At 31.0% G+C, this 41,265-nt stretch carries 46 protein-coding genes and 2 pseudogenes; 41 read left to right on the top strand and 7 right to left on the bottom strand.

What is annotated here, in order from left to right; genetic code table 11:
• Window positions 1-211: transposase (locus CDO51_RS09765; protein ID WP_205842108.1), on the bottom strand; the 211-nt coding region annotated here is incomplete at its 3' end.
• A gap of 115 nt (window positions 212-326) precedes the next feature.
• On the opposite strand from CDO51_RS09765, the gene CDO51_RS09760 reads away from it, so the two are divergent.
• Window positions 327-1,145 (top strand): DUF368 domain-containing protein, encoded by an 819-nt coding sequence (locus CDO51_RS09760; protein WP_089024083.1) that lies wholly within the window; start codon window positions 327-329, stop codon window positions 1,143-1,145.
• 46 nt (window positions 1,146-1,191) lie between these two features.
• Here CDO51_RS09760 and CDO51_RS09755 read toward each other — a convergent pair whose 3' ends face one another.
• Window positions 1,192-1,470, bottom strand: coding sequence for an MDR/zinc-dependent alcohol dehydrogenase-like family protein (locus CDO51_RS09755; RefSeq protein WP_089024082.1), 279 nt, complete (start codon window positions 1,468-1,470; stop codon window positions 1,192-1,194).
• 679 nt (window positions 1,471-2,149) lie between these two features.
• Between CDO51_RS09755 and CDO51_RS09750 the strand changes: the two genes are divergently transcribed.
• From CDO51_RS09750 to CDO51_RS15485, 6 genes are all read left to right on the top strand, one after another.
• Complete coding sequence (locus CDO51_RS09750; protein WP_089024081.1) at window positions 2,150-2,956, top strand: DUF3800 domain-containing protein; 807 nt, start codon at window positions 2,150-2,152, stop codon at window positions 2,954-2,956.
• Between the two features lie 362 nt (window positions 2,957-3,318).
• The gene (locus CDO51_RS09745; RefSeq protein WP_089024080.1) at window positions 3,319-3,840 is read left to right on the top strand and encodes a hypothetical protein; all 522 of its coding nucleotides are present in this window, start codon (window positions 3,319-3,321) and stop codon (window positions 3,838-3,840) included.
• Window positions 3,841-3,859: 19 nt separating this feature from the next.
• Complete coding sequence (locus CDO51_RS15065; RefSeq protein WP_276207022.1) at window positions 3,860-3,982, top strand: hypothetical protein; 123 nt, start codon at window positions 3,860-3,862, stop codon at window positions 3,980-3,982.
• A 16-nt stretch (window positions 3,983-3,998) separates the two neighbouring features.
• Window positions 3,999-4,199 carry a hypothetical protein gene (locus tag CDO51_RS09740; RefSeq protein ID WP_089024079.1) on the top strand — a complete coding sequence of 67 codons (201 nt, stop codon included), beginning with the start codon at window positions 3,999-4,001 and terminating at the stop codon, window positions 4,197-4,199.
• 289 nt (window positions 4,200-4,488) lie between these two features.
• Window positions 4,489-4,701: a DUF1659 domain-containing protein gene (locus tag CDO51_RS09735; protein WP_158212418.1), complete on the top strand. Its 213-nt coding sequence runs from the start codon at window positions 4,489-4,491 to the stop codon at window positions 4,699-4,701.
• Complete coding sequence (locus CDO51_RS15485) at window positions 4,692-4,787, top strand: DUF2922 domain-containing protein (protein WP_089024086.1); 96 nt, start codon at window positions 4,692-4,694, stop codon at window positions 4,785-4,787. The genes CDO51_RS09735 and CDO51_RS15485 overlap by 10 nt, the downstream gene beginning before the upstream one ends.
• A gap of 456 nt (window positions 4,788-5,243) precedes the next feature.
• On the opposite strand, the gene CDO51_RS09725 is transcribed toward CDO51_RS15485, so the two are convergent.
• Together CDO51_RS09725 and CDO51_RS09720 are read right to left on the bottom strand one after the other, a co-directional pair.
• On the bottom strand, window positions 5,244-6,131 hold the full coding sequence (locus tag CDO51_RS09725; protein ID WP_089024077.1) for an ImmA/IrrE family metallo-endopeptidase: 888 nt from the start codon (window positions 6,129-6,131) through the stop codon (window positions 5,244-5,246).
• Window positions 6,124-6,474, bottom strand: a complete 351-nt coding sequence (locus tag CDO51_RS09720; RefSeq protein WP_089024076.1) for a helix-turn-helix transcriptional regulator — start codon at window positions 6,472-6,474, stop codon at window positions 6,124-6,126. The genes CDO51_RS09725 and CDO51_RS09720 overlap by 8 nt, the downstream gene beginning before the upstream one ends.
• Window positions 6,475-6,741: 267 nt before the next feature.
• Between CDO51_RS09720 and CDO51_RS09715 the strand changes: the two genes are divergently transcribed.
• From CDO51_RS09715 to CDO51_RS09560, 34 genes and pseudogenes are all read left to right on the top strand, one after another.
• Window positions 6,742-7,560, top strand: a complete 819-nt coding sequence (locus CDO51_RS09715) for a DUF368 domain-containing protein (RefSeq protein ID WP_089024075.1) — start codon at window positions 6,742-6,744, stop codon at window positions 7,558-7,560.
• A 267-nt stretch (window positions 7,561-7,827) separates the two neighbouring features.
• Entirely contained in the window at window positions 7,828-8,055 is a 228-nt protein-coding gene (locus CDO51_RS09710; RefSeq protein WP_158212417.1) for a DUF1659 domain-containing protein, read from the top strand.
• A gap of 20 nt (window positions 8,056-8,075) precedes the next feature.
• Window positions 8,076-8,297: a DUF2922 domain-containing protein gene (locus CDO51_RS09705; protein WP_205842205.1), complete on the top strand. Its 222-nt coding sequence runs from the start codon at window positions 8,076-8,078 to the stop codon at window positions 8,295-8,297.
• Between the two features lie 164 nt (window positions 8,298-8,461).
• Complete coding sequence (locus CDO51_RS09700; protein WP_089024073.1) at window positions 8,462-9,073, top strand: peptidoglycan recognition protein family protein; 612 nt, start codon at window positions 8,462-8,464, stop codon at window positions 9,071-9,073.
• 411 nt (window positions 9,074-9,484) lie between these two features.
• Window positions 9,485-10,078, top strand: a complete 594-nt coding sequence (locus CDO51_RS09695) for a hypothetical protein (RefSeq protein ID WP_089024072.1) — start codon at window positions 9,485-9,487, stop codon at window positions 10,076-10,078.
• A gap of 26 nt (window positions 10,079-10,104) precedes the next feature.
• Window positions 10,105-10,551, top strand: a complete 447-nt coding sequence (locus CDO51_RS09690; RefSeq protein WP_089024071.1) for a protein-export chaperone SecB — start codon at window positions 10,105-10,107, stop codon at window positions 10,549-10,551.
• A gap of 26 nt (window positions 10,552-10,577) precedes the next feature.
• The gene (locus CDO51_RS09685; protein WP_143824718.1) at window positions 10,578-11,345 is read left to right on the top strand and encodes a hypothetical protein; all 768 of its coding nucleotides are present in this window, start codon (window positions 10,578-10,580) and stop codon (window positions 11,343-11,345) included.
• A gap of 197 nt (window positions 11,346-11,542) precedes the next feature.
• Window positions 11,543-12,154 (top strand): peptidoglycan recognition protein family protein, encoded by a 612-nt coding sequence (locus tag CDO51_RS09680; RefSeq protein ID WP_089024069.1) that lies wholly within the window; start codon window positions 11,543-11,545, stop codon window positions 12,152-12,154.
• A 198-nt stretch (window positions 12,155-12,352) separates the two neighbouring features.
• Window positions 12,353-12,580 (top strand): DUF1659 domain-containing protein, encoded by a 228-nt coding sequence (locus tag CDO51_RS09675; protein WP_143824717.1) that lies wholly within the window; start codon window positions 12,353-12,355, stop codon window positions 12,578-12,580.
• A 22-nt stretch (window positions 12,581-12,602) separates the two neighbouring features.
• Window positions 12,603-12,824: a DUF2922 domain-containing protein gene (locus CDO51_RS09670; protein WP_089024067.1), complete on the top strand. Its 222-nt coding sequence runs from the start codon at window positions 12,603-12,605 to the stop codon at window positions 12,822-12,824.
• Between the two features lie 75 nt (window positions 12,825-12,899).
• Window positions 12,900-13,352, top strand: coding sequence for a competence protein ComK (locus CDO51_RS09665; RefSeq protein WP_089024066.1), 453 nt, complete (start codon window positions 12,900-12,902; stop codon window positions 13,350-13,352).
• Between the two features lie 19 nt (window positions 13,353-13,371).
• Complete coding sequence (locus CDO51_RS09660) at window positions 13,372-13,524, top strand: YvrJ family protein (RefSeq protein WP_089024065.1); 153 nt, start codon at window positions 13,372-13,374, stop codon at window positions 13,522-13,524.
• 322 nt (window positions 13,525-13,846) lie between these two features.
• Window positions 13,847-13,927: an NAD-dependent epimerase/dehydratase family protein gene (locus CDO51_RS15480; RefSeq protein WP_143824719.1), complete on the top strand. Its 81-nt coding sequence runs from the start codon at window positions 13,847-13,849 to the stop codon at window positions 13,925-13,927.
• 44 nt (window positions 13,928-13,971) lie between these two features.
• A complete protein-coding gene (locus CDO51_RS09655) occupies window positions 13,972-15,267 on the top strand; it encodes a UDP-glucose dehydrogenase family protein (protein ID WP_089024064.1) in 1,296 nt (431 codons plus the stop codon).
• 47 nt (window positions 15,268-15,314) lie between these two features.
• Window positions 15,315-16,199: a UTP--glucose-1-phosphate uridylyltransferase GalU gene (gene galU / locus CDO51_RS09650; protein WP_089024063.1), complete on the top strand. Its 885-nt coding sequence runs from the start codon at window positions 15,315-15,317 to the stop codon at window positions 16,197-16,199.
• 109 nt (window positions 16,200-16,308) lie between these two features.
• Window positions 16,309-16,807: pseudogene (locus tag CDO51_RS15475) on the top strand (hypothetical protein).
• Window positions 16,808-16,813: 6 nt separating this feature from the next.
• Window positions 16,814-17,038, top strand: coding sequence for a hypothetical protein (locus CDO51_RS14365; RefSeq protein ID WP_205842202.1), 225 nt, complete (start codon window positions 16,814-16,816; stop codon window positions 17,036-17,038).
• 120 nt (window positions 17,039-17,158) lie between these two features.
• Entirely contained in the window at window positions 17,159-18,700 is a 1,542-nt protein-coding gene (gene murJ, locus CDO51_RS09640; protein WP_089024062.1) for a murein biosynthesis integral membrane protein MurJ, read from the top strand.
• A gap of 31 nt (window positions 18,701-18,731) precedes the next feature.
• Window positions 18,732-20,111 (top strand): Coenzyme F420 hydrogenase/dehydrogenase, beta subunit C-terminal domain, encoded by a 1,380-nt coding sequence (locus CDO51_RS09635; protein WP_089024061.1) that lies wholly within the window; start codon window positions 18,732-18,734, stop codon window positions 20,109-20,111.
• Between the two features lie 58 nt (window positions 20,112-20,169).
• Window positions 20,170-21,480 (top strand): O-antigen ligase family protein, encoded by a 1,311-nt coding sequence (locus CDO51_RS09630; RefSeq protein ID WP_089024060.1) that lies wholly within the window; start codon window positions 20,170-20,172, stop codon window positions 21,478-21,480.
• 107 nt (window positions 21,481-21,587) lie between these two features.
• A pseudogene (locus tag CDO51_RS09625) lies at window positions 21,588-22,702 on the top strand (IS3 family transposase).
• A gap of 441 nt (window positions 22,703-23,143) precedes the next feature.
• The gene (locus CDO51_RS09620; protein WP_089024059.1) at window positions 23,144-24,496 is read left to right on the top strand and encodes a stalk domain-containing protein; all 1,353 of its coding nucleotides are present in this window, start codon (window positions 23,144-23,146) and stop codon (window positions 24,494-24,496) included.
• Window positions 24,497-24,561: 65 nt separating this feature from the next.
• Window positions 24,562-25,683: a polysaccharide pyruvyl transferase family protein gene (locus CDO51_RS09615; RefSeq protein WP_089024058.1), complete on the top strand. Its 1,122-nt coding sequence runs from the start codon at window positions 24,562-24,564 to the stop codon at window positions 25,681-25,683.
• A 26-nt stretch (window positions 25,684-25,709) separates the two neighbouring features.
• A complete protein-coding gene (locus CDO51_RS09610; RefSeq protein ID WP_089024057.1) occupies window positions 25,710-26,909 on the top strand; it encodes a glycosyltransferase in 1,200 nt (399 codons plus the stop codon).
• A gap of 645 nt (window positions 26,910-27,554) precedes the next feature.
• Window positions 27,555-27,908, top strand: coding sequence for a hypothetical protein (locus CDO51_RS09605; RefSeq protein WP_089024056.1), 354 nt, complete (start codon window positions 27,555-27,557; stop codon window positions 27,906-27,908).
• An 82-nt stretch (window positions 27,909-27,990) separates the two neighbouring features.
• Complete coding sequence (locus CDO51_RS09600) at window positions 27,991-29,124, top strand: glycosyltransferase (protein WP_205842201.1); 1,134 nt, start codon at window positions 27,991-27,993, stop codon at window positions 29,122-29,124.
• Between the two features lie 67 nt (window positions 29,125-29,191).
• Window positions 29,192-30,394, top strand: a complete 1,203-nt coding sequence (locus tag CDO51_RS09595; protein ID WP_089024054.1) for a glycosyltransferase family 4 protein — start codon at window positions 29,192-29,194, stop codon at window positions 30,392-30,394.
• 27 nt (window positions 30,395-30,421) lie between these two features.
• Window positions 30,422-31,030: a sugar transferase gene (locus CDO51_RS09590; protein ID WP_089024053.1), complete on the top strand. Its 609-nt coding sequence runs from the start codon at window positions 30,422-30,424 to the stop codon at window positions 31,028-31,030.
• Window positions 31,031-31,036: 6 nt separating this feature from the next.
• On the top strand, window positions 31,037-31,672 hold the full coding sequence (locus CDO51_RS09585) for an acetyltransferase (RefSeq protein WP_089024052.1): 636 nt from the start codon (window positions 31,037-31,039) through the stop codon (window positions 31,670-31,672).
• A gap of 21 nt (window positions 31,673-31,693) precedes the next feature.
• Window positions 31,694-32,737, top strand: coding sequence for a sugar-transfer associated ATP-grasp domain-containing protein (locus CDO51_RS09580; protein ID WP_089024051.1), 1,044 nt, complete (start codon window positions 31,694-31,696; stop codon window positions 32,735-32,737).
• Between the two features lie 54 nt (window positions 32,738-32,791).
• Complete coding sequence (locus CDO51_RS09575) at window positions 32,792-33,865, top strand: DegT/DnrJ/EryC1/StrS family aminotransferase (protein WP_089024084.1); 1,074 nt, start codon at window positions 32,792-32,794, stop codon at window positions 33,863-33,865.
• Window positions 33,866-34,007: 142 nt separating this feature from the next.
• Complete coding sequence (locus CDO51_RS09570) at window positions 34,008-34,190, top strand: hypothetical protein (RefSeq protein WP_089024050.1); 183 nt, start codon at window positions 34,008-34,010, stop codon at window positions 34,188-34,190.
• A 9-nt stretch (window positions 34,191-34,199) separates the two neighbouring features.
• A complete protein-coding gene (locus CDO51_RS09565; protein WP_089024049.1) occupies window positions 34,200-36,509 on the top strand; it encodes an O-antigen ligase family protein in 2,310 nt (769 codons plus the stop codon).
• A 259-nt stretch (window positions 36,510-36,768) separates the two neighbouring features.
• Complete coding sequence (locus CDO51_RS09560) at window positions 36,769-38,562, top strand: hypothetical protein (RefSeq protein ID WP_089024048.1); 1,794 nt, start codon at window positions 36,769-36,771, stop codon at window positions 38,560-38,562.
• 593 nt (window positions 38,563-39,155) lie between these two features.
• Here CDO51_RS09560 and CDO51_RS09555 read toward each other — a convergent pair.
• The 3 genes from CDO51_RS09555 to CDO51_RS09545 all read right to left on the bottom strand — a co-directional run.
• Window positions 39,156-39,446, bottom strand: coding sequence for a type II toxin-antitoxin system RelE/ParE family toxin (locus CDO51_RS09555; protein WP_089024047.1), 291 nt, complete (start codon window positions 39,444-39,446; stop codon window positions 39,156-39,158).
• Between the two features lie 2 nt (window positions 39,447-39,448).
• Window positions 39,449-39,817: an AbrB/MazE/SpoVT family DNA-binding domain-containing protein gene (locus CDO51_RS09550; RefSeq protein WP_089024046.1), complete on the bottom strand. Its 369-nt coding sequence runs from the start codon at window positions 39,815-39,817 to the stop codon at window positions 39,449-39,451.
• A 699-nt stretch (window positions 39,818-40,516) separates the two neighbouring features.
• A partial coding sequence (locus CDO51_RS09545; protein WP_143824714.1) for a transposase occupies window positions 40,517-41,265 on the bottom strand: 749 nt, incomplete at its 5' end.

The raw sequence follows: 41,265 nt of genomic DNA, 5'->3' as shown, positions 1-41,265 counted from the left end.
GTTTTTCTCTCTTTCCATTTCGACTATTTGTAGTTTCCTTTTCTCGGTAATCATACTTTGAGTAACCCAGTTCATGATCAAGTTCACTTTCTAGCATTTCTTCTATTAGTTCACCAAATTGCTCCTTCAAAACTTCTTGAATATCATTTACATCTTTTAGTTTACCTTGTTTCATCATTTCTCTTACTTGCTTTTTGTCTATTAAATTCATAACGGTGCAAACCTCCCATTCTATTTTTATTATACATCATTTCGGAAGGTTTACACCGTTTATTTTACACTCTCGTGTACTATAAAGTAGGCATTGAACCCAAAGAGGTGATAACATGAAAAAGCAGTCTTCAAACTTAAAACTAATACTGAGTGGTGGTTTCATTGGTCTATCTAACCTAATCCCCGGTATAAGTGGCGGAACAATAGCAGTTATATCTGGCATCTACGAAGATCTAATTTCTGCTTTAACTAGTAGAATATTTAGTCGTGATAATTTGACATTCTTTATATATCTTGCAATAGGTGCATTGTTAGCAATATTAATATTTTCTCAATTGATTGAATATATGATGGGTGAGTATCTAATACAAATGCAATTATTATTTGCTGGATTAATCTTTGGAAGTTTACCTTCTATATACGCTCGACTTGAATATAAAGAATTTCAATTTCGTTATCTTTTGTCTGTATTGTTAGCCTTTTTAATGCCTGTTATTTTTTTGAATCTTCAATCAAATGAAATCTTTAATAACAATGCTTCTCCGTTATTTAATATATTAAGCTTATTTATAGCAGGACTTATAAGTTCTGCAACCATGGTGATCCCTGGTGTAAGTGGTGGCATGATTTTGATGGTTATGGGTATGTATAATACCATTATTTCAGCTGTAAGTAATTTTGATTTAATGGTGCTATTGTTATTTGGATTTGGTGTTTTGTCAGGAGTTTTACTATTTTCTCACCTTATCAAATATTTGATAACTCAATATACTGAGCTCACTTATTTAGTTATCATTGGCTTACTTTTGGGATCGGTAGTAAGCGTCTGGCCAAGATGGTCTACAGGGATGACCTTTTTACTAGATATAGCGATTTTCTTAGTGGGTTGTTTTATGGTGATAGCGGTGAATAGGTTAGTTGATTTGAAGTAATTAATCTTGATAAAGAGAGGAGCATCGAAGCGCATCTCTTTTGAGTCTATTCAAAAGTTACTAAAGGCTTAATAACTCCATCTTCTTTATTTTCCATTATCTTGAAAGCTTTTTCTACTTCATCAAAAGGTAGTAATGTCGGATCAATACGACCGTTTTCTATTAACCTAAGTAACCTAGACACCCTCTCTTTTCCACCAGGGCATAACCCAGTACGTATAGTTTTACCGGACAGTCCAACTCCCCAGCCTAATCGTGGTATTTTAATATAATCACCTTGACCATAATAACTTATATTAGAAATAGTACCTCCACCTTTAGTCACATTTATACAATTTTCAAAAGTATGTTGAGCCCCTAAATTTGCTGCTTTCTAACTACCTAGTGATTGTTTGCATTGTGAAGTAAAACCTCAGTTATTACACTTAAAACATGGAGTAATGGCATTAACAACTACTTAACCTTCTTCATCAAGATAGTCACCCCTTGGGTTAAATTAAGGAGTGAAGATAAAGCAGGAACAGAAGAAGGAATACAGAAGTATCAATAATTTTAGGGGAAACCGAAACAACAGTAATTGTTTTTTTATAAAATTCACCTAGATATCAACGCTCTCGGGATTTGCTGAGACCGCACAAATCCAAAGTTCGCTTATGATTATCTAGGTAAATTTTAACTTAAGCCACATAAACCAAGCCCCGCTCACAGGTTACGCTTGAAACTAAAGACTTGCATTAGAAGTTAGAGCTTAATGAAAAAAATCTAAACACAACTATAAAGGTTATTGATGGGCATAATCAAAAAAGGTTTTTTGCTAAACTTGTGGAATATTAAATTTAGTTAATAATTTTTAATAAAAAAAAAGGGAAGGGAACTTGCGCTCCATCGAGCGGAAGTTCCCTTCCTTCAGTAAATTATTTAGCACTCCAGTGAGTGGGCAATAATTTACTGGTATTTATATTGTACATATTTCACATAATTTAGTCAACAAGGAGCTGGGAATTTTGGGGAACTCTGAGATAATATTATTTTTTGATGAGAGTGGTAAACGGAATAGTTTTCCTGCAACAATGGGTGCCTTATCAATTCCACAAGAAATTTATAATTCAAATATTTTTAATCAATTAAATAAGGAACTCAGAAATGGTGATATTAAATTCCACTGGAATGAGTATTCAGGTTTTAAGCCCCAGAAAAAAGATATTATAAGTACTCTAAAATTGGTGATGGAATGTTACTCGGAATTTTTAAACTTTAATATTATTAATTACTCAAAGCCAACAAATACTTATAATAATGATATGTTTAATAAAATGATATATTCAAAGTTACCTGAAAGAGTTCTGTATGGATTATTACGTGGTTACGGAAAAGATTCTAAAATCCAAGCAAATATTATAATAGAGTATGCTACTGAATATGAGAAAAATAATTTAAATATAAACGTAAAAAGACAATTAAATGAATTGTCTTTATATAGAGGGGAACGATTTAAAATTGATGATTCAACCCTATGTAATAAAAATCAAGAAATCGGTTTAGAATTAACAGACTTAATTCTAGGAATTATTAGAACGATATTATTAAATCATGAAGTTGATGATAATACCTCAAAAGGTAAAAAAGAAAGAATTGAACTTACACTAGATTTACTCCAAATAAATGAATTTTATACATTTTTAAAGAACCTCAAATATTTTGAATGGACAAGTGATAAACAACTAAATGAAGTCTACTTCAAGGATTATATAATGTTGTTTTTAGCAAAGCAAACTGTGAACTTTGGGTGGCAAAAGAGAACGAAGTATTAGGTGCAATTTAAATTTATTGTGATCTCTATATTAGTTAGTGTTTATTTTAACACTAGCTATGAGTTTTAAGAAAAGTGTCGGGGTTTAAGCTCATCAGGAACATGTGACTACTACAGTAGTCGCATGTTCTTTTTGTGGTTTGCCCTGCATAATACATAGTGATGGCAAGTTTTTCTTAATTCAGGACTATGAGAACCATGGTAAATTAGTTCAGGGATGCATAATGAAATGACGAATATTATAATTATAAAACTAAACAGGAAAAACGTGTTAAATAAAGAAGATATAGTCACACGGAAAATATACTCCTAGGTGGAATAAATTACCTATAAGTGTGGAATTTTACTGAGAGAGGGATTATTATGTGGCAAACCACGTATTTTTATAAAGATCTAGGGAAATCATTAGAAAATGCCGTTGAACTAGTAACAGATTTCTACTATAACTTTTTGTTAAAAGAATTACAGAACTATGTAAATGAGAAGTATTCTGCTAACTATAACCAGTTTGAAGAAATATTTAATGCTGTAGATTATTTTGATTTTGAAGATGCAGCATTAATTAAAACTTTTAACGAAGTTGGTTTTAAATCCTATTTCTCACTGTTTATAAATTTAAATTACGAACGAAAGCAAGAAATACAAAACTGCATAAATAAGGCGAAAGAATTTTTTAAGTGTGTTAAAGAAATAGAAAACAAGGAAGAACGTTTGGAAGAGTACTTTGAATCATTTGAACAGGTTGGTCCGTATTTAAAATATATATTAACAAAAAATGGGCTGATTAAAACCGAAGTTTTTGAAGAAAAGCTTAATCATACACAAAAATCAATGAAAACATCTGTTAAAATGACTTTTAAAGACTCGGAATTGTTAACTCAATAATGAAGACTTTACTAGCTGGATGTCATCGTTTATATCAAATGAAAATGTTAAAACTAAAAACAAGGTTAGGTTTAGAATGAATCGAGACTCTGAGTGGCATATGTCCTCTGACTTAAATGAACTGGACAAGCCAGCAGTATAGAGAAGGAGGAGTACTTATGACTTGTCATACTGGAAATGGTAACGATATGACCTATGAAAATTTTATTGAAGCTATTAAGTTAAAAGACATAACGATGAAAAAAATTAACTTAGAAAAATATATTGATTTTGTTGGTGAAGATTATGATGGTAAATTGAACTTTAACTTACCAGAAGCGGATTATAAGATAGCAAACAAGGAAAATTTTAAATATTAAACTACAAAAAAAGAGATCAATTATCTACTTTGCTTTTTGGTAAATAATAGGGTGTACCAAGGAGTTTTATGTTAATATATTAGACTTCTTAGCTAATATATCATGAAAGCAACCGACCAATTATCAACTCTTCTAATAAATCAAAGAATTACTATTAATCTCTATAGAAACACTTGCGACTTACACTCAAGTCGCAAGTGTTTCTTTTTTTGATCCATAGTATAATTAGTTCACCCAAGAGACCCTGCGGAAAAACAAAAAAAGGAGATGAAAAGCAAAAGTAATCGGATTGTTCGGACCAACAAGACTACAGTTTAGACTAATCACAGGTCAAGATGAAAACGGAAACGCTATTCTTCGCACTAAAAGTTTCAGCCGCATCGATGAAGACATCTATCAAACCGCTGAACTAATGTTAGGACTTCAAAAATACGATGCACTTTCCATTCACAGATTTGACGGCAAAGAACTAGCAATCGTAAAAACTTCACCATATCAATAAATGACCCTATAGAAGGTCTAACAGAAACCGAAGTATCACAAGTAATGGACGAAATACTAGCAAAAGGCATCTTCGTTGGGAACTAGTAAGTAAAGTTACTGCCCGAATCGTAACTAGAGAAACCAACACAGTGATAGAATACTAGAAACAGGCCACTAAAACACAACTCCCTTGGTAAGGTGAGCACTCCTTCCCGAGGGAGTTTCAATAGTAGTTTCCCTTAATAAACCTATCTATTTCCCGGGGAATTTCGACTTATCAAGTCAATCTTCTTGATAGTCAGAAAAACCTAAAAGGATTTTCCATACTACCTCCCCTCTCAATTATAGCTTTGAGTACATTGCATTCATCGCTTCAATAAACTCACTCCATATAGGATTTGATTGTTTTTCATAAGATGTTAAATAGTATTGGTATTTATAAAGCATTCGAAGGCCTTTGTTATTTGCCTGGCTTGAGGGATTAAAAAGTTTGCATCAAGTGTGATAACTTGGGTGGGGTTTTTAATAATACCCATTAAAGCAGTATTTAGAGAAGTAATATCAATTTTCATTGTTATTATCCTCATTAAAGAAACTATTTAATTCAGCAATGTCTTTTTCATCAACTTCTACCTTATAATTAAAGTCTTCAGGTTGTTTATTAAACATTCTCAATAAATTATTAAACTCTTCTTCTGTAATTCTATTTTCTTCAAAGTTTCTAATGATAATTTCAATATTAGAAGGTGAGGTACCGATGTTACGAGTGATGGTGTTTAATTTTTCAAATACTTCTTCTTTGGTAGCTTTAGCTATGCGCCCGTAACTGCTGTCATCATGACGTTCATCAATACTATATAAACTTTGATACTGTTTTTCTGAAATAGAGTCTATTTCTAGTAATCTTTTGACAATGGACCGATATGGTAGCCACCAATCACATTGCAATCTGGCAATGAATCGAAGCAAAGCTTTATTTTGTATTCTGGTAAGGTTGTAAGTTTTAAATTCATTGATAATAAGTCCCTTTAATTTGTCTTCGGGTAATAAAAATTCTGCAGCAAAGCGGTTGGCTTTTATCTCAACGGTATCTTTTTGATCTTCAGACGGACGGCTAAGGTGTGATCTAGTTTTTGTTTTAAAATGATACAGTTCATGGGCTATTGCAAAAATTTGTTTGTCATAATAATCGGCTGTATTCAGACCGATGAAAGCAATGTCCTCTCCTTCTTCTAACTTAGAGTAAATAAGCACAGCAGAAAAAGCCGGTTTTTCTCCAACTGGTTCGATAGGATATTCTAAAAGAGAAATATTCAATTTCTCAAGGACTGTAAAAATGTTATTGGCAATTGGTGTTTCATTTGTAAACCCTAATTCTAACCTTAATTTACTGGCAAGGTCTTTGATTTTTTTCATTTGAACTTCATCGAGTTTTAATAAATTATTCATTTTCAAACTTACTCCTTAGTACTAATTGTTGTCGAAGAGATAGCATCATGGTAATAAGTTTTTCAACACCTTCTTTTTCATTTTCACTTAAAGCTTCGCTTCGCATAGCAGTGAAAGAACCTGTTCTTTCTGTTTCGACAAAAGTGTCGGTTACTTCAAAACCTAACGCTTCTGATAATGCTTCTAATTGGGTGACAGACGGAATGAAATCTTGTTTTTCTATTCGCCCAATTATTACTCTGTTTATACCAGTGAGCTTACTTAATTTTATTTGAGTTAAATCTTTCTCTTTTCTTTTGGTTCGTATAAGTTCTGCTAGTTTCTTAGTAGACAACTTTTTCATTTTGGGCCTCCTTTCGATATATATTATGCCCAAGTTGTAAGTTGATGATACTAAAAATTACATATGTGGTCAATTAAAAGGAGTTAAACCTATGATTGAGCGATATATGTAACTGATAATTACATATCAAAGCCTGTTTTATAAAATTTTTGTAAAGTAGGTACCTTTTGTTGTTAAACTTCAAAGAAAGTATTAAAATAACTGAAGGGTACTTATGTAAATATAAGTGTACTATAAAGTAGGCATTGAACCCTAAGAGGTGATAACATGAAAAAGCAGTCTTCAAACTTAAAACTAATACTGAGTGGTGGCTTCATTGGCCTATCTAACCTAATCCCCGGTATAAGTGGTAGAACAATAGCAGTTATATCTGGCATCTACGACGATCTAATTTCTGCTTTAACTAGTAGAATATTTAGTCGTGATAATTTGATATTTTTTATATATCTTGCAATTGGTGCATTGTTAGCAATATTAATATTTTCTCAATTGATTGAATACATGATGGGTGAGTATCTAATACAAATGCAATTTTTATTTGCTGGATTAATCTTTGGAAGTTTACCTTCCATATACGCTCGACTTGAATATAAAGAATTTCAATTTCATTATCTTTTGTCTGTATTTATAGCCTTTTTAATGCCTGTTACTTTGTTAAATCTTCAATCAAATGAAATCTTTAATGACAATGCTTCTCCGTTATTTAATATATTAAGCTTATTTATAGCAGGACTTATAAGTTCTGCAACCATGGTGATCCCTGGTATAAGTGGTGGCATGATTTTGATGGTTATGGGTATGTACAATACCATTATTTCAGCTGTAAGTAATTTTGATTTAATAGTTTTATTGTTATTTGGATTTGGTGTTTTGTCAGGAGTTTTACTATTTTCTCACCTTATTAAATATTTGATAACTCAATATACTGAGCTCACTTATTTAGTTATCATTGGCTTACTTTTGGGATCGGTAGTAAACGTCTGGCCAAGATGGTCTACAGGTATGACCTTTTTCCTAGATATTGCTATTTTCTTAGTGGGTTGTTTTATGGTGATAGCGGTGAATAGGTTAGTTGATTTGAAGTAAAATTAAGGATGAGCAGGTTGTTATGATAGATAACAACCTGCTTTTTTTATATGACTAACTTTTTTAAATACTAGTAGTTTTAGATAAATCCTTTTAAAACTTATGACTTTTCTCTAAGTCTTAAATAAAACTAACTACTTATCTAAAAGTAATGAAAACATTTGTGACTTAGCTCTAAGTCGAGATTATCTCTTTTTTCTAATCCATTATATACTTAACTCATCCTAAAGGCGCCAAGGGATAAAAAAACTAAAGGAGATGAGTTATATGGTAGTTGAAACTTTTGGTCCATCAAGGCTTCAGTTCAGATTAATTGTAGGAGAAGACGAAGAAGGTAAAAACATTCTACGTACAAGAAGCTTTAGTAGAATTAAACCAGATGCAGAAGATGAAGATGTATATGAAGTAGGTGAACTACTTTTAGGGCTACAAAAGTATGAAGCACTTTCTGTTCATAGGTTTGATAGTAAAGAGTTAGCACGGGTAGATAACTAAAAAAAAGGAGAGTGGATTAGATGATAAGAGAATATTTACAGATGATTTTTAGAAACCAGGATGGTAAGAATGTTACTATATCAGTAAACGATCCAAAAGAAGACTTAACTGAAGAAGATATAGAAACAGTAATGGATGAGATCATTGATAGAAATATCTTTATGAGTCCAGGTGGAGAGTTAAAATCTAAAGTAGCTGCAAGAGTTATTTCTAGAGAAACAGATACTGTAGTTGAATATTAATTAGTGTATCACCCCGGGATTTACCGGGGTGATTTTTTGAAATATTTAACTATCTTTCTAGTTTGTAGTACAAAGAGCTAAACTTTAGTGCTATTATATTAGTTGTGAAAACAATCACTGATTGTTTTCAACAAAAATCTTATATAGGAAAGGGTTGAAGGACTATGATTTTTAAAAAACTTATTAACCACAACTATTCAAGTAGAAACAAAGAAAGTATTAAGTACATTGTAATACATGATACAGGTAATCTAAGTAAAGGAGCTGATGCAAATGCTCATTACAACTATTTTAATACTAAAGATAGACAAGCATCAGCTCACTATTTTGTAGATGATAGTAAAGTTTTACAGGTAGTAGAGGATTTTAATGCTTCATGGCACTGTGGTGATGGAAGAGGTAAGTTTGGTATTACAAATAGTAATTCTATTGGTGTTGAGATCTGTATTAACTCTGATGGTGATTACAATAAAGCACTAGATCATACAGTAGAGTTAGTTAAAGATCTAATGTCTAACTACTCTATTCCAATAGAAAGAGTAGTTAGACATTTTGATGCAAGTAAAAAGATATGCCCAAAAACTATGAGTGAAAATAATTGGGACAAGTGGAATAAGTTTAGAGATTCTTTAGATCTTTCCCGTGCTTTAGATATATTAGTTAAAAAAGAGATTATAAACTCACCTAGCTACTGGAAAGAAAATGCTAGAGAAGGAAAAATGGTACGAGGTGAGTTTTCAGCTTCTCTAATTAAAAGGGTAGCAGCAAAAATTTAAAACTCTAGTACTTTTAGCTAAATCTATCAAAATTTTAGGATAATTGCATAAGTCTTAAAAAAACTTCCGACTTAGAGCTAAATCTAAAAAACTCCTGACTTAGCTCTAAGTCGAGATTATTTTTTTCTTAAATCCATAAAAACTAAACTGATGTCACGAGAGAGATGATTCTTTAATAATATAGATAAGGATATTTTTAGGTTAAGGTATTTGAATATAGAATTATATAGGTTATATGGAGGAAATCATATGTCTTTCTAGAAAATTTTAGAATATAAATAAAGTAAGTAGTATAAATATGGTTTTGACGAAACATAATATTTTATTGATAAAATAAACTTGCGAATACCTCATTTAATGGTAGAATACTAACAAAGGTTTTCAAAGTTTATCACCGAGGAGGTGAGTTAAATGTCTACTATCAAGGGAAGTTTTGATTATCGTGAAAAAGTAAATTGGGATGTTGAATATTTAGGATTTTTGGATAGAGAATTTGAAACTTTAAAAAATAGCTTATTCAATTTGAAAGAAGATATTGAACGGGTGATTTGGAGTGAAGATATAAATTCTTTAAAAAAAGATTTTTATATGCTAGAAGATTGGTTTAATAACGAGGGTATGGAAAAGTTTTCTGAAGTACAGTCTAAATTAAAATCTAAGCCTATTACCGGGGAAAATTATTTTTCCCTCAAAAGAAAACTTGAGAGCTTAAATACTATAACAGATAATAAATGTAAAAAAATTAATACAAATATTAACAAGGATGTAAATCAAAAAAATCTGATTTACTTTCTTGAGAACGGAATAAACTGGTTAGATGAAGTACCTGTACTGCTTGAAACATATTTGGATTTTCGAGAAAGGGAAATTGTAGAAGATGACAATTACATCTCAAAGTCATATCGTGATTACCAAAAAAATTCTGATATTTACTCAGGCTCTCATAAAATGTTTAAAGTTTACGTTGAATTAAATAGTGAGGAACTATATAACGATTTAGTTTGAATTATTTAAGTTGGGTGGGGTTAATTATGGCTAACGAAGTTAACAAAGAAGATTACAAAAAATTAATAAGGTCTGTTGATATTAAGGACTTAGAGCTTTTAAGACTTAGTTGTGAAAATTACGTACCTTTTTCAAAAAATGTAACTGCAGCTATTGATCTTGAAATCACAAGTATTAATGACATAAACCTTAATGGAAAGATGTTAGAAATAAAACCAGATTTTAAATTGGTTGTTTACAAAGTAGCAGATGGAAAAACAACCGATGAAAAGTTATTCGAAATCTACTTTACCTATTTACTTAAGTATTCGCTATCAGAGGAAGAGGATTTTCAACAGAAAACCTTGGAACATTTTGTTAAAAAAAATGTTCCTTTGAATGTTTGGCCTTTTGCAAGAGAACTGGTAAACAATATTACAATGAGAATGGGTTTTCCTCCACTTGTTTTACCTGCTTATAAAAATGAAGAATAACAAAACGTGAAAAGTAGGGAGAGGCTATGGTGAAATTAGAGTTTGATGAGACTAAAAAAGGGGAACCGCATTATCTTAGGGATCTACTGAAGTTAATAAAAAAAGATAAAGCGTGTTTAGATGTGATATTTTCAATATTGAAAGGATACACAGAGAAGATAGATGATAGTGAGAGAGAAGACGAGTTTACAGAAGTTTTTAATTCATTAATACAGAATAAAGATTTAACATATCTAGATAAACATGACGTTGAGAGGATAAAGGAAGAATTATTGAGCTTGTACAAATCTGATCGCGATATAGGTGAATTACGTGGTAAACTATTTGAACACCTTGTTGTTTACTTGGGGCCAATGTCATTTTCGGCTAGTAATAACACCGAAGTTTATAATGAAGTAAAGATTTATTATGATGGACAAGTTGTCGGTGACTCTGACCATACGTTTGATATAATATTTTATTTACCAAACGAGACACTTAAAAAAGCACAAGCAGATAACATTGAATGTAAATTAAATTTGAGAAATTTTGTAATGTCAGACCCTAAGAAGACTGTTGATGAATTATCTAAAGAAGCAGGTAAAAAAGGTAAAAATGCAAGAAAAATTAAATACATGAAAAGTGTTCACGAATTCTTTCGTGATAAAGGTCTATTTATTCCAAATATTTATTTTATAAGTATAAATCGTAATAGAGAAATAAAGGCAATAAAAAAATATCTTGATGAATGTGATTATAGCTTTATAAATTGTGTTTATACAAATGAGCTGCTGAATCTACCCAAAATAAAATAAATTCAAATAAAATAGCATGAGATTACAGGGGCTGTCTTAAAAGTAAAAACTTTTGGGACAGCCCCTGATTTTTTCAAATATTTAACTATCTTTCTAGTTTGTAGTACAAAGAACTAAACTTTAGTGCTATTATATTAGTTGTGAAAACAATCACTGATTGTTTAACAAAAATCTTATATAGGAAAGGGTTGAAGACTATGATTTTTAAAAAACTTATTAACTACAACTATTCAAGTAGAAACAAAGAAAGTATTAAGTACATTGTAATACATGATACAGGTAATCTAAGTAAAGGAGCTGATGCAAATGCTCATTACAACTATTTTAATACTAAAGATAGACAAGCATCAGCTCACTATTTTGTAGATGACAGTAAAGTTTTACAGGTAGTAGAGGATTTTAATGCTTCATGGCACTGTGGTGATGGTAATGGTAAGTTTGGTATTACAAATAGTAATTCTATTGGTGTTGAGATCTGTATTAACTCTGATGGTGATTACAATAAAGCACTAGATCATACAGTAGAGTTAGTTAAAGATCTAATGTCTAACTACTCTATTCCAATAGAAAGAGTAGTTAGACATTTTGATGCAAGTAAAAAGATATGCCCAAAAACTATGAGTGAAAATAATTGGGACAAGTGGGATAAGTTTAGAGACTCTTTAGATCTTTCTCGTGCTTTAGATATATTAGTTAAAAAAGATATTATAAACTCACCTAGCTACTGGAAAGAAAATGCTAGAGAAGGAAAAATGGTACGAGGTGAGTTTTCAGCTTCTCTAATTAAAAGGGTAGCAGCAAAAATTTAAAACTCTAGTACTTTTAGCTAAATCTGTCAAAATTTTAGGATAATTGCATAAGTCTTAAAAAAACTTCCGACTTAGAGCTAAATCTAAAAAAAACTCCTGACTTAGCTCTAAGTCGAGATTATCTCTTTTTTCTAATCCATTATATACTTAACTCATCCTAAAGGCGCCGGGATAAAAAAACTAAAGGAGATGAGTTATATGGTAGTTGAAACTTTTGGTCCATCAAGGCTTCAGTTCAGATTAATTGTAGGTGAAGACGAAGAAGGTAAAAACATTCTACGTACTAATAGCTTTAGTAGAATTAAACCAGATGCAGAAGACAGTGATGTTTATGAAGTAGGTGAACTACTTTTAGGACTTCAAAAGTATGAAGCACTTTCAGTTCACAGGTTTGATAGTAAAGAGTTAGCACGGGTAGATAACTAAAAAATAAAGGAGAGTGGATTAGATGATAAGAGAATACTTACAGATGACTTTTAGAAACCAGGATGGTAAGAATGTAACTATATCAGTAAATGATCCAAAAGAAGACTTAACTGAAGAAGATATCGAGACAGTAATGGATGAGATTATTGATAGAAATATCTTTATGAGTCCAGGTGGAGAGCTTAAGTCTAAAGTTGCAGCTAGAATGATTTCAAGAGAGACAAGCACTGTAGTAGAGTACTAGAACTATAACCTTACCCGGAGTACTCCGGGTAAGGTAAATAACTAATGAAAGAGGGGAAGAACACTGAATAATCTATTGTTATTATTTAAGGTTTCAGCGATTATGCCTGTATACATGGGTGGTAATAAAACAAAGCTTATCTATGATAATAGTGAGGAAGAGATAGTACCTAAAGCACTTCCAAGTGTTATAAAAAGAAATCTTAAACATATAGGATGTGAATATCATACTCTTGTTAAGTATTACGCAAGTTATATAGAAAAAAAGCAAGGGGTACCACTACCAATATCAAAAGATGTAGTACTTATGCCAGTAAAGGTAAGAAAACCAATAGGAAAAAGTGATGGAGCAATGGGTTATATTAACTATCATCATATTAAAGAATTTAAAAAAAGGGGTAGTGATACCATCATAACACTTAAGAATGGTATAGAAATAACCTGTTTACAAACATTTAACTCTGTAAAGCTAAGCTACAGTAATGCAAGTATAGTTAATAAAGTGTATTTAAATGATAATCCGAAATAGTCATAGGAGGTGACCACTTATGGAAGAGCTTACTTCCCTAATCGGAAATGTCGGTTTCCCTATAGCAGTTAGTGTATATCTTCTAGTACGTATAGAGCAAAAGCTAAGTGAACTTACTAGAAGTATCTTTGAACTTAGTAGGGTGATTGAGTTGGAGCGGGGAAAGGCGTAGATAAAAACTAATAGTAAAAAATACTCCCCTTAGGATGTTCTCTAAGGGGAGTATCTTTATGTCTAAAACAATAGTTAAGCACTTTTATTACACAGTGTTAAAAAGAAGGAACTTTTTAAAACTACGAGGGATAAATTTTAATTTAAGGAAGGTTTTTCAAAATAATCGACGAATAAACTAATAGACCTACAAGAAATATTTTACTAATAAGACTATATTACTAATAATAAATCGAATATCACAAAACACAACAAACTTCGACACAAGAACTTGTTATAATAGAACTTGCATGTTCATTTACACTTAAAGGGGCGTTATTTGTATGGATAAGATGATTGTAACTGGAGCCGCTGGTTTTATCGGCTCACATTTATCAGAAAGACTTATAGAAGAAGGAAACTAAGACCTTAGTTTTTTATATAAATAAATTAAAAGGTGGTGTAGAGGTTGTATAATATTTCAGTGATTGGTACGGGTTATGTAGGATTATCTACTGGTGTTTGCTTATCAGATATGGGTAATAACGTTACTTGTGTAGATATAGATGAAGAAAAGATAAATAAATTAAATAATGGACAAGTTCCTATCTATGAACCAGGAATGGAAGAGTTAATAGAAAAAAACACTAATGCTAACCGTTTATCTTTTACTACTGATCTTAAAAAAGCAGTTAAAGATACTGAAATCATCTTTATGGCTGTCGGGACTCCTTCTAATGAAGATGGATCTGCTGATCTTTCTCAAGTAAGAGAAGCTGCTAAAACTATTGCCGAGGTAATGGATGACTACAAGATAGTCATTACTAAAAGTACTGTACCTGTAGGTACTAATCAGATGATTGAAGGTATCATTGCAGAAAATACGGACCAAGATTACTCCGTAGTATCTAGTCCAGAGTTTTTAAGAGAAGGGTCAGCTGTTTATGATACTATGAACCCTGACCGTATAGTTATAGGCTATAGAGATGAAAAAGCAGGAGAAACTATAAGAGATCTTTACAAAGATTTTGATACTGACTTTGTTATGACAACTATAGAAAGTGCTGAAATGATTAAGTATGCTTCTAATGCTTTTTTAGCTACTAAGATTTCATTTATCAATGAAATGGCTAATATTTGTGAAAGAGTAGGGGCAAGAGTAGAAGAAGTAGCTAAAGGCATGGGTCTTGATCATAGAATTAGTGATAAGTTCTTAAATGCTGGTATAGGTTATGGAGGAAGTTGTTTCCCTAAGGATACTAAAGCATTAATTAATACAGCAACTGAAGTAGATTATGATTTAAAAACAGTTAAAGCTGCAGTACATGTAAATGAGTATCAAAAACTAACTGTAGTAGATAAATTACAAGGTCATTTATATGATCTTAAGAATAAAAACATTGGTATACTAGGTCTATCTTTCAAACCAAACACTGATGATATGAGAGAGGCACCTTCTTTAAAGATAATACCTAAATTACTAGAAGGAGGAGCTAATGTTAAAGCCTATGATCCGGTGGCTATGGAAAACGCTCGAGAGGAACTTCCTAGTGATGTTGAGTACTGTTCTGTTTCGAAAGAAGTTACAGAAGAAGCAGATGCGGTAGTACTTCTAACTGAATGGGATGAGTTCTTTGAACTTAACTGGAAGGAAATCTCTCAGAAAGTTAATAACAAGTTAGTTATAGATGGTAGGAATCTTTTAAATGAAGATCATTTAAAAGATCTAGGATTTAAGTACATAAGTGTTGGACGCGGGTCTTGACTAAACACTTGTAGATACTATAATTAACATTACGGGAGGGGAAATAAATGGCAAAGGTTAAGAAAGCGATAATCCCTGCTGCCGGTCTTGGTACGAGATTTTTACCGGCTACTAAAGCACAACCTAAAGAAATGTTACCTATTTTAGATAAACCAACCATACAGTATATAATAGAAGAGGCTATAGAATCTGGTATAGAAGATATTCTTATAATCACTGGTAGGGGCAAAAGAGCTATAGAGGATCATTTTGATCATGCTTATGAATTAGAGGATACTCTTACTAAAAGAGGTAAATATGATCTTTTAGAGAAAGTAAGAGAGACAAATAAAATTGATATTCATTACGTAAGACAAAAAGAACCTCTTGGACTTGGACATGCAGTACTATGTGCCAAAAAGTTCATCGGAGATGAACCTTTTGGTGTACTATTAGGTGATGACATTGTACGTAATGGTGGAGGAGCTCCATGTCTTAAGCAAATGATAGACATATATGAAGAAAATGATGCTAGTGTAATTGGTGTTCAAGAGGTACCTGATGAAGAAGTTAGTAGATACGGTATAGTTAATAAAAATGGTAGAACTACTGGTGGAGCATGGGAGATTAGAGAACTTGTAGAGAAACCAGAAAAAGAAGTAGCTCCTTCTAACTTAGCTATTATGGGTAGATATGTTATATCTCCTAGAATATTCAATCTACTAGAGCAAACACCTCCAGGTAGTGGTGGTGAAATACAACTTACTGATGCTCTTAATGATTTAGCTCAAGAAGACTCTGTACTAGCTTATCCTTTTGATGGTAAGAGGTATGATGCTGGGGATTTATTAGGGTATTTGAAGACTACTGTGGAGTTTGCGTTAGAGAGGGAAGAGGTAAAAGATGAGTTTAAAGAGTATTTGAGATCTAAGATGGAATTGGATAATTTATAAAAGTATCGTAATAAGAGTACTCACAAGGTGGTGAAGCTAGTGTATAATATATCGGTAATAGGTACTGGATGGATATGTAGGTCTTTCTACAGGAATTTGCTTATCAAATATGGGTAATAATGTGACATGTGTTGATATAGATGAAGAAAAGCTTAATAAATTAAAAAATGGTGAATCACCTATATATGAACCGGGGATGGAAGATATGATACATAAAAACACAGAAGCAGATAGACTTAGTTTTACTACTGATCTTGAATCTGCAGTCAAAAATACTGATATTTATAGCAGTAGGTACTCCATCTATGGAAGATGGTTCTGCTGATTTGAGTCAATTATATGAGGCAGCTAAAACTATTGCTAAGGCAATGAATGAGTATAAAAACATAGTAACTAAGAGTACGGTACCTGTAGGTACCAATAATAAAATAGAAAATATTATTTCTGACAATACTGATCAAGAATTTTCAGTTGTATCTAGCCCTGATTTTTTAAGAGAAGGCTCGGCAATATATGATACTATGAATCCAGATAAGATTGTAATAGGTTATAGAGATGAACAAGCTGGACAAACTACTAAGGATCTCTATGAAGACTTTGATACATAATTTGTTATGACTACTACTGAAAGTTCTGAGATGATCAAATACGCTTCTAATGCTTTCTTAGCTACTAAGATATTTTTTATTAATGAAATGGCTAATATATGTGAACGGGTAGGTGCCCGTGTAGAAGAAGTGGCTAAGGGAATGGGTCTTGACCACAGAATTAGTGATAAGTTTTTAAATGCAGGTATAGGTTATGGTGGCAGTTGTTTCCCTATTTTGAAGATTTGTTAGTATATTTTAAGATAACAGTAAAATTTCTTTTAGAACGAAGAGTTATAATCGAAAATTTCTGTAAAGGTATCAGGAATTGCAAACGCTATACTTTAATTAACTGAATGGGATGTATTTAATATGACAACTTTAAGCAAAGCTATTAATTCAGTACTTATTGTTTCTTTTTTAAAGTGGATTAATAAGTGCTTGGGATTTGTAAGAGAAATGCTAATAGCATATTTTTTTGGATCAGGAGTTATTACAGATGCATATTTTATTGCACGAACAATTAGTAAGGAAATTTCTACATCTCTAGGTGAAGCAGTAAAAAGCACTACCATACCGATGTTTAAAAATGATAAAAATGAACAAGTGAACTATATGAATAAAATTTTAAACTTATTAATGATTGTTTCAATAATTATTGTATTACTAGGTTTCTTTTTTGCTCCTGCTTTGGTAAAAGTTTTTGCTAGTGGCTTTGCAGGAGAACAGTTTGAACTTACAATTTTATTAACAAGAATTGGATTACCAATCGGTGCTTTCGCAGTTTTCACTTCATTATTTAAAGCTTATTTACATAGAAATGAACATTTTTTAATACCCTCTCTTGATGGGATACCATACAATATTGTTTATGTGATTTTTTTAGTTTTTTTTTCAGGGGTATATGGTATACAGGGATTGATGGTAGCAAGTGTTATAGCAGCATTAAGTAAGTTTTTGTTTCATATCCCAAAAACCAAGGGATTTGGGTATAAATATGAAGCTGTGTTTAATTTGGCAGATGTAGAAACCAAAAAAACCATAAGAATGTCATTTCCAATTATAATAACTAGTTTAGGTAGACGAATTAACATTATAGTTGATAAAACTTTAGCATCTTTATTACAAACAGGAAGTGTTTCTGCGTTAAATTATGCTGCTGGATTAAAAGACTTGATATTGCAAGTTTTTATACAAAGTTTAATAACTGTTACCTTCCCAATGATGTCTAAAGAATCTTCAGATATAGACTTTTTAAAAAAATCATTATTACATTCAATTAATATTATGCTGGTTTTACTAATACCAATAACCTCTGGAGCGGTAATTTTATCAACTCCTATTATTGAGTTACTTTATGAAAGAGGTGAATTCGGTACCCAAGCTACTCAAATGACTGCTTACGCGTTAATATTTTATTCATTTGGTTTCGTAGGTCTAGGATTAAAAAACGTTATTAGAAGAGGTTTTTTTGTTTTAAAAGATACATATACTCCCATGATAAATAGTTTTATTACTATATTTATGAATATTATTTTAAATATTATTTTAGTTAATTTTTTTGCACATGGTGGACTTGCTCTTGCTACTAGTATAACTGCTATTTTCACCTCACTCTTGTTACTTTATAGTATTAAAAAAAGATTGGGTAGCTTTAATATTAAGAAAATATTTATTTGCTTCATAAAGAGTCTATTTAGTGCTATTATAATGAGTATAGTTGTATATCTTTTGTATTACCACATTTTAAATCATCTCACTTTACTGAATCTACAAATTGTTAATGAAATTATGATTTTAGTATTCACAATAACTGTTGGGGCATTAGTTTATTTCGGGGCCTGCTTGTTAATGAAAATCGAGGAAATTGAAAAACTAGTCAAGATATTTAAAGATAGATTTAATAGTTTTTAAAAATTACAGAAAATAGGTTAAGGTGAATAACATGGAAAATGTAATTGAGAAAATAGCAAAAAAAGATAAGTGCGTAGGTTGTGGAATTTGTGTTACTGTATGTCCAAAAGATTTTTTAGAGATGGACTTTAATTTTAATGGAGAATACAATCCTAGAGCAGTTGATGAGAAAAAATGTATAAATTGTGCTAAGTGTTTGCATGTATGTACTTTTTTTCAAGATAATAAGCACTTTTTATCTTATAATAAATTTAATTGTGTAAATGGTGTAAATTATAATAAATATTTAGGTTACTATTTAAATAATTATGCAGGTTATGTAGTTGATGATGAGATTAGAACAAATTCCGCTTCCGGAGGAATTACAACTTGGTTGTTAGAAAAAATGGTGCAAAAAGAACTGGTAGATTATGTAATAATTGTTAAACCGAATGATGACCCAGAAAAACTTTATAAATATCAAATAATTGATCAAACCAAGGATATAAAAAAGGGGAGTAAATCAGTTTATTATCCTGTAGAATTGTCGGAAGTACTGAATAAGGTATTAAATAAATCTGGTAGGTATGCGATTGTTGGACTCCCTTGTTTTTTGAATGGTATAGAGCTAGCTAAAAAGCAAAATAAACTTTTTAAAGAACGTATAATTTATATGATAGGACTTACTTGCGGGCAGCTTAAAAATAAGCACTTCACTTTGTATTTAGCTCAAAAAGCCGGGATAGAAGGGGAACTTAAGAAAATAATTTATAGAGGCAAAGATTTTAAAAAACCTGCGAATAATTATTACTTTACCTTTATAAATCAACAAGGAAGTGAGAACCATCTCTATTTCAAAAAGGATGTTAGTACTACATGGGTAAATAGATGGTTTTCTATTAATGCTTGTAATTATTGTGATGATGTGTTTGCTGAACTTGCGGACGTATCATTGATGGATGCCTGGTTACCTAATTACATTAAAGATAGTAAAGGAACTAATTTATTAATTGTTAGAAATCCTGAGATAGAAAATGTTCTAGAAGAAGGTGAAAAAGAAAGAGAAATAAAACTAGATAAGGTAAAAACAAAAGATGTGATACGTAGTCAAAACGGAGTTATTGATTTTAAAAGAAACCAACTGCCTTATAGACTGAAATTAAATAGAACAAATAATACTAATAAAATTGTTTATAACCCGCTGACTTTAAAAGAAGTACAATATAAACAAGAGATGCAAGAATTAAGTAAAGTGCTGTTCAGAGAAAATTTTCATGATATGAGCTATAAATTAGACGTTAAATCTTTTGATATTGAGATGAGTGATATTTTAAAAAAAGTGCATAGAGTAAATAAGGTGAAGCGAATTTCACTTATTCCTAAGAGAGTACTAAAAAAAATCAAAACTATTAGCTTCAATATATTGCTTTAATAGTAAAATTAGCCCAATAAATAAAATTTTCAAATTAACTTTTAAGGGAGTTTATATAATGGTGAGTGTTGAAACTATTTTGAGATGGATTTTATATTTAACAATTTTCACTGGTTTTTTTGGTTCAACATTAGAAGTATATAGATTTAATAATTTTTCAATTTTTGCATTTAGGATATTTTTAATATTGTTGATTTATATTTTTGTTATATTTCTGTTTCAATCAGGGAAATTAAACCTTAAAAATATCAATGTTAAAAATTATATGTTATTTTTTGTTTTTTGGCTGTTATATGCATCTATTTCAATTAGTTGGGCTGTATCTGTGAATGATGCTATTAGAGAAATCTTCTTTTTATTTTCTGGCGTGGCATTGATTATTCTAATGGTTATGTTACTTAATGATAAAAAATCCATATATTCTGTATACTACATTTGGCTTTTAGTAGTATTAATTTCTTTGATTGTTGCAATTTGGGAGATAAGCACGGGAGACCATCTCTTTTCATCAAAGTTATATGGAGAAACAAGACAACATGTGATGTATAACCCTACATCTTTATTTTATAATCAAAATGATTTTGCTACCTTCTTAACTCTAAGCTTTCCACTAGTTTTAATGTCTTTTGTTTTTTTTAAAAAGAAAGTACTAAAGATAATTGGACTATTGATGGCACTTATATTAATTTATGTTTTAATAGAAACTGGGTCTAGAGCTAATTTATTAGCACTTGTGCTTCAATTTTTTGTGTACATCTTTTTGTTTACAAGTTTATCAATGAAGCTGAAACTTGTGATAGTATCTCCTTTTATTGTAAGTTTATTAATTTATTTAGAACCAGCATTTATTTATATACCTGTAGAAATAGTAGAACAGATAAAATCTGTTTATGAAGATGCTTTTTTAGATGGAGGATCTATTGTTATTAGATTAAATTTAATAAAAAGTGGTATTTATCATGCTATAAGTTCATGGGGAATTGGTGTTGGAGCTGCTAATATAGAAACATATATAGCGAATTATGATTTGTTTTATACAGGCAATGTAACAAATGTTCATAATTGGTGGGTTGAACTTTTGTCTAATTATGGTGTTATTATTCTTTTAGGATATATAATATTGTATTTTAATATACTAAAAAAATTATATATCTACTATGTACAAAATTTTGATGTTAAAATGAAATTATTATGTAAAGCTATCTTTATAGGTTTAATTGGATTTATAATTGGTAGTACAAGTCCTAGTTCTCTAATGACTCATACTTATAAGTGGGTATATTTTGGCTTATCTATTACTTTATTAAATTATTTAGCAACTAAAGAAAAGAGTGATGTTAGTATAAATTCTTGGACACATCATGGTTAACTCACTTACAATATTAATTAAAAAGGATGTGGATCGGTTACACTTAACTAGACAAATAAATTAAGGTCAGGTAGACTTAACTAAATATAAGGTGAGGAGAATCTACCATGACAAGAAGAGCAAGGCGAACGTTCACAAAAGAATTTAAGGAACAAATGGTCCAACTGTACCAGAATGGTAAACCTAGAAAAGAAATAATTGATGAATATGATTTGACAGCTTCATCATTTGACAATTGATTGAAACAATACAGCAATAGTGGTTCATTTGAAGAAAAAGATAACCGCTCTCCAGAGGAAATAGAACTAAATAAGCTGAGAAAAGAAAATAAACAATTGGCTATGGAGAACGATATTTTAAAGCAAGCCGCGCTGATAATAGGACGAAAGTAAATGTGATAAAAAATAATCGTCACAAATACTCGCTATCAGCAATGTGCGGCGTCCTTCAAATCCCAAGAAGTACATATTATTACGAATCAAAAGCCCAAGAATCGGATGAAGAAGAATTAACATCACTCATAGTTAAAATATTCAATAAAAGCCGCCAGTGTTATGGCACTCGTAAAATTAAACGAGAGCTATATAAAAAAGACTGGCAAGTTTCAAGACGTCGAATTGGCCGAATTATGAAAGAGCAAGGTTTAGTTTCCAAGTATACCGTGGCCCAATATAAACCAACTAAGACAACCTGTAACGACTCAAATCTCGCTAACGAATTAGACCGAGAATTTGACCAGGAACAAGATATGAAGGTAGTTATAAGTGATTTAACCTACGTACGTGTTAACTGTAACTGGCACTATATCTGTGTTATTTTAGACTTATTTAACCGAGAAATCATTGGTTATAGCTCTGGATCAAAAAAAGATGCTAAACTTGTTTACAGGGCTTTCTCATCCATCGCAGAAGATCTTAGTAAAATAGAAATGTTTCATACAGATCGAGGGAATGAGTTTAAAAACCAACTAATTGAGAATACCCTTAAAACTTTTAACATAAAACATTCATTAAGTCCTAAAGGATCACCGTATGATAACGCCGTTGCAGAGTCAACTTTCAAGTTAATAAAGACGGAATTTGTTAAGGGTGCTTATTTTGAGAGCCAAAAGCAGTTGGATGTTGAATTATTTGACTATGTGCACTGGTTCAATAATTTTCGGATACATAGTACACTAGGATATTTAAGTCCTGTTGAACATAAGTCTAACACTTTAAAATAATTGTCCAATTTACTGTTGACTATCCAGACAATCTTTAGCAGAAAAGGCTTCCCTTATGACAATGCACATATCGAATCAATCCATTCTACTTTAAAAAGGAAGAAGTTAACCATATTAAATACTTAGATTTAAATCAGCTAAAATTGCTATATTTAGGTTCATTGATAGTTCGTATATACAATAGAAAAGAATTCATGGAAATATGGATTTTCTAACTCTTCAAGAGGTTGAAGAACTATTAAAGCAAGATGCTTAATAATTAGTTTTTATGTGTCCAAGATATTGATTCAAGACCAAACCTTTTAGCATACCACTATTATAATGAATAAATGAACTGTTAAATTTATCCACACACATAGCTGACTAGTTATAATAATTATAAGGCAAATTCAGGAAATATATAAAATAATATATAAACTAAAGATATTGGAGGTGTTATAAGTGAAAAAAATTATGTTTTTTTCCTTAATGGTAATATATATGATTAGTTCAGGTGTATTGGCAGAGGAAACAACAAACATCACAGTAATAATAGATGGGGAAGAGATTCAGCCTGATGATCAAGCGAGAATGATAGAAGGGAGAACTTTGCTACCTGCACGGTCAGTTTTTGAAGGACTTGGAGCAGACATGGAATGGGATCCAGAGACACAAACTGCTTCTGGTGTAATTGATGGTTTTAGGGTTGATATTCCATTAGGTAGTACAAAAGCAATTATTAGTGGAGAAACAGAAGAGCTAGAAGTACCTGCAAAAGCTGGGCGAACCTATGTGCCACTACAATTTGCTGCTCAGGCTTTTGGTGGATCAGTTCATTGGGATGGAAAGACCAGTACTGTAACAATAACTATGACAAATAGTGCTCCTCAACCTACGTTGGTATTAACATATGACGATGGATATCTTGAGGATTATACTGATATTTTCCCTGTTCATAAAAAATATGACGTGCCAGGAGTATCTGCTGTTGGAACAGGAGCAATGGGAACTGTCTACGATAGAGTAATAGGAAAAGAGTTGGAATTTATGACATTAGAACAAATGCTTGAGATGCAAAAATTCGGATGGGAATTTATATGTCATACTAGGCATCATATGAATTTAAGTGGGAAAATTTTAAATCAACCAACAAGTTTTGGAGATACAAAAATTTATATAGATCAACCATATCAAAATTTTTACAGACAAGATAAAGACTCAAATGTAGAAATGGTTATTAAAGAAAATGAGAAAGAAGAAATAATAATAGCTAAAGGTTTTGATAAAGAAAATGAAGAATATATTGAAGTGAAAAATGGAATAGAAAAAAGTTATACAAAAGAAGCTGTTGTTAGGCTTTCACCTGAGACCCATAAGGATGAAACTTATGGCAATATGGAGGACCTTAAAAGTATGGGGTTAAATGTAAAGAACCATGGTTATCCTTATGGTGACAATGATAGTTATGCCAGAAAAGCATCAACAAAATATTATAATTCTGCAAGAGGAACTGGAGTGGATGCTGATGACCCATTACAAAAAAATGTTCACTTTAGCGATTATTATACTTTAGAAGATAATAATTATTTTAGAACTTATGATATTAGTGCTCCGTCTTTGGATTATAAAGACCATGATTGGATTGATGAAAAATTAGATAAAGTTGAAGAAGTTAAAGGACTGCTAATTTTTTATGCCCATCCAAATAAAGACGTAGACTTAGCTGATAGGGTTGAGTATATAATACAGGAATGTCAAGACAGAGGTATAGAAATTACAACAATGCAAAAAGCTTTAGAAAAATTTGGAGATTAAATTGAAATGTTGTATTACAATTTTATAATTATTAAAAAATCTTGACCACCTTTGGAGGTATTAAATTGGTTACTAAAAGTAGTAAAGTTGGTATTCTAACATTAAATGGTTATAAAAATTATGGTAACAGACTACAAAATTACGCTACCCAAGAGGTGTTAAGGAGTTTAGGGTTCCAAGTGGAGACTATCCTAGTTGATAGAAAGAAAAATGATTCAGTCAAATTTACTCAAAGATTAAGTAATATCTTTACTCCCGGTAAATTGAATAAAAAATTTAGAAGTAAAATTAATAGATATTTAAACAAAGAAATTGTTGAAGAAAGAAGGAAAATATTTGTTAATTTCACGAGAAAATACATAAATGAAACAGATTATAAAATTTCTAGCGACTATTTACCTGATAATTTATCTGATAGCTACGATTTTTTTATTACAGGTAGCGACCAAGTATGGAATCCTTACAATCTAAAAGGGACTTCTTATTATTTCTTGACTTTTTCTGAAAAACGTAAAAGAATTGCATTTGCAGCTAGTTTTGGTATTTCTGAGATCCCCGATGAATATAGAGGGCTTTACAGAAAATGGTTAAATGGGATGTATAGGATAGCGGTTAGAGAAGAAGCAGGGGCAAAAATTGTTAAAAATTTGACGGGTTACGATGTCCCAGTCCTTGTGGATCCAACTATGATGCTCACAAAAAAAGATTGGTTGTCAATAGCAAAGCCTCATGTTGCTAAACCAGAAAATAATTACATTTTAACTTATTTTTTGGGAGATATATCGGATCAAAATAAAAGGAAGGTCCAAGAAATAGCAAAAACAAATAAATTGGAAGTAATAGATTTGATGGATATATCTAATAAAGAAATTTATACATCAGATCCTAGTGAATTTGTTGATCTTATAAATTCGGCAAGTTTAGTTTTTACAGATTCTTTTCATGGTACTGTCTTTTCAATTATTATGCAAACGCCCTTTTTTTCTGTTGAAAGAAAAGGAGTTGATCCTACAATGTTTTCAAGATTAGAAAACTTATTGAAAAAATTTAAATTTGAGAATAGGAAATGGAATAGTAACATTAATAAAAGGGATGTATTAGAAGTAGATTTTAGCCATGTGAAGTCAATTTTAGACACTGAAAGAGCTAAAGCTTTTAATTATATAAAAGAGGCTATTGATATTTAAATCATAAATAAAGGTAGGAACTTATCATGAAAGTATTGGTATTGTCTCATATGTATCCAAATAGTATAAACCCAGTTTATGGGGTTTTTGTGGAAGAACAAGTAAAGGAATTAGTTAAACAAGGATGCGAGGTTAAAGTAATAAGTCCTAAATCATGGGCTCCCTTACCTGTGCGATATTTTAAAAAAAAATGGCGTAGAATTTCTCAAATAGAATATTATAAAAAAGAAAATGACATTGAAGTATTTTATCCAAGAAAAATTACTTTACCTAGAAATTGGCTATTTGAATACAGTGGGTGGCTATATTACTTTTCAATAAAAAAACTAGTTGAGAAAATTTATAAAGAAGGTTTTGAGTTTGATATAATTCATGCTCATGTAGCTTTACCTGATGGATATGCGGGTATTTTGCTTAAGCAAATATATAAAACCCCACTTATTACAACAATTCATGGAGCTGATTTCCAACAATCAATTTATAAAAACAATAAGGTTAAAAGAAGTATACAGGAGGTATTGAAATATAGTGACCGTGTAGTTACTGTAAGCGATAAGCTTAAAAAGATTGGCTTATCAATTTATAATGATCATAAAAAAATATGTACAATAATTAATGGATTTAGCAAAGAGAAATTAGCTATTAATTTACAAGAAAAATCTAATTTATATAGGAATGAAGAATTTTTTCTACTTTCTGTAGGGAATTTGAAGAAATCAAAAGGACATGATTTAACATTAAAAGCAATCCAAGGGTTGAAAAATCATAATATTAACTTAATCATTATTGGTGAAGGACCTGAAGAGAACTATCTGAAAGAACTTGCTGTAAATTTAGGTATAGAAACTAAGGTGAAATTTTTGGGAAGAAAAGAACATAATACAGTTATGCAATATATGGGATTATGTGATTTATTTGTTCTACCTAGCTGGGAAGAAGGGTTAGGAGTAGTATATCTAGAAGCTATGGCAAATGGAAAGCCAGTTATAGCATGCAAAGGGGAAGGTATTGATGGAGTTGTTAAAGATGGAGTTAATGGCTTTCTAGTAGAACCTAAATCTGTTAAAGATTTGCGAAAAAGGATTGAGTTTGCTTATAATAATCAAGAAAGTATATGTCATATGGGTGAAGTAGCTAAAATGGATATTAAGAATTTAACATGGGAAAATAATGCAAAAAAGCATATTGAACTTTACAAAAAGCTATTGAATGTGGCTGATTACTGAGTAAAAATCCGAGATACATAATTAGAGTCACGCTATTAACTAAAACACTTTATAATCAAATTAGTATAAGTTAAGTGCACGTCCAAAAAAGTTATGCAAGTTTTTAGTAAAGGGAATATCCTGATTATAAGTGCCAAAAACAGAACCTGATATACTTAATATATTACTGATCGATTAACTTTTAAGAGAACATACTCTATAGATCCTAAATAATGAGGTGGGTATCCAATAGTGCTTAATAAACATGGGAATGATTTATCAATTTATAAAGTTATTTTTTGAAAATTTTAATGTGTTATTAGAAAATGCTTTTTATGTTACACTCTCTCTTCTGCAATTTAATATTGCAATTACCCAATAAATTTAACTTGAAATCTTTGATACTATTTTCATCAGCGTTATTAATAATCCTGTTACTAGAGGCTATAGGTCCTGTTTTGTGTATCGGGGTATTTGGTGTACTTAGGTTTATACACACACAGCAAAAATTTAATTATAAAAACGTACTGATTTCTTCTTTTATGATATTTTCAATTATATTGGTTTTCTTAATTTAAGAAGAATACCTAAATTTGTATACGAACTCCTGTTGAATTTGATATAAGAAGTAGAACTATAAGGTATTTTTTGCGAGATGGCATTGAAATGATTGGAAGAGATAATATTTATATGGATGTTTTAGGAGAAGCTTTAAATCATCCAATTACAGGAATAGGTTTAACAGGTGATGTGACCTATAGAGGTGGATATGTCTATAACTTTTTTATTGAAATTCTTTCCCATTTTGGCTTAATTATAGGAATATTAATTATTGTGGCTGTAGTTCTTGCGATTATTAAAACAATATTTAACAAAAACCCTTATATTGCAAATATGTGTTTAATATGGCTCGGTTATGGCTTTGTTCATTTGGTGAGTAATTCTTATTTGACTAGCTTTAGATTCTGGATATTTTTAGGGAAAGTATTAAAAGGATTAAATTTAAAATGGAAGCTGTAAATTTATAAAATTAATACATTTTAGTTTGAGACTTTTTGTTATATAAATCATTATAATATAGTTATTGAAAGGTTGAATGATATTGACTAAACCGTTAAAAATTATACATATTTCAACAGTTCATCATCCATTAGATACAAGAATATTATACAAACAATGTTTTTCGTTAGCAAATGAAGGCTATGAAGTACATTTGATTGTTCAGAGCCACCAAGATTTACAAAATATTAACTTGCCTGATAATTTATATATATGGAAGCTAAATGTACCAAAAAATAGGTTTTATAGAGTTATTTTTACAGTTTGGGAAGCATATAAAATTGCAAAAAAAATAGATGGAGATATTTATCATCTACATGATCCTGAAATTTTAACAATAAGTACCCTTCTAAAAAAGAATAATGGACAAGTTGTTTTTGATGTTCATGAAGATTATGAAACTAGTATTAAACAAAAAAAGTATTTGAGTAAACCTTTAAGATTGCTATTAGCTAAAATATACAAAAGAATTGAAAAGATACTGACTAAAAGCTGTCATCTAGTTTTAGCGGAGAAATACTATAAAGAAAAATTCCCTAAAAGCAAGACAGTATTAAACTACCCTATAGTGAATGATAACGAAAAAATTAGAACAAATAAACAAAAAAAAGAAAGAAGTAACTGGTTAATTTATACTGGTAATGTAACAGAAGCTAGAGGGGCTTTATATCACGCTAAAATACCTAAATATCTTAATTCCAGAGTCGGTGTTTACTTTGTTGGGTATTGTTCGGAGACTATTGCTAAAAAAATATATGAACGTAGTGAAATTGGAATTGAAATAAATGGAGTTGGACACTATGTCCCTAGAGATGAAATGGACAAAATATATAACAATAATAATTGGCTTGCAGGAGTAGCCATTTTTCCTTGGACGGAACATTATTATAAAAAAGAACTAACTAAGTTTTTTGAATATATGCTCCATGAAATCCCTATTATTTGCTCTAATTTTAAAGTTTGGAAGGATTTTGTTGAAAGCTATAATTGTGGTATAGCAGTAGATCCAGAAGATGATCAAGATCAAAAGGCAGCCATAGAATATTTAATGAATAATCCTGAAGAAGCCAAACAAATGGGGGTTAATGGACGTAAAGCAGTATTAGAAGAGTTGAACTGGGAGAATGAATTTGAAAAACTAAAAGAGTTATATAGCAATATTTTAAATGAAAGCTAGAGTAAAATTAGATTGCGTAATTATTATAGACGTCGATAATTTATATTGAGGTGGTAACTTGAAAATAATGTATTTGCATCAATATTTCAGAATACCTGAACTAGGTGGAGCTATTAGATCATATGAGTTTTCAAGACGCTTTGTTAAAAATGGACATAGTGTTGATATGATTTCTGGCCCCACAAATGTATTTGATCATTATAATAAAAAAAATGTCAATATAGATGGAATAGATGTTCATTTTGTAGGAGCTGGTTATTCTAGTAAAATGAGTTATAAAAAAAGAATTGTTTCTTTTATGATTTATGCAATTTTAGCAACTATTAAAGGAATGAGGCTAGAAAAACCTGATATTATCTATGCAACATCTACTCCATTGACAGTTTGTATCCCTGCATTAATATTGAGTAAGTTCTATAATGTACCATTTGTGTTTGAAGTAAGAGATTTATGGCCTGAAGCACCTATACAGATGGGTGCTATTAAAAATAAGTTTTTAATAAAAATTTTAAGGAAATTAGAAAGAAAGACTTATAATGATGCTTCGCATATTATTGCACTATCTCCAGGCATGGCTGAAGGTGTATATAAACAAGATGTAGAGAAAGATAAAGTGACAGTAATTCCTAATTCAAGTGATATAGAGTACTTTAATAATGTGGATGCTAACAAAGAAGCTTTGAAACAAAAATATGGTATTAAGTCTGACAATATATTTATTTATGCAGGGGCAATCAATATAGCAAATGGAGTAGATATAATATTAAATGCTGCTCATAACTTAAAAAAACAAAATAAAGATTTACACTTTATTCTTGCTGGTGAAGGGAAAATGTTAAAGGAACTGGAAGAACTGAATGAAAAATATAATTTAGACAATGTAACTTTCACTGGCAGAATAAGCAAATCAGAGGTAGCAAAATTATATAGTATTTCTAATGCAGCTTTTGTTATATTTGAAGATATCCCTATACTTAATACCAATTCCCCTAATAAGTTTTTTGATAGTCTAGCTGCTGCTAAACCAGTTATAACTAATATGGATGGATGGATTAAAAATTTAGTTGAAGAAAATAATGCTGGACTCTACTTTGCAAATGGTAATATTGAAAAATTAGAAAATTGTATTTTAAAATTATGTGATGATAATTTATCAAAATGTATGGGTGAAAATAGTTTTAATTTAGCCCAGATCTGTTTTAATCGGGATAAACTTGCTTCAGAAGCTGAAAAAGTGCTAAAAGAAGTGCTTGAAAGAAACAATTACTGATAGTATACAATAAAGGAGCAGTTTAATATGAAAAGAATTTTTGATATATTTATAAGCAGTATTTTTATAATAATTTCTTCCCCAATTTTATTAATAATTGCTATACTAGTATATTTTAAACTAGGCACACCTATATTATTTAAACAAAAGCGACCGGGTGTTAATGGACAACCATTCTATATTTATAAGTTTCGAACTATGACTGATGAAAAAGACAACCAAGGCAATTTATTACCAGATGAACAACGCTTGACCAATTTTGGACAGACTCTTAGAAAATACAGTTTAGATGAATTACCTGAAATAATAAATGTTATAAAAGGTGAAATGAGTTTAGTTGGTCCAAGACCTTTGAGAATGAAATATTTGGAACGATATAATGAAAGGCAATTTAGGAGACATGAAGTTAAACCTGGAATTACTGGATGGGCACAAATAAATGGAAGGAATCAGCTTTCTTGGGAAGAAAAGTTTGAATTAGATGTTTGGTATGTGGATAATAGATCATTCTGGTTAGATTTTAAAATATTATTTATAACAGTTATAAAGGTTTTAAAAAGAGAAGGAATTAGTGCTGAAGGTCATGCTACTATGCCTGAATTTATAGGAAAAAATCATAATCAACAAAATATGTAGATTGGAATGATATTTATGTCTTTAATTTTAATAGGGGCAGGCAATCACTGTAAAGCTGTAATTGACATTGTTAAAATGAATAATGAAAAAATTATCGGAATAGTAGATGATGATTCTAATTTACATGAAAGTAAGCTTTTGGACATTCCTGTCATTGGTAATTTAGATAAAATAGAACAGTTTGATGAAAATGAAGTGAAATTGATTATTACCATAGGCAAACCTTATATTAGAAAAACAATATATGAAAATTTTTTAAATAAGGGTTATACGTTTGCTAATGCTGTACATCCAAATACTTGTATATCTAACTATGCCTGTTTAGGTAATGGCGTTATTATTAATTCAGGAACTGCCATTCATCCAGATGTAAAAATTAAAGATAATGTAATAATAGGCTTAAATTCAACAATAAGCCATGATTCACTTGTGGATTTACATAGTCATATTTCACCAGGAGTTAACATAGCTGGTGGAACAACAATAGGTAGTAGTGTTGATATAGGAATTAATGCGTCTATTATACAAAATATAAAAATAGGCGATAAATCTATTATTGGTGCAGGAGCAGTAGTTGTTGATGATATCCAAGAAAAGTGTACTGCTGTAGGTGTACCGGCGAAACCTATAAAATTTCATTAGTAAATAACTAGGGGTGAGAATGTGGTAATTAGTAGTATTAAAGGATTTATTTATTTAGGATATTTTATTCTAAATTCCCCTTATAGCCAATTATGGGAGAAATTTAAAGAAACAAAGAGAAGTTATAATGTAAGTTATATTTGGCTAGTATTTGATATGTTAGTATCAGCTATTGTACATAAAGCTAGTTTTGAAGATTATTTTGACTTTACTTTTTTCCAATTATCCAATAAGGAAAAAAAGGAGTATATTTGTACAGGAGATATGTATGAATTTCAATCTCATTTTAATGATAAAGAATATAGAAAATACTTTCGCGATAAGCAATTATTTTATCAAGAGTTTAAAAATTATATAGGGAGAGATTATTTATCAATTTCGAATAATAATATTATAAATGACATAGAAAATTGGACTAAGAACTATAGTGTTTTTTTTGCTAAGAGACCTTTCGGTCAATCTGGAAAAGATGTAATTAGAGTAAACATCAACAATTATGAAAATTGTGAAGCCCTTTATGAATATTTATATAAAAATAATTTTACTTTGCTTGAAGAACAGATAGAACAACATTCAGAATTAAATAGACTAAGTCCAAATTGCGTTAATACAATTCGTGTAATTACCTTTGTTGAACAGTCTGAAGACTCTTCTTATGATAATGTAAAAATAATTGGAGCTATACTAAGATTAGGTCTAGAAGATGTTATTGATAATTTATCAGCTGGAGGTATAGCTGCTCCCATAGATTTAAAAACTGGACAAGTATATAAACCTGCAATTTCTAAAGAGTTAATTAAAGACCGTACCTTTTCATTCCACCCAGTATCAGATGAAGGGATAACAGGTTTTGAAATACCTGAATGGGAAAATGTAATAAAACTAGTTAAAGAAGCAGCCATGATTATTCCTGAAGTTAGAACTGTTGGATGGGACGTGGCGATTTCACCTAATGGTCCTTTATTAATTGAAGGGAACGATAATTGGAATAAACGAGTATGGCAATTAGCTTATAGAGAAGGTAAAAGAAAATTAATTCAAAAATTTGCTGATGAAAACGTGTGAATTTAAGGAGGCCCGAAATTGCCACATCAAAAAATTCACCTTTCATCACCCCACATGAGTGATGAAGGTTATGAAATGCAATATGTCCAAGAAGCATTTGACACTAATTGGATTGCTCCTTTGGGCAATAATGTCAATAAATTTGAACAGGAGTTTTGTGACAAGATAGACTCACAAGCTGCACTAGCTCTTTCTTCTGGCACTAGTGCAATGCACCTGGCTCTGAAAGCTGACGGTGTAGGTGTAGGTGATATAGTCTTCTGCCAGTCCCTTACCTTTGCAGCTTCGGTAAACCCGGTCATTTATCAAAACGCCACACCTGTATTTATTGATAGTGATTATAAAACTTGGAATATGTTTCCTGAAGTTTTAGAAGAAGCTTTTGAAAAATATACTCCAAAAGCAGTAATTGTGGTTCATTTATATGGATTGTCTGCTGATATGGATAGAATTTTAGAGATCTGTAATAAGTATAATGTATCTGTGATAGAAGATGCAGCAGAATCTTTAGGATCTTATTACAAGGACAAGCATACGGGTACATTAGGTGATTATGGAGTGTATTCTTTTAATGGAAATAAAATTATTACCACTTCAGGTGGAGGAATGCTAGTATCTAATAAAGAGGAGAGAATTGAAAAAGCAAGATTCTGGGCTAGTCAAGCTAGGGATAAGGCAAGGCATTATGAACATAGTGAACTGGGGTATAATTACCGGTTGAGTAATGTCTTAGCTGGTATTGGTAGAGGACAACTAAAAGTATTAGATAAGAGAGTAGAAAAGAAAAAGTACATATTTGAGTATTATAAAAAAGAACTGAGTGATTTACCTGGTGTTCAGTTCATGCCTATTAATGAGTGGAATACTCCTAACTATTGGTTAAGTTGTATGCTACTTACTGGTGAAGTAAGACCATTAGATGTTATAGAAGCTTTAGAAGAAGAAAGTATAGAGGCACGACCTTTATGGAAACCAATGCACTTACAACCTTATTATAAAGAATATGACTTTATTGGTGAAGGTGTATCAGATGAGTTATTTAAAAATGGTGTTTGTCTTCCTTCTGATACTAAGATGACAGATGAGGATTTAGAGAGAGTTATAGGGATTATTAAAAGTTTATGGTAATGCATCTATCACTATTTGAAGTATTTTAAGAGAGTAGATAGAACTATAGTTTACCCTTCTATAATAATCTTAATGAAAAGTAAATAGATATGTTGTGAAGCATTTAGAGAAAATGATAAAGAAGGGTAGGGGAGGTGTTTAGTTGGAATTAATAGAAAAGGTTAAGTATAGTTTTATAGGAATGGTCTTATTTGCAATTATGGGGTTACTGTTACATATGAGTATAGTTAATTTTAATTCTTCACCTCTTTTGATTACATTTGGTTTAATAGTAGCATCAGGAATCTTAATATATTCTTCTTATAAAGTAATTACTTCAGAGTAGGTGATTAAAATGAAAACTAATAAAAAATCATTATTTAATAACAACATGGTATTATATATATTACTTATAGCTACTTTAATACTAATAATATATCCCCCATTCTATCGGGGATTATTTTTTGATATGGATATGCTTTTTTATCATGTAGTAAGCTTTCTATTTTTTGGATGTTTTTTAGCATATAATTTAATTAAAAGAAACGAGAGTTTATTAAAATCTCCTATGGATTTTATATTATTAGGATTTTGTTTAGTTTATGGATTAAGTACTTTTGTAGCAGTAACCCCAAGAGAAGCAGTTTTAGAATTTTTAAGGGTATCTAATTACTTTGTTATTTATCTAATAGTATCGAGGATTCCTACTAATAATACAGTTAAATGGTTGTTATATGCACTAGTGGCTGCTGCAGTAGGAGTTTCATTTGTCGGAATTGGAACAGCCTTAGGTTCTTTTGAGTTTCCCGGTGCAATGGTTAGAAACAGGATCTATTCTAGTCTACAATATCCTAATACTACTGCTGCTTTTTTAACAGCTGGATCTTTTGTAGCTTTATCTAGAGTATTAGAAGAAAAGCATTCTATAATCAAAGCAATATTTGGAGGAGCAGGTTATTTTACGTTAGTTACATTTGTATTTACTATGTCTAGAGGAGCATGGCTGTTTTTTCCTGTAGTACTTTTAATATTTTGGGCACTTAACTTCCGTAGATTTATAAATGCTTTTATATATGCAACTATTCCGGGAGTATTTTTTCTAGTTACTGCTATGCCGCTATGGGAAGCTATTGAAGATAACTTAACAGAAGGTTGGTATTACGTAGTTATAGGAACTATTGCTTCAGGTGGTTTAACATTTCTGTTTTCTTACTTTTTAGGTGGAATAGAGAAATTAAATATTAAGCCAGTAAGATATGGACTGATTGGAATATTAGCAGTTATGATTCTAGGAGTATCTTTCTATGGTGTTACTAACTATGAACAAGCTATGGATTATATGCCAGATGTAGTAGAAAGACGAATAGATAGAATTGATTTTGATGAAACAGGACTAGGAACAAGAGGAGAACTCATGGATACAGCTTGGGATATGATAAAAGATAGGCCAGTATTAGGTGCTGGTGGAGGTGGTTGGGAACCCCTCTATCATAGATATATGGAACGTGACTACTGGGCAACGGAAGTTCATAGTCATATCTTTCAGGTAGGAGTTGAAACTGGGATACCTGGGATGTTGATATTTAGTGGAATTTGGATAGCTTTAGCTTATCAGTTATTTATTATATGGAAAAAGAGACGAGAGGATTTCTATAATGCAAGTGGACTTTTTGTTGCTGCTATAGCATTAGGTGGCCATAGTATGATTGATTTTAACTTGTCTTTAGGAGCAGTAGCAGTTTATCTATGGGCTATTTTCGGTTTAGTTACATTTTACTATAGGATGGCTATAGGGGAGAAAACTGTAGAAGAAGAGGTTAAAAGTAAAAAGAAAGTAAATAAGAAAAAGTCACAAGGATTATTTGAAGGTGATAGTAAGTTAGAGGTCGTTAATAAGGTTTTTCCATATGTGATGCTAGTTGTTACTGTTGTAATGTTAATATATTCTTCTATGGTTTATTCAGGATATAAAGATGGACAAAGAGCTTCAGCTGCTATGGAGCAGGGTGAAATAGGAACTGCAATGGAACTTTATGAGAGTGCTATTTCTAGAGATTCATTAAATGCTTCTGTCTATATAGACTTAGCTCGAGCATATGAAACAGTTTATCAAGAAACTGGTGAAGAAGAATTTATATATAGAGCTATAGATACAGCAGAGAGAGCTATTGAACTAAATCCAGAAGATGGACAAATAAATAGGGCATATGGTCAATTTATGCTTAGGGTAGGAAATGTTGATGTGGGTTTAGATCACTTAAAGCATTCATGTAAAGCTCAACCATATAATGAATCAGCATATATTACATATGCAAATGCTTTAAGGAATGTGGGAGAGAACTTACTTTTAGATGATGATATGGAGTCTGCTTATGAGTATTTAGAGGAATTGATAGACTTTCGTGATACTTTTAGAGAATATCACTCCCAGTCTGATGAGTTTGATAGTATTATATTTAAAGGTTATGTTCTTTTAGAACAGTATGAAAAGGCACAAGATTTTCTAGAAAAAGAGGAAATAAGTTTAGATGCTGAAGGAGAGATACTAGTCTACCAAGGGTTACTGTATGATGCTTTAGATGTGAATGAGGAATTAGAAGAGGTTAAAGAAGAGATGGAAGGTGAAGAGATAGAGATGTATAATAATCTGGTACATAAGTATTAATGTACCAGATTATTATTTTTTTGGTTACGGAGGAGAACTATCTGTTGAACTCATAAGTACATTTCAAAGAGCTATAGCTTAATCTTTACATTAGATGACTTGGATGTTCAGTTTTTATCTGCACCCACACCTTATGATACTTTGATCTTAGTGGGTGGTATATGAAAAGGAAGATGCTAAACGAGTGGCTATTGAGTATCTAAAGCTTATGATTTTTATGTACTGGAGCAGTTTCAGATGTAGGGATAGGAGGGAACTCATGTTTATTGAGGAAGAAATATTTAAGGGGATACGAAATGTTGGGAAGTCTAAAAAAGTCAAGATAAACTTGTTTCCATTAGCAACAGATCTTTTTAGTATACTCAAAGAGGAAGGTTTAATAGAAGAACTTAATAATACCCCTTTACTTGGCAATATTACAGTAAGAAAAAAAGATTCATATACTAGATATGATTATGTAATGATGCAACAATATATGTATCTATTTGTAAAAAAGAAATTGAATTCAGAATTAATGCTTTCTTTGGGGAATAAAGTGAAATGTAAAGAATTTACGAATGGTATTTTTGATATAAAAAATAGTGATTTTAAAAAAGTACCTACAATCGCTGATATTCTCCAAATTTTAGCTTTAATTTATAATATAGGACATTTTAAAAATACTTTCACATCGTCGAGAGCTGCTATAAATGCGATAAAGAGTGATGAAAAACTTTATGAGTCATTTCTTTGTAATTTTGAATTTGACTTACATAAGAATATAGCGCGTCAAATTATTGAATCTAATAATTATTATAGGTTTCACCTGCTTAATTCTTTACTTATATTGTTGTCAATTGGAAGAGATCAATTAACTATTAAGTTTGCGATCAACATATTAAGCGAATATTTAACAAAAGAAAGATCAGGTTCTGAGAAATTAGAATATATATTTAAATTATTTGTGATTATAAGAGAAGTAAGCTTTGTTACCTATGATTTATCCATAGCTCCAGTTCCTATTTACATAGACATACATAATGACAAATATCTAGAAACATTATTAATGGAGCGATTATCTGGATATAACGAAGAAAAGCAAATCAGCAATCTTTTTAAGGGTCTGAATAAATTGCTTCAAGATAATGTTTATAATGAAGAATCTAATGCGATTATTCAATTTGATATTGTTCAAAGAATGACAAGAAACATTATGAAGCACGAAAAGACTAAAGAACTGTTCTCTTCAAGCTATCAAGAATTTATTAATGGTAAAGAAGATAGTTATGCAATCTTTAATAAAAAATACTCTAAACGAAATGATTTCGAAGTTTCTAATATATTAAAACTTTCTTTTTCGGATGAGAAACAAAGCGAAATTATTCAATTAATAAAAAGACTTAATAGTACCAATTTTGTTAAAGTAGCTTGGTATTATAGCATGAGTGAAGAGAGAATAATAATGCTTGTAGCAATTAAAGCAAAATGTAATCAAAAACAAAAAGTCGCCTTTAAAGTAATTAGAGTTATATTGAATTTCTTAAATCGTTTAAAAACTAGTGACCAAGAAAACACCTATCATGATCAAGTGTTACTAACAACTAAGTTTTTTCTTTACTATCTATTTAACGAGCATAAAATTTTATTAGAAGGAGGACTTGACAAGAATGTTTGCGTAACTTTAGATCAAGGTAAAAGGAAGCGATCAAAGAGTTTAAAGCGTTTATTGACAAGTTATCCAGAAAGTCATCAAGATAACATACATGAAATAAAAGTTATAAAATCAATACTTGACAGTGATAATAATAACGACTTAGGTTTGACAGTGTGTTCTAGTATTGTAGTTAAGGATCAGAAAGATTTAACAAGAAAAAAGGCCGAATTCGATGGCTTGATATTATATCCAAATAGAAATGAAGAACAAATAATTTTTGTTGAATCAAAAAATACTAACCGACAACCATCCCAAAGCAAAAATTGCCTTAAAGAAAAATTTATTACCTTGGCTATCCCTTATGTCGAAGAATATATTGTTTCTCAAGGAATGAATAGTATCTACAAATATAGTGTATAGAGAATTAAATAAAATATCTCAGGAGTATGAGTCTAGTATTAAGATTTAATATTTATAATCATTAATATACATATTCCATGAATAAGCATTTATCATTTTCCAGTGAGAATATTGATTATGGCACCAAAAGTGGCTCGATAAAAAACTGTTCCAAAACTTGGTGGGTTGTAGTTACAACTGACAACACCAGAAGATAAACATGATACTGAATCAATCCTGGTGGTTACTTCTAAGTACCATTTTCAGAGATACACACCTTATGACACCTTTGAGCCTAGTGGGTGGTTTATGAGAAGGGAAGATGCTAAACGGGTGATTACTGAGTATCTAAAACTTATGCATTTCTTTGTGCTGGAGCAGTTTAAGATGTAGGTTGTGACAGAAAAGGCTTTGACAATTTATGTGAATTCAAATAATAAAAAGGAAACGATACTACTGGTGAAAGTCGCAAAGCAACTTTCACCAGTAGTATCGTTTCCCTATCATTGCAATAGTATATGATATTGGAAATTGGTAAGTATTATTGTTATTTCATACCTGATAGTATGTTATAAATGGTGGTTTGTATAACCTTGCTATCTAAGGTATGCAAGCTATTTGATATATCGCTTTAGTTGTTCATAAAAGTTTTCCCGTGTCCCAGCTAGAAGGACAATTAATTTTTTACCATTAACTTCGTGGATCATATAGGCAATTTCATAATCTACACCTTTGTATTTTATATCATAACCATAAATACCGGCAAGATCGCCACGCTTTGGCTTTCCAATATAAGGGTCTTTTCTTAAATCGAGAAGAGCGTTTTCATAAGCCTGCTTCAAAGGCTTTTCTTTTAGTTTTTTAAAGTAGCGTTCAGCAGCTGGGCTGAATTGTATCTCATACATAATTAGTTCTCCGAACCAAAAATGTCTTCGAAGCTAGCGGATTTTTTTTCACCATCAGCAATAGCATCTGCTTCTTCTAGCATATTGGTAACAGCCTTTTGAATATTTTTGTTCTGTGCTTCAAATTGTCGTATTAGTTCATCGCCGGAATAACCTTGGGAAACAAGGTCTTTAAGAATTTCTACTGAAAACTCACTAGAATCTCTATTTAGGGGTCGGATTACAATTGCTCCATCTTCAAGGGTACATTCTACTTCATTATCAAGATCAAGATGCTTATAAAATTCTAAAGGTATAGTAATTTGGCGTTTTTTAGAAACACTAATGATTTTACGATCCATTTGATCACGCTCCATAGAAATGGCACTCATTGTTCTTCCCTCCTTTGTAGTATATGCAGAATCTATTAAAATATTACTAATATCTTTGTATCTTTGAAATCATTATAACAAAGAAACAAAGAAAACTCAATTAAGGACATACCGTTAGAATTGCCTATGTTACAAAACTATATAAAAATTTAAATATATAACTTAAAAACTGCCGGGATTGATGAAGTAGAACCGACAGAGCGATTGAACTCTAGGAAAGTTGAACGATAAACAATGTCTTATCTGCACCCACACCTTACGATACCTTTGAGCCTAGTGGGTGGTTTATGAGAAGGGAAGATGCTAAGCGGGTGGTAATAGAGTATTTAAAGCTTATGCATTTCTTTGGGCTGGAGCAGTTTAAGATTTAGGGATTATTGGAGTAAGAAGGACTTGTTCAATGAAAGAAATCTTTCACTGGATAAGTCCCTCTTTTTTTATATAGATGAATGTGAGGGAATATTTGAAGAGAAGAAAAATTGGTAGAAAATTTTTACAAACAAAGGGAAAATTTAACACATATAGAAATATATTTATATGGTTTCACGATTTATTTAAATAAGCTGGCAGCTAGGATTGTTGAATTGAAGGTAATTATTTATTAAAAGATTCTCTATGTAAAGGATAAAACCCTGTAAAATTTTGAAAACCCAGAATACAGTAATCCAAATTTGAAATTTTGCTCTTTTAAAAACTAAATTAAGCAGCGTGTTTTTCTCTAGCTTTTATGAACTTGCTTTCGTTGTAGGGCTCTTTATTTACCCACATAGCAAAGAGTATCCTAACCCAAATATTAGCTAGAGTCCTTACAGCTTCATGATGCTGTTTACCTTCTTTGCGCTTTTTGTAGTAATAGTCTTTGGCCCAGGGGATCCACCTTGTAGTTTGTAGAGCGAACTGATGTAAAGCGTTTCGAAAAGGCTTAATACAAGAGTGTCGCCTTTTTACAATACGCATTTTGCCACTTTGATGGAGCACTGGTGAAGTTCCCGCAAGGGCCTGTACCACCGAGGCGTCAGCATAACGGCTGCGATCGTCTCCCCACTCTGCCAGCAGCATCGGTGCAATTCGCTTACCGGCACCTGGTATGCTGTCGAAAATTTTACTGTCAAAGTGAGACTTAAAAAGTTTCTCGATTTCCTTGTCGTACTCATCAATATGTTCTAATAAAGGCTCTAGCTGATCTAGGATAGTAAATAAAAACTTAGACTTTGCAGAACAAATGGCCCTGTTCCCTTCTAAATTAGGTTTTTGAAGCTTTGTGAAGATCTCATTAGCTTTAGACGTAGGGTTAGGATGTTTTTGCTTTTTTAAAAACTTAAAGATCTCATCTCTACTAGCTTTTCGAGCCTGTTTTGGAGTGGGGTATTTCCTTAAAAAAGCTAGAGAAACAGGTAGAGTTATTTTAGAAAACAGCTCAAGAGCAACAGGGTAATATTCTTTCAGGG

The organism is Natranaerobius trueperi (genome assembly GCF_002216005.1).
GTDB lineage: Bacteria > Bacillota > Natranaerobiia > Natranaerobiales > Natranaerobiaceae > Natranaerobius_A > Natranaerobius_A trueperi.
This window is presented reverse-complemented; position numbering and strand designations above follow the sequence as displayed.

Coding starts and splice junctions, on each gene's coding strand:
- CDO51_RS09760 (WP_089024083.1), top strand. CDS start 327: ATGAAAAAGCAGTCTTCAAACTTAAAACTAATACTGAGTGGTGGTTTC.
- CDO51_RS09745 (WP_089024080.1), top strand. CDS start 3,319: ATGTGGCAAACCACGTATTTTTATAAAGATCTAGGGAAATCATTAGAA.
- CDO51_RS15065 (WP_276207022.1), top strand. CDS start 3,860: ATGTCATCGTTTATATCAAATGAAAATGTTAAAACTAAAAACAAGGTT.
- CDO51_RS09740 (WP_089024079.1), top strand. CDS start 3,999: ATGACTTGTCATACTGGAAATGGTAACGATATGACCTATGAAAATTTT.
- CDO51_RS09725 (WP_089024077.1), bottom strand. CDS start 6,131: ATGAATAATTTATTAAAACTCGATGAAGTTCAAATGAAAAAAATCAAA.
- CDO51_RS09720 (WP_089024076.1), bottom strand. CDS start 6,474: ATGAAAAAGTTGTCTACTAAGAAACTAGCAGAACTTATACGAACCAAA.
- CDO51_RS09715 (WP_089024075.1), top strand. CDS start 6,742: ATGAAAAAGCAGTCTTCAAACTTAAAACTAATACTGAGTGGTGGCTTC.
- CDO51_RS09710 (WP_158212417.1), top strand. CDS start 7,828: ATGGTAGTTGAAACTTTTGGTCCATCAAGGCTTCAGTTCAGATTAATT.
- CDO51_RS09705 (WP_205842205.1), top strand. CDS start 8,076: ATGATAAGAGAATATTTACAGATGATTTTTAGAAACCAGGATGGTAAG.
- CDO51_RS09700 (WP_089024073.1), top strand. CDS start 8,462: ATGATTTTTAAAAAACTTATTAACCACAACTATTCAAGTAGAAACAAA.
- CDO51_RS09695 (WP_089024072.1), top strand. CDS start 9,485: ATGTCTACTATCAAGGGAAGTTTTGATTATCGTGAAAAAGTAAATTGG.
- CDO51_RS09690 (WP_089024071.1), top strand. CDS start 10,105: ATGGCTAACGAAGTTAACAAAGAAGATTACAAAAAATTAATAAGGTCT.
- CDO51_RS09685 (WP_143824718.1), top strand. CDS start 10,578: ATGGTGAAATTAGAGTTTGATGAGACTAAAAAAGGGGAACCGCATTAT.
- CDO51_RS09680 (WP_089024069.1), top strand. CDS start 11,543: ATGATTTTTAAAAAACTTATTAACTACAACTATTCAAGTAGAAACAAA.
- CDO51_RS09675 (WP_143824717.1), top strand. CDS start 12,353: ATGGTAGTTGAAACTTTTGGTCCATCAAGGCTTCAGTTCAGATTAATT.
- CDO51_RS09670 (WP_089024067.1), top strand. CDS start 12,603: ATGATAAGAGAATACTTACAGATGACTTTTAGAAACCAGGATGGTAAG.
- CDO51_RS09660 (WP_089024065.1), top strand. CDS start 13,372: ATGGAAGAGCTTACTTCCCTAATCGGAAATGTCGGTTTCCCTATAGCA.
- CDO51_RS15480 (WP_143824719.1), top strand. CDS start 13,847: ATGGATAAGATGATTGTAACTGGAGCCGCTGGTTTTATCGGCTCACAT.
- galU (WP_089024063.1), top strand. CDS start 15,315: ATGGCAAAGGTTAAGAAAGCGATAATCCCTGCTGCCGGTCTTGGTACG.
- CDO51_RS14365 (WP_205842202.1), top strand. CDS start 16,814: ATGACTACTACTGAAAGTTCTGAGATGATCAAATACGCTTCTAATGCT.
- murJ (WP_089024062.1), top strand. CDS start 17,159: ATGACAACTTTAAGCAAAGCTATTAATTCAGTACTTATTGTTTCTTTT.
- CDO51_RS09635 (WP_089024061.1), top strand. CDS start 18,732: ATGGAAAATGTAATTGAGAAAATAGCAAAAAAAGATAAGTGCGTAGGT.
- CDO51_RS09630 (WP_089024060.1), top strand. CDS start 20,170: ATGGTGAGTGTTGAAACTATTTTGAGATGGATTTTATATTTAACAATT.
- CDO51_RS09610 (WP_089024057.1), top strand. CDS start 25,710: ATGAAAGTATTGGTATTGTCTCATATGTATCCAAATAGTATAAACCCA.
- CDO51_RS09605 (WP_089024056.1), top strand. CDS start 27,555: ATGATTGGAAGAGATAATATTTATATGGATGTTTTAGGAGAAGCTTTA.
- CDO51_RS09595 (WP_089024054.1), top strand. CDS start 29,192: ATGTATTTGCATCAATATTTCAGAATACCTGAACTAGGTGGAGCTATT.
- CDO51_RS09590 (WP_089024053.1), top strand. CDS start 30,422: ATGAAAAGAATTTTTGATATATTTATAAGCAGTATTTTTATAATAATT.
- CDO51_RS09585 (WP_089024052.1), top strand. CDS start 31,037: ATGATATTTATGTCTTTAATTTTAATAGGGGCAGGCAATCACTGTAAA.
- CDO51_RS09575 (WP_089024084.1), top strand. CDS start 32,792: ATGAGTGATGAAGGTTATGAAATGCAATATGTCCAAGAAGCATTTGAC.
- CDO51_RS09565 (WP_089024049.1), top strand. CDS start 34,200: ATGAAAACTAATAAAAAATCATTATTTAATAACAACATGGTATTATAT.
- CDO51_RS09560 (WP_089024048.1), top strand. CDS start 36,769: ATGTTTATTGAGGAAGAAATATTTAAGGGGATACGAAATGTTGGGAAG.
- CDO51_RS09555 (WP_089024047.1), bottom strand. CDS start 39,446: ATGTATGAGATACAATTCAGCCCAGCTGCTGAACGCTACTTTAAAAAA.
- CDO51_RS09550 (WP_089024046.1), bottom strand. CDS start 39,817: ATGAGTGCCATTTCTATGGAGCGTGATCAAATGGATCGTAAAATCATT.